Below are 57077 nucleotides of genomic sequence, written 5' to 3'. Positions count from 1 at the left end.
GCCTAGACTGGTGATGATCCTGCGGCATTTCTCCGCGGAATCAGACCCTTCGAGTCTACAGGCATCGACCCAGCCCCGGGCCGAGCACGCCGCGCCCCCACAGGGCGATCCCAGGAGTGAAGACCGTGTCCGCACCGTCCCCGTCCCCCGCCCGCGTTTCGCTATTCGGGAGGTTCTGGGCATGGTTGCCTGACCACGTCGATCGGCGCGTCCGGGTCGCCGCGTGGTTGTCGTTTCTCGCCGAGGTGCTGATCATCGGGACCGGGGGCGCGGTGCGTCTGACCGGCTCGGGCCTGGGGTGCCCGACCTGGCCCACCTGCACCGCGGAGTCGATCGTCAACACGCCGGAAATGGGTATTCACGGGTTCATCGAATTCGGCAACCGCACCCTGACAGGTCTTGTCGGCATCCTCGCGATCATCGTGTTGGTCTTCGTGCTGAAGATGCGCCGGGAGCGCCGCGACCTTTTCGTTCTTGCCCTGGTGGTGGTGCTGGGCGTGGTCGCGCAGGCTCTTGTCGGCGGCATCACCGTGCTCACCGGGCTCAACCCGTTCATCGTCGGCTTCCACTATGTCGCCTCGGTCATCCTCGTGGCCGTGTGTGCCGCGTTCCTCGTGCTCATGCGCACGCCGGGGGGCCCGCGCGCTCGCGCTGTGACGCGTGCTCACGCACTGTGGGCCCACGTGGCCACGGCTGTGCTGGCCCTGACGATCTTCTTCGGCATCCTGACCACCGGTGCCGGCCCCCACTCGGGCGACGAGGATGCCATTCGCAGCGGCTTCGATGCGGAGCTGCTCGAACACATCCACGCCTGGCCGTCGTACGCACTGTTCGCGCTGACGCTGGTGCTGCTGGGCTTCGCCTACCGGCGGCGCCAGGAACTGCCACGCGTGTTCGGTTGGACCCTCACGGTGCTCGGGGTCGAGATCATCCAGATCGCCGTGGGCCTCTTCCAGGCCCGTAACGGACTTCCCCCGATCGCCGTGGGCATCCACATGGTGCTGGCATCGCTGCTGGCCGCCGCGATGACGGCGCTCATCCTCAATCTCAAGCAGCCGCGTGTCGCCGAGTTCACGCCGTCGGACCCGGTCGGCGCACAGGCGATCCATAGCTGACGCATCGACACGGCACGCGTCGAGGGACCAGACTGGTCGCGCCGATCTCTTCGGCGTGACTGACATCGATCCCTTCGCAGGAGTTTCCCTATGACCAATCGTCTCGCCCGCAGCGTTCCCTTCTGGGTGCTGCTTCTCGCCTCCCTCGCCAGCATCGGCGTCGGGCTCTGGCTCGTGCTGACCAAAGTGAGCGAGATGAGCGCAACGCTCGCGGATGGTTCGGCGACGTACGAGCAGGTCTACGTGAGCCCTGCGTGGATCGGATTCGGCGGTGTCCTGGTGGGCGCCGGCATCCTCGGTCTGCTGCTCGTGCTGACCCTCGCCGCCCTCCGCTCCGCTCTGCCCGCCCCCGCGGCCGAGACCGCCATCGTGGAAGAAACCGTCATCGTCGAGGAGGCGGCTCCGGTCGCCGAGCAGGCTCCTGTCTTCGAGGATGCCGACGTCGAGACCTCGACGACCGACACCGCCCCGCCCGGTGCCGCGGCAGAGGCCGCAGCGCAGAGCGACACTGGCGCACCCGAGAACCGCTGACCTTAGCGCCGGCTCATAGCGAAGGCCCTCCCGCCGAACATCGTTCGACGAGAGGGCCTTCGCTTATCCGCGGGCCACCCGGGGATGGCGCGCTCAGAACGGGAGCAGCGGATCGACAGCGATCGCGACGAACAGCAGCGTCAAGTAGGTGATGGATGCGTGGAACACACGCATCGGCCGTGGCTCCGTGCCCCGCACCGCGCGAGCGTAGAGAACGTGTGACTCGTAGATGAACCACCCACCGAACACCAGCGCCGATGCCGTGTAGACGAGCCCCATCGAGGCGACAGGAACCAGGAGGAGCGAGGTCACGACAGTCGCCCATGCGTAGAGGATGACCTGAAGGCCGACCTGCGAGCCAGAGCGCGTGGCGCCCAGCATCGGAACCTCGACCTCGTCGTACTGGTCGCGGTACTTCATCGAGAGCGGCCAATAGTGAGGCGGGGTCCACAGGAACACGAGCAAGAACAGGATGAGCGCGGGCCAGGCAAGCGTCCCGGTGACCGCACTCCAGCCGATCAGCACCGGGAAGCATCCGGCGATGCCGCCCCACACGATGTTTTGCTCGGTCCGGCGCTTGAGGATCATCGTGTAGATGACGACGTAGAAGAAGATCGCACCCGCCGACAGCGCCGCGGCGAGCCAGTTCGTCGTGAAGCCGAGCCACAGCGTCGAGGCGACAGCAAGCGACCAGGCGAAGATCAGTGCACCCCGGGGCGAGACCTCGCCGGTGACGAGCGGGCGATTCTCGGTGCGCTGCATGTGCGCGTCGATATCGCGGTCGAGGTACATGTTGAACGCGGCAGCCGAGCCGGCGCTTGCCGAGCCGCCGATCACGGTGGCGACGACCAGCCACAGCGGCGGGAATCCCTGCTGCGCGAGGATCATGACCGGAACCGTCGTCACCAGCAACAGCTCGAGAACGCGCGGCTTGGTCAGGGCGATATAGGCGCGGACGGTGCGGCCGAACGAGGCGGGTGCGAGCTGCGCACGCGTCGTCGTGGAAATGTCCATTGCCCTCACTATCGGCCGTCAACCCGGGGTTTCCAGTCTATGGCATCCCCCACGCGAGGTAGGCGCCGGCGGAGCATGCACGGCACGCGGCGGCCGGGGTGCGGGGCGTCGAAACACGGCCCACTGGGGGAACCGGAATCGCTATGCTGAAAACACACGCGCGCTCTGCGCCGGCTGCTCTTCCCGTGGTGACGCGGTCTGCGGACCGGTGGTCTCAGGGCGCACCCCTCTCGAACGGAAGGCAATCCGGTGACGGAACTGCGTTGGGATGAGATCGACAAGCGCGCGGTGGACACCGCTCGCGTTCTCGCGGCGGATGCCGTGGAGAAAGTCGGCAACGGACACCCCGGGACGGCGATGAGCCTCGCTCCCGCGGCGTATCTGCTGTATCAGCGCGTCATGAAGCATGACCCGGCTGACACGCACTGGCCCGGCCGCGACCGTTTCATCCTCTCGTGCGGTCACTCCTCGCTCACGCAGTACATTCAGCTCTACCTCGGCGGATTCGGTCTCGAGCTCGATGACCTGAAGGCGCTCCGCACGTGGGGATCTCTCACCCCCGGTCACCCCGAGTACGGCCACACGAAGGGTGTGGAGATCACGACGGGACCGCTCGGCCAGGGCCTGGCATCCTCGGTTGGTTTCGCCTACGCCGCACGGTACGAGCGAGGTCTGTTCGACCCTGAGGCACCGGCCGGCGAGTCGCCCTTCGACCACTTCATCTACGTCATCGCCTCCGACGGCGACCTTGAAGAGGGTGTGACGAGCGAGGCATCCTCGCTCGCTGGACACCAACAGCTGGGCAACCTCGTCGTCATCTATGACTCGAACCAGATCTCGATCGAAGACGACACGAACGTCGCTCTGACCGAGGATGTCGCGAAGCGCTACGAGGCCTACGACTGGCACGTGCAGACCGTCGACTGGAAGAAGTCGGGCGAGTACGTCGAGGACGTGCAGGAGCTGTACGACGCCATCGAGAAAGCCAAGGGCGTCACCGACAAGCCCTCGATCATCATCCTCAAGACGATCATCGGCTGGCCTTCCCCCGGCAAGCAGAACAGCGGCAAGATCCACGGCGCCGCGCTCGGCGGCGAAGAGCTCGCCGCGACCAAGAAGGTCCTCGGCTGGGACCCCGACACGACGTTCGACGTTCCCGACGAGGTCATCGCCCACACCCGCTCGCTCGTCGAGCGCGGCGAGGCCGAAAAGGCTGCATGGCAGGAGAAGTTCGACGCGTGGGCCGCAGCTAACCCCGAGCGCAAGGCGCTGTGGGACCGGCTTCACGCTCGCGAACTTCCCGCGGACATCGCTGACGCACTCCCCCAGTTCGAGGCAGGCAAGGATGTCTCGACCCGCGCCGCATCGGGTCAGGTCATCAACGCGCTGGCCGCTGAGCTGCCGGAGCTCTGGGGCGGCTCAGCCGACCTCGCGGAGTCGAACCTGACGACCATCAAGAATGCGGCGTCGTTCATCCCCGAGGAGTGGTCCACGCACGAGTGGTCGGGCAACCCGTACGGCCGCGTGCTGCACTTCGGCATCCGCGAGCACGCGATGGGGTCGATCCTCAACGGCATCGTGCTGCACGGTCCGACCCGTCCGTTCGGTGGCACGTTCCTGATCTTCAGCGACTACATGCGCCCGCCGGTGCGCCTTGCTGCGCTGATGAACATCCCGACGCTGTTCGTGTGGACGCACGACTCCGTTGCCCTGGGTGAAGATGGGCCGACGCACCAGCCGATCGAGCAGCTCGCCGCTCTCCGCGCGATCCCGAACTTTGCTGTTGTGCGCCCGGCCGACGCGAACGAGACAGCAGCCGTCTGGCTCGAGCTCGTGCGCCGCCACGGGGGCCCCGCGGGAATCGCATTGACCCGCCAGAACGTTCCGACGTTCCCCCGTGGCGAGGGTGAGGCATCCGGCGACGAGTTCGCTTCGGCCGACCTCGCCGCCAAGGGCGCGTACGTGCTCGCCGACTCGCCGACCGGCGCCGTCGATGTGATCCTGATCGGGACAGGCTCCGAGGTTCAACTCGCCGTGGCTGCTCGCGAGCAGCTTGCCGAACAGGGCATCGGCGCACGGGTTGTGTCAGCCCCGTCGCTCGAGTGGTTCGCCGAGCAAGACGACGCATACCGCGAGAGCGTGCTGCCGGCATCCGTCAAGGCGCGGGTCTCGGTCGAGGCAGGCCTGGCGATGCCGTGGCGCGGGATCGTCGGCGACGCCGGCCGGTCCGTGTCGATCGAGCACTTCGGTGCATCGGCTGACTACAAGACGCTCTTCCAGAAGTTCGGCATCACGACCGAAGCCGTCGTGACCGCCGCCCACGAGACCATCGCTGCCGCCGGCGCCTGAGCCGCGGCTGCACACGAAGGAGAACCCATGACCACCCCCACCGAGAAGCTCGTCGCCGAGGGCGTCAGCATCTGGCTTGATGACCTGTCGCGCGAGCGGATCAGCTCCGGCAACCTCGCCGCGCTGATCGTCGACCGCAACGTCACCGGCGTCACGACCAACCCGACGATCTTCGCCGGCGCCCTGGCGAAGGGTAACGCCTACGACCAGACCATCCGCGACCTGAAGTCTCAGGGGGCTGACACCGAGACGTCGATCTTCACGATCACGACGACCGACGTGCGCGACGCCGCCGACATCTTCCGCCCGGTCTACGACGCGACCGGCGGCGTGGACGGCCGCGTATCCATCGAGGTCTCGCCCGAGCTCGCACACGACACCGAGGCGACGATCGCTCAGGCCAAGGAGCTGTGGAAGGTCGTCGACCGACCGAACGCGCTCATCAAGATCCCCGCGACCAAGGCCGGACTCCCCGCGATCACCGAGGCGATCGCGTCGGGCATCTCGGTGAACGTCACGCTCATCTTCAGCCTCGAGCGCTACGCGGCTGTCATCGACGCCTACCTCACCGGTATCGAGCGGGCCAAGGCTGCTGGCCACGACATCAGCACGATCCACTCGGTCGCCTCGTTCTTCGTGTCGCGCGTGGACACCGAGGTCGATAAGCGCCTCACCGCTATCGGGTCGGATGCCGCGACGGCACTGAAGTCCCGCGCCGGCATCGCCAACGCGCGCCTCGCGTTCGAGCTCTTCGAGAAGGAGTTCGCTACCGAGCGCGCAACGGCACTGGTCGCCGCAGGTGCCACCGTGCAGCGTCCGCTATGGGCGTCGACCGGCGTCAAGGACCCCGCTCTTCCCGACACGCTGTACGTCACCGAGCTCGTCGCGCGGGGCACCGTGAACACGATGCCTGAGAAGACGCTCGAGGCGACCTTCGATCACGCCGACGTCGTCGGCGACACGATCACCGGCAACTATGGCGATGCTCACGCCGTGTTCGACGGCCTCGCATCGGTGGGGATCGACTTGGCCGATGTCACGCAGGTTCTCGAAGACGAGGGCGTCGACAAGTTCATCGCCTCGTGGCACGAGTTACAGGCGACGGTGACGACAGCCCTCGAGAACGCGGACGTCTGAGCCGGCGATGGCATTCGACATCCACCTGACCGGGCACGTCAAGTCGGTCGTCGAGGCGACGCTGCCCGGTCTCGTCGGCGATCTCGTCGCGTCGGGCCTCACCGCGGGCGACAGCTCGCTGTGGGGTCCGGATGCCGAGGCCGAGGCATCACGCCGGCTCGGGTGGCTCGAGGCTGTCACGGTCTCCCTGCCGCTGGTGCCGCAGATCGTTGCGCTGCGTGAGGAGCTCGTCGCGAAGGGGCTCACGCGGATCGTCCTAGCCGGCATGGGCGGGTCCTCGCTCGCTCCCGAGGTGATCGCGCAAACCGCCGGAGTTCCGCTGGTCATCCTGGACTCGACGTCGCCCGGTCAGGTGCTCGCAGCCCTCGACGGCGACCCCGAAGCTGGCGGTCTTGAGCGCACGGTTCTCGTGGTGGCATCCAAGTCCGGATCGACGGTCGAGACGGATTCCGCGAAGCGTGCCTTCGAGGCGGCATTCCGGGACTTGGGTATCGACCCCACCGAGCGGATCATCGTGGTCACCGACCCCGGTTCGCCCCTGGACGAGTCGGCACGTGCCGACGGGTACCGAGTGTTCAACGCCGATCCGAGCGTGGGTGGCCGATACTCAGCGCTGACGGCTTTCGGGCTGGTCCCCGCGGGCCTTGCCGGCGCCGACATCCAGGAGCTGCTCGCCGAAGCCGATGCGACCCTCCTTGAGGTCGCCATCGACAGCCCCGAGAACCCAGCACTGGTGCTTGCTGCCGCAATCGCCGGCGGCGAGCCGCGCCGCGACAAGCTCGCTCTCATCAGCGATGGCACGCACATCGTGGGGCTCCCCGACTGGATCGAGCAGCTGATCGCGGAGTCGACGGGAAAGAACGGCACCGGCATCCTGCCCGTTGTCATGCTGCCCGTCTCACCCGAGCTCGAATCCACACCCGCAGACCTGCAGGTGCTGCGCCTGGTCGACGAGGCAAACGAATTCCACCTGTTCGAACATCACCAGGGCGAGATCCTGGTCAGTGGTTCCCTCGGGGCCCAGTTCGTCGTGTGGGAGTACGCGACCGCGATCGCGGGACGGATGCTCGGTATCAACCCGTTCGACCAGCCCGATGTCGAGTCAGCCAAGGAAGCCACGCGGGGACTCCTCGAGCGCACGCCGGAGCCGACCGCGCCGGCGTTCGTCGTCGATGGCGTCCAGGTGCGGGTCACGGATGCCGCGCTTGCGGCATCCGGCACGATCGCCGGCGTCCTCGACGCACTGTGGGCGCAGCTGCCTGCCGACGGATACGTCTCGGTGCAGGCCTACGTCAACCGCCTCGCGATCCCCCAGCTCCAGGGCCTGCGCGAACTCGTCGCTGCAGATTCGGGCAGGCCCGCCACGTTCGGCTGGGGCCCCCGGTTCCTGCACTCGACGGGGCAGTACCACAAGGGCGGACCCGCGAACGGGGTGTTCTTGCAGATCGTGGAGCGCACCGATACGGATGTCGAGATCCCCGGCCGGCCGTTCACCTTCGGTCAGTTGATCGCCGCGCAGGCCGCGGGAGATGCCGAAGTCTTGGCCGCGCACGGGCGTCCCGTCGTCACGCTGACCCTCACCGACCCCCAGGTCGAGGTTCTTTCCCTGTTCGAAGCTGCTCAGTAAGGCATCCCATCCGATGACAGTCGAGATCTCTCGCGGGCACAATCCGCTGCGCGACCCCGAAGACGCACGCCTGAATCGGATCGCGGGCCCCAGTGCCCTCGTGATCTTCGGCGTGACCGGCGACCTCTCTCGCAAGAAGCTCATGCCGGCCGTGTATGACCTCGCCAATCGCGGGTTGCTCCCGCCGGGGTTCGGACTGGTCGGGTTCGCCCGCCGCGACTGGGAGGATCAGGACTTCGCGCAGGTTGTGCACGACGCGGTCCGCCAGCATGCGCGAACCGCGTTTCGCGAGGAGACCTGGCAGCAGCTGCTGCAGGGCATCCGCTTCGTTCCCGGCGAGTTCGGCGACGACGACGCCTTTGCGCGGCTGCGCGAGACCGTGCAGAGCCTTGACGAAGAGCGTGGCACCATGGGCAACCACGCGTTCTACCTGTCCATCCCTCCGAAGGACTTCCCGGTTGTCGCACGGCAGCTGCGAACGTCAGGTCTCGTGGATGACACCGCCGACCAGCCCGAGCGGTGGCGACGAGTCGTCATCGAGAAGCCGTTCGGTCACGATCTCGCGTCGGCCCGCGAGCTCAACGACGCGCTGCGCTCGACCTTCCCGGCCGACTCGATCTTCCGGATCGATCACTACCTCGGCAAAGAGACGGTCCAGAACATCCTCGCGCTGCGGTTCGCGAACGAGCTCTTCGAGCCGATCTGGAACCGCAACTACGTCGACCACGTCCAGATCACGATGGCCGAGGACATCGGCGTGGGCGGCCGCGCCGGCTACTACGACGGCATCGGGGCAGCGCGCGACGTCATTCAGAACCACCTGCTGCAGCTTCTGGCACTGACGGCCATGGAGGAGCCCATCAGCTTCGACGCGAGCCACCTGCGTGCCGAGAAAGAGAAGGTGCTCGCTGCCGTCACGCTGCCCGCAGACCTGTCGCTCGCGACAGCGCGCGGCCAGTACGCCGGAGGGTGGCAGGGTGGCGAACACGTCACCGGATTCCTCGACGAAGACGGGATGAAGCCGGACTCGACGACCGAGACCTACGCGGCCCTCAAGCTCGAGATCAACACGCGCCGCTGGGCGGATGTCCCCTTCTACCTCCGCACCGGAAAGCGACTCGGACGCCGCGTGACCGAGATCGCCGTGGTGTTCAAGCGCGCACCCGAGCACCTGTTCACGCGTTCCCAGACATCCGGACTCGGTGAGAACGCGCTCGTCATCCGCGTGCAACCGGATGAGGGTGTCACGATCCGCTTCGGCTCCAAGGTCCCCGGTGCAAGCACGCACGTGCGAGACGTCACGATGGACTTCGGCTACGGACACGCGTTCACCGAGGCCAGTCCCGAAGCCTACGAGCGGCTCATTCTCGACGTCCTGCTCGGGGATCCCCCGCTGTTCCCCCGCCACGAAGAGGTCGAGCTCTCGTGGAAGATCCTCGACCCCGTCGAAGAGTTCTGGGCGCAGCAGGGCGGGCCGCTCGACCAATACGAACCGGGGTCGTGGGGGCCGAAGTCAGCCGACCAGCTCCTCGCCCGCGACGGACGCACCTGGAGGCGGCCATGATCGTCGATCTTCCCGACACGACAGTCAGCAAGATCTCGCGCGCGCTCATCGATGTGCGTGAGGAGGGCGGCGCCGTTGCGCTCGGACGTGTGCTCACGCTCATCATCGTGACCACCAACGGCGGCACCGAAGACGGTATCGAGGCTGCCAACGACGCGTCTCGCGAGCATCCGATGCGAGTCATCAGCCTCCGACTCGACCCTGAGGGCGAGCCGAAGCTGGATGCCGAGATCCGCGTGGGCGGCGACGCGGGCGCGAGCGAGGTCGTCGTGCTCAGGGCTTCCGGCGACGCGGCATCCAACGTCGAGAGCCTTGTCACGGGCCTGCTGCTGCCCGACGCACCGGTCGTGGTGTGGTGGCCCGACAATCCGCCGGCCACTCCCTCGCAGTCCCCCCTCGGTCGGATCGCTCAGCGCCGCATCACCGATGCCTCGACCGTGCCGTTCGAGGCCACGCGTGTTGCTCACCTGGGTGACTGCTACTCGCCGGGTGACACCGACCTCGCCTGGACGCGCCTCACGCATTGGCGCGAACAGCTCGCCGCTGTGCTCGACCAGCCGCCGTACGAGCCGATCACCGCGGTGGAGGTTCGCGGCGCTGAAACGTCGCCGTCGACAGCACTGTTGGCTGCGTGGCTGCGCCTGACTCTCGGTGTGCCGGTGGACTGGCACTACCTCTCCCCCGATGAATGGAGCGACGGCATCAAGTCGGTCCGCCTCACGCGTGCCAGCGGCGACATCGTTCTGGAACGTTCGAGCACCGCGATCGCCTGCCTGACGCAGCCCGGACAGCCGCAGCATGATCTCGTGCTCCCCCGCCGGACGCTGCGCGAGTGCCTCGCCGAGGAGCTCCGCCGGCTCGACGCCGACCTCTTGTATGGTCGAGTGATCACCGAGGGCTGGGCACTGCTCGACCCGCCACAGTCGCAGGAGACCCATGGCTGAGATCACGAACGAGAAGCGGGTGCTCATCAGCCCCGACCGGGCCACGCTCGCCGATTACGTGGCGAACCGGTTCCTGCGCCGCATCGAGAAGCAGGCTGATGGACCCGCCGTTCATGTCTCGCTCACTGGCGGAACTATGGGCATCGCGGTGCTCGAGGCTGCTGCAGCAAGCCCGCGGCTGGCGGGCCTTCGCTTCGACAATGTTCACTTCTGGTGGAGCGACGAACGATTCGTTCCGCGTCAGGATGCCGAGCGCAACGACAAGCAGGCGCGCGAGGCGCTGCTCGATCGGCTGGACATCCCCGCTGGCAACATCCACAGCGTCGCCGCCAGCGACGAGGGTGTCGACCTGGATGAGGCGGCTCGCGCCTATGCTGCCGAGCTCGCTCGCTTCGCCCAGCCCGGCGGGCCCGCCTGGCCGTCCTTCGACATGTGCTTTCTGGGGGTGGGGCCCGACGCACACATCGCCTCGCTCTTTCCCGACCACCCCGAGATCCGCGACACCGAGAACGCCGTGCTTCCGGTCCGGAACTCGCCTAAGCCGCCGCCGGAGCGCGTGACCTTCACGCGGCCGGTGATCAACGGGTCGCAGCGCGTATGGCTGGTCATGTCCGGCCCCGACAAGGCCGCAGCCCTCGGGCTCGCGCTTGCCGGCGCCAACTACACGAGCGTCCCTGCCGGCGGGGCGAAGGGACGGCGACGCACCGTCTTCTTCGTCGACCGGGAGGCTGCCGAACAGGTCCCGCCCGACCTGATCGACCAGGAGTACTGAGCCGAGTCGATTGACGAGAAACGCCCGGCCCCTCAGGGAGACCGGGCGTTTCTCGTGCAGGGAGCCCCTGCGGAAAGTCTCAGAGACCGCGGCGCTCGCGCAGCGACTTCAGCGCGTCATCCAGGAGCGCGTCGGCTTCCTCTTCGGTGCGACGCTCCTTCACGTACGCGAGGTGCGTCTTATAGGGCTCGGCCTTCGCCATCTGCGGCGGGTTGTCCTTGTCACGCCCGGCCGGGAGACCGGAGTGCGGCGAGTCGATAGTCTCGGGGATCTCCTCATCGGGAATACCCGCCGCGAAGTAGCGGACGGTTTCGTTGCCGAGAGCATCCCAGTACGAGACGGCGACGCGGTCGGCGTGATAGCCGTGGTCCTGTTCGCCCATGGGACCGGCACCCACCCGGGTGCCGCGGATTGCGTTGCCGCCGGTTGCCATCAGATCACCTGGAACTTCGTAACGAGGCCGAGTCCGACGATGGTGATGAACCATACGAGAGCCAGCACGATGGTGAATCGGTTCAGGTTTCGCTCAGCAAGACCCGACGATCCCAGAGCTGAGGTCATTCCGCCGCCGAACATGTCGGAGAGGCCACCACCTCGGCCCTTGTGCAGCAGGATCAGCAGCGTGAGCAGCAGGCTCGTGATGCCCAGAATCACCTGCAGGATCAGTTCGAGAATCGCCAAGACGTGAAACCTTTCGTCGCGACGGTGTCTCGTCGCACAAGCGTCCAGTATACGGAAAGAGGCGCGCGCGTTTCGTTTCGGCCCGCCGCGCTGTCGCTGGGTGACCGGGTCATCCGGCGACCCAGCGACAGCTGCGAGTCGAAACGCCCTTAGACGCCGACGTGCTTCTGGTAACGGATGATGGCAGCGAACTCATCCACGATGAGGCTCGCACCGCCGACCAGAGCACCGTCGACATCCGGCTCACGCATGAAGCTCGCAATGTTCGCGGCCTTCACCGAGCCGCCGTAGAGCACACGTGTGCGCTCCGCGGCATCCGCGCCAAGCGTGTCGGCGACCACCCCGCGCAGCTTGGCGCAGACATCCTGAGCCTGATCGGGAGTGGCGGCCTGACCGGACCCGATGGCCCAGACCGGCTCGTACGCCACAACGATGTCGGCATCAGCCGGCACATCAGCCAGAGCGGTCTTCAGCTGCCCCACCGGCACAGCGCTCGCGCCGTACTTCTCGAGGTCTTCCGCGGTCTCACCCACGCAGATGACCGGCACGAGACCGTGACGCAGCGCAGCCTGAACCTTGCTGGCGACGACCTCGTCGGTTTCGTGGTGGTATTCGCGGCGCTCGGAGTGACCGATGATGACGTAGCGAGCGTCCAGCTTTGCCAGAAACGCCCCCGAGACATCACCGGTGTACGCGCCGGAGTCCTTCGGCGACAGGTCCTGCGCGCCGAGGGCGAAGGGGATCTTGTCGGCATCCAGCAGCGTCTGCACGGTACGCAGATCGGTGAAGGGCGGGAAGACCGCGACCTCGACCGACCCGTCCTCGTGCCTGGCGTCCTTGAGGGTCCAGTGCAGCTTCTGGACGAACGCGACAGCCTGCAGGTGGTCGAGGTTCATCTTCCAGTTGCCGGCGATGAGCGGTGTTCTCACTGCTCCCATCCGAGGACCTCCAGTCCGGGTAGCTTCTTGCCCTCGAGGAACTCGAGGCTTGCCCCACCGCCGGTGGAGATGTGGCCGAACTGGTCATCCGTGAATCCGAGCTGGCGCACCGCGGCTGCCGAGTCGCCACCGCCGACGACGCTCAGGCCGTCCACCTCGGTCAGTGCCTGCGCAACGGCCTTGGTCCCTGCGGCGAAGGCGGGCATCTCGAACACACCCATCGGGCCGTTCCAGAACACGGTCTTGCTCGCGCGGATCGCATCGCCGAAGATCTTCGCCGTGTCGGGGCCGATGTCCAGGCCCAGCCCCGTCGCGCCGAACGGGGTCTCCTCGAGCGAGTCAGCGGGAGCGACAACGTGCTCCGCGTCGGCGCTGAAGGATGCAGCCATCACAGCATCCACCGGAAGCACGATCTCAACGCCGCTCTCCTGCGCCGTGGTCATGTACCGGGTGACGGTGTCGATCTGGTCCTCTTCAAGCAGGCTCTTGCCGACCTCGTAGCCCTTGGCCTTGAGGAACGTGAACAGCATGCCGCCGCCGACGAGGATGCGGTCGACACGCGGGAGCAGGTGCTCGATCACACCGAGCTTGTCGCTGACCTTCGAACCGCCGAGCACGACAGTGTAGGGCCGTTCCGGCTTCTCAGTGAGGCGGTCGAGGACGTCGACCTCCTTCTCGATCAGGAATCCCGCCGCCGACGGCAGGATCTCCGCGAGGTCGTACACGCTCGCCTGCTTGCGGTGCACGACACCGAAGCCATCCGACACGAGAGCGTCACCGAGAGCTGAGAGCTCCCGAGCGAACGCGCCGCGGACCTCGGCATCCTTCGCGGTCTCCCCCGCATTGAACCGCAGGTTCTCGATCACCGCGACGTCGCCGTCCTCCAGCGCGGCGACGGCGTCGTGAGCAGACTCACCCACGGTGTCGCGGGCGAACGCGACAGGCTTGCCGAGCAGCTCGGACAGGCGCTGAGCGACAGGCTCGAGGCTGTACTTCGGGTCGGGTGCCCCGTCGGGGCGTCCCAGGTGCGAGCACACGACGAGGCGCGCTCCCTGGTTGATGAGGGCGTTGAGCGTGGGAACGGAGGCCCGCACGCGGCCATCGTCCGTTATGACCCCGTCCTTCAACGGAACGTTGAGGTCACAACGGACGATGACGCGCTTGCCAGCCAGCGAACCCAGCGAATCGAGGGTGCGCAGAGCCATGTCTGTTACCGGATGCCGCGGCTCAGAGCTTGCTGGCGACGAGCTCGGTGAGGTCGACGAGGCGGTTGGAGTAACCCCACTCGTTGTCGTACCAGGCCGAGACCTTCACGAGGTTGCCCGAGACATTGGTCTGTCCGGCGTCGAAGATCGACGAGTGCGGGTCGTGCACGATGTCGGTCGAGACGATCGCGTCGGTGTTGTACTTCAGGTAGCCCGCCAAAGCACCGTCGGCCGCAGCCTTCTCGTAGGCAGCGTTGATGGTCTCCTTCGTGAGGCCCTCGGCCGGCGTGATGATCGTCAGGTCCACGATCGAACCGGTGGGAACCGGAACGCGGTACGACGAACCGCTCAGCTTGCCGTTGAGCTCGGGCAGAACCAGGCCGATCGCCTTGGCCGCACCGGTGGCAGCCGGCACGATGTTCAGCGCGGCAGCGCGAGCGCGGTGCAGGTCACCGTGGGGGCCGTCCTGCAGGTTCTGGTCTGCGGTGTAGGCGTGGGCGGTCATCATGAAGCCGCGCTCGATACCGAAGTTGTCGTTGAAGACCTTCGCGAGCGGCGCCAGGCAGTTGGTCGTGCACGATGCGTTCGAGATGACGTGCATCGTGGCCGGGTCGTACTCGCCGTCGTTCACGCCCATGACGAACGTGCCGTCGACGTCGGTGCCCGGTGCCGAGATGAGAACCTTCTTCGCGCCGCCCGCGATGTGCTTGCTGGCGTCAGCTGCCTTCGTGAAGCGACCCGTGGACTCGATGACGATGTCCACGCCCAGCTCGCCCCACGGGAGGTTCGCGGGGTCGCGCTCTTCGAAGACCTTGATGCTCTTGCCACCGACAGTGATGGAGTCCTCGGTGTACGAGACCTCTTCGCTCAGCCGTCCGCCGACCGAGTCGTACTTGAGGAGGTGGGCGAGCGTCTTGTTGTCGGTGAGGTCGTTCACCGCCACGATGTCGAGGTCCGCGCCCTGCTCCAAAGCTGCGCGGAGGTAGTTGCGTCCGATACGGCCGAAGCCGTTGATACCGATCTTGACAGACACGGTGTCTCCCTGTTTCTCATCGCGCCGAAGCGCCGGGGGTCAGCTCCGGATCGACGACCCGGAGAGGGGTGTCATTTGTGGTGTGTTACAGCAGACAAATGAGGCTGCCGGAGCCCCCGAGCGGGCGAGGGCTCCGCGGCATCCTCACCTGATCATGACCCTAGCAGCAGACCTGCCGTCTTCTCACGAGCCGTGACAAAGCGGTCCTGGACGTTCTGCCAGTTCACGATGTTCCAGAACGCCTTCACGTAGTCAGCGCGGACGTTCTTGTAATCGAGGTAGTACGCGTGCTCCCACACGTCAAGCATGAGCAGCGGAACGCTCGCAGCGGCGAGCTGGCCCTGCTGATCGAAGATCTGCTGAATGACGAGGCGCTCACCGATCGAGTCCCAGAACAGCGCCGCCCAACCCGAGCCCTGCACGCCGAGAGCTGCAGCGGTGAAGTGCGCCTGGAATTTGTCGAACGAGCCGAAGTACTCGTCGATGGCGGATGCGAGCTCGCCGGTGGGCTTGTCGCCGCCATCCGGCGACATGTTCGTCCAGAAGATCGAGTGGTTGGTGTGACCACCCAGGTTGAACGAGAGGTCCTTCTCGAGCTTGTTGACGTTGGCGAGGTTGCCCGAGTCACGCGCCTCGGCCAGCTGCTCGAGCGCCGTGTTGGCACCCGTCACGTATGCCTGGTGGTGCTTGTCGTGGTGCAGCTGCATGATCGTGGCGCTGATGTGCGGCTCGAGCGCAGCGTAGTCGTAGGGGAGGTCGGGCAGGGTGTAGGTGGCCATTCTCTCTTCTCTTCCTGTCGTCGCGGCGCCAGGAATGCCCCGGCGTCGCTGGGGTGACAGTTGTCATCCTAGTGAGGCGCGGCACCCGCTCGGCGGGTCTTGCGCGAGAAGAGAACACGCGTTAAGGGGGCTGGCCCCGCCGGGATGGTCAGTCCAGGGCGCTGGCCGGAACCGCTGATTCCGTTCCGGGAATACCCTCGGCTGCAGCCTTCTTGTCGGCCATCGCGAGAAGGCGACGGATGCGGCCGGCAACGGCATCCTTCGTCAGCGGCGGATCGGCGTGGTGGCCGAGCTCATCGAGACTCGCGTCACGGTGGGCGAGCCGCAGGTCACCGGCCTCGCGCAGGTGATCGGGGATGTCATCGCCGAGGATCTCGAGGGCACGCTCGACGCGGGCACACGCCGCAACCGCGGCCTGGGCAGAACGACGCAGGTTGGCGTCATCGAAGTTCACGAGCCGGTTGACGCCGGCGCGAACCTCGCGGCGCTGTCGCATCTCATCCCAGTGCGCGGCGACCTGGCGGGCTCCCATGACGGCCAGAGCCGTGCGGATGGCATCCCCCTCGCGCACGACGACGCGGGGCGCCCCACGGACCTCGCGCGCCTTCGCCCCGATGCCGAGCCGGTGCGCTGCCCCAACGAGCGCCATGGCGGCTTCAGACGACGGGCACAGCACGTCCAGTGAGGCGGATCGGCCAGGATCGGTGAGAGCACCAGCACCGAGGAACGCCCCGCGCCACACGGCAGCGAGGTCTCCCCGGGACCCGGTCGTGAGCTTGTTCGGCAGCCCCCGCACCGGCCGGCGCCGCTGGTCGAGCAGGCCCGTCTGACGTGCCAGCGTCTCTCCCCCGTCGATGACCCGCACCGCGAACAGCGCCCCCGCTCGTGAGCCGGATCCCTGCGTCTGGACGATCTCGGGCCTCACACCGTAGATTTCCATGAGCTCTCGGGCGACGCGGCGGGCAAGGGCCTCGGAGTCGACCTCAGCCTCGACCGCGACACGGTTGGCGATGGAGTGCAGGCCGCCGGCGAAACGGAGCAGTGATGTCAACTCGGCGATCCGGGCGTTCGGAAGCGGGTCCCGGACCGCAATGAGTTCTGCTTTGACATCGGCCGTCAGCGACACGAGGCTCCTTTCGAGGGTGCCGGCACGGCCGGCGGATGACGCTCTAGCCTACTCGGGCGGGCACCTCGAATTCTCGGCGGTCTCCCGGTCCGGCGCTACTCCCGACCGAGGTCGCGGTGCTTGATGCGAACGGCGACCCCAGCCTCATCGCTCAGCCGTCGGGCAAGCTCTTCGACCACGACCACCGAACGGTGCTTGCCGCCGGTGCAGCCGACAGCGACGACCGAATGCCGCTTGTTCTCGCGCTGATAGCCCTGAAGCACCGGCTGCAAGGCTGCAGCGTAAGCGTCCACGAACTCGCGGGCCCCGGGCTGGGCGAGCACGTAGTCGCGCACCTGCGGGTCCTGCCCCGTGAACGCACGCAGCGAGGGGTCCCAGTAGGGGTTGGGCAGAAAACGCATATCGGCGACCATGTCGGCATCCGTCGGCAGACCGTACTTGAACCCGAAGCTCATGATCGTGAGCATGTGGCGAGCCGCACCCTCATCCGAGAAGAGCTCGAAGATCCGTGTCGCGAGTTGATGCACGTTCAACGACGTCGTGTCCACGACGATGTCGGCGCGCTCTCGAATCTCCGAGAGCCGCTCTCGCTCGGTGCGGATGCCGTCGATGAGGGTGCCCTCGCCCTGCAGCGGATGCGGGCGCCGCACTGCCTCGAACCGCCGGACGAGAACATCGTCTGAGGCGTCGAGGAAGACGATGCGCACGTTGCGGCGCGAGCGCAACTCCCCCACTTCCGCGGGGAGCGCCGTGAACAGATCTCGGCCGCGCACATCGACGACAGCGGCGACCTTCGGCAGCGCGGATGCCGCGATCTCCGACAGCTCGAGCATCGGCTTGAGCATCTGCGGCGGCAGGTTGTCGACGACGTACCAGCCGAGGTCTTCGAGGGCGTTAGCCGCTGTCGAGCGTCCGGCGCCGGACATTCCGGTCAGGATGAGCACGTCGCTGCTGGCGGCTGTCGTCTCATCCATCGCGTCCCCTTGCCCTCCGGTGGCGCTTGTGGCGCGGCCTTGCGGCCCCGCGGTCGTCGGGTGCACGGTGTGCCGCCTGCCAGCGGGTTCCGCGCCCCGCCAGCCTATCGACTTGCCAGGTGCGCGTGGATCGTGGCGGCAAGCTTGGGGCCGACCCCGGGAAGCTCTTGAATCTCCTCGGGAGTCGCGTTCCTGAGCGCGGTCACCGATCCGAAGTGGCGAAGCAGCGCCCGGATGCGGGCCTCACCGAGACCCGGAATCTCGGCGAGCACGGTCTGGATGTCCCGTTTGCGCTTGCCGCGCTGCTTGGTGATGGCAAATCGATGCGCTTCGTCACGCAGTCGCTGCAACAGATAGAGCGCCTCGCTGGTGCGCGGCAGGATCACCGGGTAGTCCTCGCCGGGCAGCCACACCTCTTCCAGACGTTTGGCGATGCCGCACAGCGCGATGTCGGAGTGCCCGGCGTCTGCCAGCGCCCGTGCTGCGGCGTTGACCTGCGGCCTGCCGCCATCGACCACGAGCAGCTGCGGGCGGTAGGCAAAGCGCGGGCGGCTGCGCTCCGTCACGACGGTGCCCTCGGCGGTCGGGTCAGAGCTGACGGCGATCTCATCGGCGTCAGTCTCGCTGGCGCCGCCAGCAACGGTCGCGGCGTCAACGGCCATCGGCGCTGCCCCATCGCGCGCATTGTCGATATATGCGAGTCGGCGCATGAGCACCTGATAGAGCGAATCGGTGTCGTCGGTGGTCTCGGCGACACCGAACGTGCGGTACTGATCTTTGCGCGGCAACCCGTCCTCGAACACGACCATGGAGGCGACCACGTTCGTGCCGCTGAGGTGCGAGACGTCATAGCACTCGATCCGCAGCGGCGCCTCGTCGAGACCCAAGGCCTCCTGCAGGTCGGTCAGCGCCTGAGAACGAGCGACATAGTCGCTCGTTCGGCGCGTCTTGTGCAGCAGCAGCGCTTGCTGCGCATTCAGTGCCGCGTTCTTCATGAGTTCGGCCTTCGCGCCGCGCTGCGCGATCTGAATCGTGACGTTGGTACCGCGCTTCTCGCGAAGCCAGGCCTCCAGTTCTGCGGCATCGTCGGGGAGCGCAGGAACGAGCACCTGACGGGGAATCTCGGCGCTGCCCGACGGACCGTACGTCCGCTGCAGGATCTGGTCGACGAGCTCTCCCCCGCTGATATCCAGTTCCTTCTCGAGCGTCGTCGCCCGCACCCCGCGCACACGACCGCCGCGGATGACGAAGTGCTGCACGGCGGCGGCGAGTTCGTCCTCCGCGATGCCGAACAGGTCGGCATCCGTGTCATCGGGCAACACGAGCGCGCTCTTGTTGAGGACCGCCTCGATCGCCTGAAGCCGGTCGCGGAAGACCGCAGCCGACTCGTAATCCATTGCTGCTGACGCTTCCTTCATCCGGGCCGTCAGCTGCCGGGTGAAGCGCTGATCACCACCGGACATGAACGCGACGAAGTCGTCAACGATCGCGCGGTGCTCCTCGATGGTGACACGACCCGAACACGGTCCGCCGCAGCGGCCGATCTGGCCGGGGAAGCAGGGTCGACCGGTGGCCATCGCCCGCTTGTACGATGAGTCGCTGCAGGTGCGGATCGGGAACACCTTGATCATGAGATCGATGACCTCGTGCACCGCCCACACCTTGGGATAGGGACCGAAATACTTCGCGCCGCGGATCTTGTGGTTTCGCGTCACCATGACCCTCGGAGCCTCATCGGCGAGAGTCACCGCCATGTACGGATAGGACTTGTCATCCTTGTACCGCACGTTGAACGGCGGCGAGAACTCCTGGATCCACATGTACTCCAGTTGCAGGGCCTCGACGTCGCTGCCGACCACCGTCCACTCGACGCCGGTGGCCGTGGTGACCATCCGTCTGGTGCGCTCGTGGAGAGTGTGTAACGGCGCGAAGTAGTTCGAGAGCCTGGCCCGCAGGTTCTTCGCCTTGCCGACGTAGAGGATGCGGCCGGCGTCGTCGCGGAACCGATACACGCCCGGATTGGTCGGGATCTCCCCCGGCGCCGGCCGGTAGGCGAGCTGGGGGTGGGTGGCGCGGGCCACGCTCAACCCGCCTTGCGGGCCGCCGGCGCGTCGTGGGCGTCGAAAAGCTCGGCCAGGAACTGTCCGGTGTAGCTCTCGGGAACCGCCGCGACCTGCTCCGGCGTTCCGGTGGCGATGATCTCGCCGCCGCCCGAACCGCCTTCGGGACCCAGATCGATGATCCAGTCGGCGGACTTGATGACGTCGAGGTTGTGCTCGATCACGATCACCGTGTTGCCCTTGTCGACCAGACCGTTCAGAACCTCCAGGAGGCGACGCACGTCCTCGAAGTGCAGGCCCGTGGTGGGCTCGTCGAGCACGTAGATGCTGCGTCCGTTGCTCCGCCGCTGCAGTTCCGTCGCGAGCTTCACGCGCTGCGCCTCACCGCCCGACAGAGTGGTTGCCGACTGGCCGAGCCGCACGTAGCCGAGGCCCACGTCGACCAGGGTCTTCATATACCGATGGATCGCCTGGATCGGCTCGAAGAAATCGGCTGCCTCGGCGATCGGCATCTCGAGAACCTCGGCGATGTTCTTGCCCTTGTAGTGGACCGCGAGCGTGTCCCGGTTGTAGCGCTTGCCGTGGCAGACCTCGCAGTCGACGTAGACATCGGGCAGGAAGTTCATCTCGATCTTGATCGTGCCATCGCCCGCGCACGCCTCGCAGCGTCCGCCCTTCACGTTGAAACTGAAGCGGCCGGGTTGGTAACCGCGCGCCTTGGCTTCGGGGGTCTCGCTGAAGAGGGTGCGGATGCGATCGAACACGCCGGTGTAGGTGGCCGGGTTCGAGCGGGGTGTGCGCCCGATCGGAGCCTGGTCGACGTGCACGACCTTGTCGAGGTTGTCAAGACCCGTGACGCGCGTGTGCTTGCCGGGAACCGTTCGTGCTCCGTTTAGCCGTGCCGCGAGCACCTGGTAGAGGATGTCGTTGACCAGTGACGACTTGCCGGAACCGCTCACGCCGGTTACTGCCGTGAGGACGCCCAGCGGGAACTGCGCGCTGACCTGTTTGAGGTTGTTCTCACGCGCACCGACGACTTCGAGCATCCGCTTCTTGTCGATCTTGCGGCGCTTGCGCGGCGTCGGGATGCTGCGGCGGCCGGCAAGGTAGTCGCCCGTGATCGAGTCGGAGTCGGCGAGGAGTTCAGCCAGGGGTCCGGAGTGCACAACGTGCCCGCCGTCGACGCCGGCGCGAGGCCCGATGTCGACGATCCAGTCGGCTGCGTGAATTGTCTCTTCGTCGTGTTCGACGACGATGAGGGTGTTGCCGAGCCCCTTGAGCTTCAGGAGCGTCTCGATGAGGCGGCGGTTGTCGCGCTGGTGCAGCCCGATCGACGGTTCGTCGAGCACGTACAGCACACCGGTCAGCCCCGACCCGATCTGGGTAGCGAGGCGGATGCGTTGAGCTTCGCCGCCCGAGAGCGAACCAGCCGAGCGGCTGAGGTTCAGATAGTTCAGCCCGACCTGGATGAGGAATTCGAGGCGCGCGCGGATCTCGCGGAGCACCGCGGCGGCGATCATGGCCTCGCGCTCGGTGAGCTCGAGGGTCGCGAAGTACTCCTGTGCCTCCGCGAGGCTCAGGCGCGAGGCATCCGCGATAGAGCGCCCGTGCACGAGTACTGCGAGGACCTCGGGCTTGAGGCGGTCGCCGTTACAGGCGGGGCAGGGAACCTCCCGCAGGTACTCCGACCAGCGCTGGCGCTGCGTGTCGGACTCGGCCTGCACGTACTGGCGTTCGATGTAGGGCACGACACCCTCGAATCCCGACGTGTACCGCATCTCGCGGCCGTAGCGGTTCTTCCACTTGACGTTGACCTTGAAGTTCTCGCCGTGCAGGACAGCGTTCTGAACCTCCGCCGTGAGCTCCCGCCAGGGGGTGTCCAACGAAAAGCCCAGGTCATCGGAGAGGCCTTCGAGCAGGCGCTCGTAGTACTGGAACAGCCCCTTGCCCTGCGTCGTCCACGGGATGAGGACTCCCTCGCGGATCGAGAGTTCGGGGTCGCCCAGCATGAGCTCGACATCCACCGACATCCGGGTGCCGAGACCGGAGCACGTGGGGCAGGCGCCGAACGGGGCGTTGAACGAGAAGGTCCGCGGCTCGATCTCGGTCAGCTGCAGCGGGTGACCGTTCGGGCACGAGAGCTTCTCGCTGAACGACTGCCACGCGTCGTCGCCCTCTTCGTCGACGAAGTTGACCTGCATGATGCCGCCGGCAAGCCCGAGCGCCGTCTCGACGGAGTCGGTGACGCGGCTCAGGATGTCGGGGCCGGCCACGAGACGGTCGACGACGACCGCGATGTCATGCTTGTAGCTCTTCTTGAGGGTGGGTGGCTCGGCGAGCTGGATGAGGTCGCCGTCGACGACAGCTCGGGCGTAGCCCTTCGCGGAGAGCTCTTTGAAGAGGTCGACGAACTCCCCCTTCTTCTGGCTCACCACGGGCGCGACGATCTGATACCGCGTGCGCTCGGGCAACTCCATGAGCTGGTCGGCGATCTGCTGCACCGTCTGGCGCTGGATCTGCGCACCGCACTCCGGGCAGTGGGGTACCCCGATCCGGGCCCACAGCAAACGCATGTAGTCGTGGATCTCGGTGATCGTGCCGACAGTGGAGCGCGGGTTGCGGTTCGTTGACTTCTGATCGATCGAGACCGCGGGGCTCAGCCCCTCGATGAAATCGACGTCGGGCCGGTCGACCTGACCCAGGAACTGGCGCGCGTAGGAGCTCAGCGATTCGATGTAGCGACGCTGCCCTTCGGCGAAGATCGTGTCGAACGCGAGGCTCGATTTTCCGGACCCCGACAACCCGGTGAACACGACGAGTGAGTCGCGAGGGATGTCGAGATCGACGTCCTTGAGGTTGTGGACGCGGGCGCCGCGAACACTCAGTGTTCCAGTGCTGTGGGCATGCGAAGAGACGGGGACGATGGGCACCCGTCAAGTGTAGGTGTGGCCTCCGACATCGGCTCCGGAGCGCGCTTCAGGCGTACCGCGACCCCGGCATTTCGGTCGCGTCTTTGTGTCGCCTCCGTGCCGTGTGACACGCATCACGACGCGACCGAACGTGGAATCCCGACTTTCGGTCGCGCCTTCTTGCGGGTCGGTCGCCTTATCATCCGCAAAACGGCGCCACCGAACCTAGATGGGAGCTGGAGTTGGAACTCAGGGGCAGTGCATGAGGGGCTTGTCGCCTGACCTGTCGAACGTGTGGCGATTCATCGGCTGGTGGCAGAGCGGGCACGCGCGCTCGGCACGCTCCTCGGCGCTCGGCCCCGGTTCCAGCGGGCTCACCTGAGGCGGGCCGGCCACGCGGATGAGGTTGGTGTTGAACCAGGTGTACCAACCGCCTGCCTCGCGCACTCGCTCACGGAGCGGTCGCTTCGGCGCCTCATTCGTTCGTGTCATGATGTTTAGTGTACTAACGGATTGCTAGACTGGCCACATGTCCGACGAGGAAGATCTGCTGAAGCTCGACAACCAGGTGTGCTTCGCACTGGTGACGGCCGCACGAAACGTCGTGTCGATCTACCGTCCGATCCTCGAACCGCTCGGGCTGACGCATCCGCAGTACCTCGTCATGCTCGCATTGTGGGAGCAATCACCCAGATCACTGGGCGAGCTCGCCGAGGAACTCGCGATGGAGCCCGCGACCCTCTCCCCCCTCGTCAAGCGCCTCGAAGCGCAGGGCCGTGTGACACGCACCCGGCGACCGGAGGACGAGCGGGTGCTCGACATCGGGCTGACAGCTGAAGGCCGCGCGTTGCGCGAGGATGCCCTCGAGGTTCCGCGCCGCATCATGGCCGTCACCGGGCTGGGGGTCGAACAGCTCAAGGAGCTGCGCGACGGACTTCAGCCGTTCGCAGGCCGGATGCCGAACCTGGCCGGTTAGGGCATCCGTCGGACGGCTTGGCGTGCCGTGCCCCCATACGCGGTCGCAACGGCGCACGAAGAGGATGACCTATGGGTCGACGAACCTCATCACGATCCGATCGTGACGCGACCGGCAGCATCTAGTGGCCAGGCGGGGTTGTGCGCGACCTCCCACGGGTGGCCGTCGGGATCGATGAACACTCCCGAGTAGCCACCCCAGGGCGTCGGCGCACCGGCACGTGTGACGCGCGCGCCGGCCGCCGCGGCATCCGTGAGAGTCGCATCGACCTCCTCGGGTGATCGCACATTGTGAGCGAGGGTCACGCCGCCCCATCCACCGCCGTCGGTGACCGCAGAGTCTGCGGCGAGCTTCGCCCGGCTCCAGATGGCGAAGGCCATGCCGTCGAGCTGGAAGAACACAACCTCCCGGGAACCGACCCGGGATGCGGCTCCCACCCGAGCCCGCGATAGAACGCGATCGCGCGCTCGAGGTCCGAAACCCCGAGGGTGATCAGGCTCAGTCGTTGCTCCACATCCGCTCCGTTTCTATCCGTGAGCTCGCGGCCAGCTCGGCGGCGTCAGGCGTGACCTGCCCGCTCCATGGCTCGCAGTTCCTTCTTCAGGTCTTGCAGTTCATCACGCAGGCGGGCCGCGAGCTCGAACTTCAGTTCCCCGGCCGCGGCCAGCATCTGGTCGGAGAGGTCGCTGATCATCGCTTCGAGCTGCGTCGCACCCTCGGCGGCGATCCCCTCGCGACGCAGGTTCGGGGTGGGGCTCTTGCCCTTGCCGTTCTTGGATGCGGCGGCATCCTTGCGGTTCAGCATCGCCTTCGTGTCGGCGCCCTCGCGGATCAGTGCATCGGTGATGTCGGCGATCTTCTTGCGAAGCGGCTGCGGGTCGATGCCGTGCTCTTTGTTGTACGCGATCTGCCTCTCGCGCCGGCGGTCGGTCTCATCGATCGCTGCGCGCATCGAGTCGGTGACCGTGTCGGCGTACATGTGCACCTGGCCGGACACGTTTCGGGCGGCGCGACCGATCGTCTGGATGAGGGACGTGCCCGATCGCAGGAACCCCTCTTTGTCGGCATCCAGGATCGACACGAGTGAGACCTCGGGAAGGTCCAGTCCCTCGCGAAGCAGGTTGATGCCGACCAGCACGTCGTAGACGCCGGCGCGGAGCTCACTGAGCAGTTCGACGCGGCGGAGGGTGTCGACGTCCGAGTGCAGATACCGCACGCGCACGCCGTGCTCGCCGAGGAAGTCGGTGAGTTCCTCGGCCATCTTCTTGGTGAGGGTCGTCACGAGGACTCGCTCGTCGCGCTCGACGCGGACGCGGATCTCTTCGAGGAGGTCGTCGATCTGTCCCTTGGACGGCTTGACGACGATCTCGGGGTCGACGAGGCCGGTAGGACGGATGATCTGCTCGACGACCCCGTCAGCGATCCCCATCTCGTACCGCCCGGGAGTCGCAGACAGATAGACGGTCTGCCCGACGCGGTTCTTGAACTCATCGAAGCGCAACGGGCGGTTGTCGAGCGCTGACGGCAGCCGAAAGCCGTGGTCGACGAGGGTGCGCTTGCGGGAGGCATCCCCCTCGTACATTGCGCCTATCTGCGGCACGGTGACGTGCGACTCGTCGATCACGAGCAGGAAGTCGTCGGGGAAGAAGTCGAGCAGCGTGTGGGGCGGCTCCCCCGGCTGGCGACCGTCGAGGTGCCGCGAATAGTTCTCGATGCCCGAACAGAAGCCCAGTTGTTGCAGCATCTCGAGATCGAAGGTGGTGCGCATCCGCAAGCGCTGGGCCTCGAGCAGCTTCTGCTGGGACTCGAGTTCTTTCAGACGCGATGCGAGCTCGTCTTCGATCGTGCCGATCGCACGCTGCACGGTCTCGGTTCCTGCCACGTAGTGCGAGGCCGGGAAGATCGGCACCGAATCCATCTTCTGGATGACATCGCCGGTGAGCGGATGCAGCAGGTAGAGCGCCTCGATCTCGTCGCCGAACAGCTCGATGCGGATGGCGTACTCCTCGTACACCGGGATGATCTCGATCGTGTCACCACGGACGCGGAAGTTGCCGCGGGAGAAGTCGACGTCGTTGCGGTTGTACTGCATCGCGATGAACTTGCGGATGAGGGCGTCGCGGTCATACCGCTCCCCCACCTGCAGCGCGACCATCGCCCGCAGATACTCCTCGGGAGCACCGAGACCGTAGATGCACGACACTGTCGAGACCACGACGACGTCGCGGCGTGAGAGCAGCGAGTTGGTCGTCGAGTGACGAAGGCGCTCGACCTCGGCGTTGATCGACGAGTCCTTCTCGATGAACGTGTCGGTCTGCGGCACGTACGCCTCGGGTTGGTAGTAGTCGTAGTACGACACGAAGTACTCGACGGCGTTGTTCGGCATGAGTTCGCGGAACTCGTTGGCCAGCTGCGCGGCGAGGGTCTTGTTGTGGGCGAGCACGAGAGTCGGTCGCTGCACCTGCTCCACGAGCCAGGCCGTGGTCGCGGACTTACCCGTTCCCGTCGCGCCCAGCAGCACGACATCCGTCTCGCCCGCATTGATGCGCGCTGCGAGCTCGGCGATCGCCTGCGGCTGGTCACCCGAGGGCGCGTACTCGCTGACGACTTCGAAGGGCCTGACGGATCGCGTGGTCTGCACCTCTCCAGGGTAGGCGCGCCCTCGGACATCGGGACCGTGCCCACGTCCCGGATCCGAGTTCGGGACGAGGACGGTGCAGGCAGGAGGAAGGATGCCTACCCTGGAGGGGTGCTCGAGTTCTTCGTGGGATCCGGTCTTGCCGCAGCGGCAGGCCTGAACGCGTGGATGCCGCTCCTGGTGCTCGGGCTCGCCAACCGCTTCTTCGACGCGATCGAGCTCCCGGCCTCATGGGCGTGGCTATCCAGCGATCTCGCCCTCTGGATCATCGGCGCCCTGCTCGTTCTGGAGATCGTCGCCGACAAGGTCCCGGTGGTCGATTCCATCAACGACGCGGTGCAGACGGTCATCCGGCCCGCCTCCGGCGGGATCGCTTTCGGTGCCGGAGCGAGCGCCGAGACCGTGCGGGTGGATGATCCGAGCGCGTTCTTCGCGAATCAGAACTGGGTGGCGATCGGCATCGGCGTCGCGATAGCGCTCGCCATCCACGTGGTGAAGGCATCCGTTCGGCCCGTCGCGAACGCGGCGACGGCGGGCGTCGCGGCCCCGATCGTGAGCACCGCCGAGGACGTGTCGAGCCTCGCACTCTCGGTCTTCGCGATCGTGCTGCCGATCGTCGGGTTCCTCTTGCTGATCGGCGTGATCGTGACGGCGATCGTGTGGATCCCGCGCTGGCGACGTCAGCGCGACCGACGGGCGGCGATCCGCAACGGCAACGCCTCCCAGAGCACGTCGACCTGATCGCGGGTCTGCGCGAGGGTCCCCGCGGTGTCGATCACGACGTCGGCGATCGCGAGCCGCGCCTCGTCGGGCACCTGTGAGGCGATCCGGGATGCAGCATCCTGCCGGCTCATGCCGCGCAGGTCGACGAGGCGTTGTTCGCGCACCTCGGCGGGAGCATGGGCGACGACGACGAGCTCCCACGGATCGTCGACCCGCGCCTCCACCAGCAGCGGCACGTCGTACACGACGACGGCGTCGGGGTCCGCCGCGAAGGCCTCCCCGAAGCGGCGGGCAGACTCGTCCCGCACCGCCGGGTGGACTATCGCATTGAGTGCGGCAAGTCGATCGGGGTCGCCGAACACGAGGGCACCCAGCGCCGGACGGTTCAGCGATCCGTCATCAGAGAGGATGCCGTCACCGAACTCGTCGGCGATGCTGTAGAGCACCGGCGACCCGGGTCTCTGCACGTCCCGCACGATCTGATCGGCGTCGACGATCACGGCGCCGAGCTCGGCAAGACGGGCCGCGACCGTGGATTTGCCTGCGGCGATCCCTCCGGTCAGGGCGATCAGCGGCACGATCAGCTCCCCGCCGGCGCCACTGTCGGCGTGTCGGGAGTGGTGGATCCGGGAACCACAGGGGTGGTGGATCCGGGAGAGACAAGGGCGATCGCGCCGGTCGGGTTCGCCTGCGAGGGTTCGGCGATCAGCACCGAAATGTCTCCCGACTTGGCTGAACGGGTGGATGCCGCATCGGCCGCGTCGATGAGGGTGCAGGCGTCGTAGCCGAAGTCGTGAGTGACCGCGACGCCGATTCCGACGACGGGCACGACGGAGTCCGGAACGGTCCGGAGGGCCTCGAACACGGCGGAGGCGAGTCGGGATGCCTGACGGCGCGCTTCATTCGCGTCCCAGGCCGTGTCGCACACCCACAGCAGCGTGGCCCCGTCGTCGCCGATGACCGCGAGGGGTTCGACGGTTCGTCGTACCGCGTCGCGTGCGGCGACGGCGACATTGCGTCCGACCTCGTTGCCGAAGGCTTTCGCGATGAAGGGAAGGTCGTCGATGCGCATCGCGATGACACCGACGCCGATGCCCTTCTCGGAGGCGCGTTCGAGCACGTCGGTGATCGTCGCTCGGAACTGCGGCTCGGTGAGGATGCGGTCCGCTCCATCGGCTCCGACGAGGTTCGTGTACCCGCGGGTGCCGGCGCGTCCGGCTCGCAGGATGGAGGTGACGATCGCGGCGGTGATCACGAGCGCGATCGTCACGAAGCTGGACGGGATGGTCGAGAACCACGCCTGGAAGACCGGGTCGTCGGGGCCGAGCATGAGGAAGGCGATGGCCCTCACCGCCGTGTAGACGGCCTCGACAGCCAGCACGACCCCGAGCGCGATCGTCGTACGGGTCTGGGCCAAGCGGGCACGACCTGTTTCCCATACCGCGAGTGACGCGAGCACGGTGAGCGCCGCGTACATCCAGACGACGCCGGCCCAGTCCCCGCCGTCCGGACCGGCCGCGGCGACCGCGACGAAGGCGATCGTCATGCCGACACCGACGGTCACGTACGCCCAGCCGATGCGGTGCCCGTTGTAGCTGCGGCAGCCGATCCAGATGAACCCGGTGGCGGCGACGAACGCGGCGTTACCCGCGGCGACCGCGATCCACCCGCCCCCGGCTGCCCAGACCGCGTAGGCGACGGTGGTCAGGATGCCGGCAAGAAACGCGATCGACCAGTGCCGCCCCGACACCTCGTCGCGGCGGATGAGCGTCTCCGACACGTAGATGACTCCGACGATCAGCACCACTGCCGCCGTCATGACGCTCACCGAGAAGAGGTCGAGGGTCATCCCGTTGCCTCCATGTCGGAGCGTCCCGCGGTCGTGACCGCACCCGACATGTCGAGTGCTTCTTCGGGGTCGATCGGTGGCAGCATGACATCGACCTTCGCGGGGAGACGGACCAGGAACGCCGACCCGACGCCCTGCTCGCTGCCCACGATGATCTCGCCGCCGTGCGCACGAACGATGTCGCGGCAGATCGCGAGGCCCAGGCCTGTGCCGCCGACGTCGGTTCGGGCCCGGAAGAAGCGCCGGAACAGACGATTCTGGTCATCCGGCGTCAGTCCGATGCCGTCATCGCGGACGAGGAGATAGGACGCCACGTCATCGCCGTAGACGGCCAGCTGCACGGAGCCGCCTTCACGCCCGTACTTGATGGCGTTGCTGATGAGGTTGTCGGCGACCTGCCGCATCCGCGCCGGGTCGACGTACGCGTCGGTGGGCTGCACGTCGTCGGTGAAGATCGTGATCCGCCGCTCCAGCGCGCTCGGCTCCCACGCGGCTGCCGCCGCGAGCACCAGATGCTGCAGGTCGACGTTCTGGGGGGAGACCGTCACATCCACCGTCGACTTCGACGACGACGTCGCCGAGAGGATGTCGGAGATGATCTGGATCATCCGTTCCGCGTTCTGCGTGGCCACATCCAGGTCACCGCGGACCTTCTCGGGGATGCCGTCAGTCTCCAGAGCGAGGTCGAGATAGCCGATGATGGCGGTCAGCGGCGCGCGAAGCTCATGCGAGACCGACGCCACGACGTTGTCACGCGCCTGCAGGGCAGTGCGCTCGGAGGTGACTTCGCGAGAAATCACGACCGCCCCGGCGTCGCCGCCCTGGGTATCGCGAAGACGCCGAGCCGTGACGCTGAGCGCACGCCGCGTGGTGTCTGGAGCGCCGAACCACACGATCTGGTTGTCGAACACATCGCCACGCCGGGCACGGGCAACAGGGCTTCTTTCCGCGTCGAGGGGCGTCTGTCCGTCAGCGTCGAATGCGGGCAGGCGGTCACGACCGTCGAGGTCAATGAGCGCATGCTGCATGCGCTCATTGGCCTCGTTGACGATCGTGACCCGGTCATCAGCGGATATGAGAATCACACCGAAATCGACCGAGTCCAGCACCTGGGTCAGCAGTTGCTCTTGGTGCTGCGTGCGCTCCAGACTCTGGCCCAGCACGAGCGCCTGCTTGTCCAGGAGCGAGCGTTGGGCGGCGAATCGGCGCACGCTGAGGTACGCGCCGGTGGAGACTGCCAGAACCACGATCGGCATGAGCAGCAGCGCGAAGCTGAACGCCGACTCGTTCCCCGAGACGATCACCCACCAGTACGCGACCCAGACGAAGAGGTTCGCTGCGACGTAGCCGGCCAAGCCCAGGGACGCCGAGAGCCACATGACGGGGAACAGCCACAGCAGCGCGAGTCCCGACTCGGGGAAGGCGACCCGCATCAGCATGATCGCGACGATGTCCAGCACCGGGATGACGCCGACTGCCCACGGGGAGAGCCGGTTCCAGGGAACGAGCATCGTCACGACCGCGAGGACGAACACCATCCCGACGCCGGTGAAGAACATCGTGAGGTCTCCGGGGATGCGGGCGATCACCGCGAAGGCCGTGACCGCCAACGCAACGACGGTGAGCATCAGTTGCTGCAGCACTGCCACGCGGGCCTGCGTCCCGTCGTGCTTCAGGGTCAGCTCCGCCGCGAGTGCACCCCACAGCGTGTTGCGTCGTCCAGAGCGGCTCTCGCCTCGGCGCACAGAGCTGGTGTCCACCTTCCCCATGAATGAACGTTATCGCGCGGGCGCGGGCACGAAGTCCTCCGCGCGCCGCTCGATCAGAAACCGAAGTCGCCGAAGTCCCCGAATCCACCGTCGGCGAAGCCCGCGTCCCCGCCTCCGGCGGCATCGCTCCACCCGGTATCGGCCCCGGTGTCGGCAGCGGTATCGGCGGGTGCGGCATCCGCGGCCCCCGCGTCGGCGGCGAACATGGGAGCCATGAACGCCGACACGAGCGCGGAGCCGATGACGTACCCCGCGACGGTGCCCAGCAGAGACGAGCCCACCATGGAGCCGAAAGATGGGCCCTGGCGCTGGCCACCGAGAGTGCGCTCCATAGCGCCCGGGTTCATGTATTCCGCGCGGGTGGCGGCTCGGGCCATGTCGTTCGGGTCGGCTGACCGCGGCCGCTCGGATGCCGGGAGCGTCGCGGTCATGTCGGCCAGAACCTGCTGGCGCTGCGGCTCGGTGAGCTTCGCGAAGGCTTCGGCGTGGACCTGCTCGATCGTCTCGGGCGGCGCGGTGCGCAGCAGGTACCGGTAGCGCTCGATCGCGAGCTCGTCTTCGCTCTTGGGCGGCGTGGTGGACGGATAGCCGGCGGCGCGCGGCGAGGCGGGCTGCTGAGCGTATGGCTGCCGGTGCTGGGGCTCGGTGCCGAAGAGTCGGTCAAGGAATCCCATGGTGTCCTCCGTGGTGTCGGGTTCGGGGACTCTTGACGTTATCGAGGGCAGCTTTGCGACCGCTGTGAGGTGGGGGGCGTCCTCACTCCGCCGGCGGAACCCCCGGTTCGCCGATCGAGAGCATGAGACGGTTCGCCCAGTTGAAGAAGGCGCCCGACAGGATCGTGTCGAGCACCTCCAGGTCGTCGAGTCCCGCAGCCTCGAGGCCCGCGATCTCATCGGCCCCGAACTCGGCGGGCGTGGCCGTGAGCGCGACCGTGGCGTCGACGATCGCATCCCAGCGCGGGTCGATCCGCGTCGAGACACCCTCGTCGAGCAGACGCTGCACGTCTTCGCGCCTGCCGGAGTACTGCGTCGTAAACGCCGAGTGCACTGATGCGCAGTAGACGCAGCCGTTGAGGCGGGATGCCGCGGTCGCGGCGAGCTCCCGCTCGGCACGGGGCAGCCCGGCATCCGTGTTCAAGAAGATGTCGAGGTCAGTCTTGGTGCGCTCCCGCAGGATGTCGGGGTCGCGCACGAGCAGCCGGAAGTACGGGTTCTTGACGCGCGAGCGCTGGACGAGCGCTTCGTAGTGGTGGTCGGTGACCTCGTCGATCGGCAGCGGCTCGACCCACGGCACCCAGTCGAGGGTGTCCTGCGTGAAACGGGTGGGCGCGACGAGATCGGCGGGGGCGGGGATGATGGCGCTCATCGGCCGGCTCCTTCCGTGACGGATGCGGCACGCGTCGCCTGCAGGGCAGTGAGCCCCGCGACGACCCGCAGCTGGAACGCGAGGAATGCGACCAACTGAGACAGGGTGACGATGCCGGTGGCGCTCCACCCGGCATCCTCGAGGCGACGCAGGTCGTCGGGGGCGGCATCGCGCGGGTGCAGCGTCAGTAGATGTGCGTGTTCGAGGGCGGCGGCGAGTCGGTCGCCGAGCACGTAACTGGCGGCGACGTCGGTGATCTCGAAGCGCGGGCCCGGGACGCTCTCGGGGGCGTTGTCGGCGGTGAAGTTCCCGTAGGGGCCGACGGGGGCAAGCTCCTGGGCGGATGCTGCGAGCTCGAGGACGGTGGCGGCGATGCGCTCGTCGTCCTCCCCCTCGAGCCGCGCGCGGTAGTGGGCCACAGCGGATTCCTGCCGGTGCAAAGACGCGACGAAGGTCGCGATCGCGGCGCGCTCCGGGATGCTCGCGTGCGACGCATCCGCGGGCGCGAAGAGCGCGTCGTAGCTCCCCTGCGCATGCGTGCGCGATTCGGGACGGCGGGCCCGCAGCTCGTCGAGGGGGGAACCCGGCGCGATGCCCGCGAGGGTGTCGATGACGTCGGTGGTCGACATGCGTGTCCTTTCGTGCGGTCAGGCGGTAGTTTGGCCGAGGTAGGCCTCACGTACCTGCGGGTTGGCGATCAGTTCGGATGCGGCACCCTCGAGGCGCACGGTGCCCCCGGCGAGCACGTAGCCGCGATGGGCGATCGAGAGGGCGAGCTCTGCGGCCTGCTCGACCATGAAGACGGCGACGCCGCGCTCGGTGTTGATGCGCTGGATCGTGTCGAGCACCTGGTCAACGATGATCGGCGCGAGCCCCATGGTGGGTTCGTCCATGCAGATCAGGCGCGGGCGCGACATGAGGGCGCGCGCGAACGCGAGCATCTGCTGCTCGCCGCCCGACATCGTGCCGGCCTCCTGCGTGCGCCGCTCGGCGAGGCGCGGGAACAGGTCGTACTGGTTGTCGAGGTCTTCGCGCAGGGCGCGCGCGCCGCCGCGGCGGGTGTGGGCTCCGACGAGAAGGTTCTCTTCGATCGTCATCTCGGGAAAGACGCGGCGTGCCTCAGGCACGCTCGCGATCCCGGCACGCACGACATCGGCTGTCGTGTCGCCCAGGATGCTGCGTCCGTCGAACCGGATCTCGCCGCTGCGGGGCTTCACGAGGCGCAGGATCGTCTTCATCGTCGTGGACTTGCCCGAGGCGTTGCCGCCGAGCAGCGACACGATCTCGCCCTCGTGGATGCGGTAGCTGACGTCCTGCAGTGCGTGGAACTCGCCGTAGTAGACGTTGACGCTCTGTACGTCCAGGAGGGGCGCCGCCGACGGCGCGTTCTCGGCGCTCATCGCGCGTCTCCTTCCGTGGGCGGGGTCGGTTCGTCCCCGGTCTGCGCGGGTTCGACGGTGGTCGGGGCGGGATCCTCGATCGCGTCCTCGATGTGGTGAGTGCGGGCGACCACCGTGCCGCGGCGCGACCCGAGGTACGCGGCGATTACGGCGGGGTCGTTCTGCACCTGGTGCGGCGTTCCCTCCGCGATGATGCGGCCGCCGTCCATCACGATCACGCGGTCCGAGATCGTCATCACGAGCTCGAGCTTGTGCTCGACGACGACCATCGTCTGCCCCTGCGCCTTGAGCTCGAGCAGTTGGTGCATGACTTCCTTGGTCTCGGAGACGTTCATCCCGGCGGTCGGTTCGTCCAGCAGCAGCAGGCGAGGGTCGGATGCGAGGGCACGCGCGATCTCGGTGCGCCGACGGTTCGCGTACGACAGGGTCGCGGCGGGGTCGTTGCGGCGGGCGGTGAGCCGCGTCGCGAACCGTTCGAGCTGCGCCGTGACGCGGGCATCGAGGTCGGCAGCCTCGCGCCGCTGCGCAGGGGTGCCGACGATCGCGAGCACCGTCTCGACGATCAGCGCGATCCACCGCAGCACGGGGATGCGGCGCAGCCGCGGCAGCGGTGCGGATGCCCGCACGAGCGGAGTCTGACCGACGAGCACGTTCTCTTCGACGGTGGCGTTGCCGAAGACGCGGCCGTTCTGGAAGGTACGGCGCAGGCCGGCGCGCGCGATGACGTCGGGGGTGCGTCCCGCGATGTCGGTCTGGCCGAGCACAACGTCGCCGCGGTCGGGGCGCAGCTCACCCGCGAGCAGGTTGATCGTGGTCGTCTTGCCGGAACCGTTGGGTCCGATGATGCTGACGACCTCCCCGGGCGCGACGTGGAACGAGATCCCGTCGACGGCGGCGAGGGCGCCGAACGACTTCGCGAGGTCGGTGACCCGCACGAGCGGTGTCGTGGCCGCGCTCATGAGCGGGTCTCCTCTCCCCCGTCGGTACCGGTTCGGTCGGCAGGGCCGGTTCGTGCGCGACCGGCGGGCGTGAGGGTTCCCACGAGCCCCGCGGACGCCGACTGCTCGGCGACCACCGGGGTGCCGGCATCCGCGCGACGAAAGAGCCGCGCGAACGGCAGCGGAAGGGTCCAGATGCCCTGGGGGCGGAACCAGATCAGCAACAGCAGCACGACGCCGTAGATGAGCAGCCGCGTCTCGCTCGCGACCCGGAACAGTTCGAGGCCGCCGACCAGAACGATCGAGCCGAGCACCGCTCCGAACGGGCGCAGCATGGAGCCCAGCACGGCGATGATGACGATCTGGAACGACAGGTTCGGGTTGAAGATCTTGGGCTCGACGAACCCGAATTGCGCCGCCCAGAACGCGCCGGCGACACCGGCGATGAACCCGCCGATCCCGAACGCGAGGGACTTGTACTGCGGGGTCGCGATTCCCGCGGATCGTGCGGCAACCTCGTCGTCGCGGATCGCGCGCCACGTCAGGCCCAGGTGCGATCGTCCGAGGCGGTGGACGAGCAGGATGAGCACGAGCAGGATGCCGAGGCCGAGCGCATAGAACTGGGTGGTCGAGGAGATCTGGATGCCGAAGATGTCGGGCAGGGGGATCTGCGCGATGCCGCTGCCGCCACCGGTGATCGGGGTCGCGACCAGCAGCACCGCCGAAATGGCAGCGCCCGTGGCGAGGGTCGCGATGGCGGGATAGTGCCCCGACAACCGCCACGAGGGGGCGTTGAGCACGGCGATGAGCACCGCGGAGACGAGTCCCGCGAGTGGGGCCGCGATAAGGAACGGGATCCCGGCATCCTTCGTCAGCATCGCCGCCGCATACGCTCCCAGGGCTACCGGTCCCGCCTGGCCGAGCGAGAGCTGCCCGGCAGCGCCGCCGATCACCGTCATCGACAGGGCGATCATCGCGAAGGCGAGGATCTGCACGCCGATCTGCACGGCGTAGCCGTCGAAGACGCCCGGGATCGTCGGGATGAGCGCGAGTGCGATCAGCACCGCGACCTGCCAGCGCCGCATGACGACGGGACGGGCCTGGGCGAAGAAGGTCCCGGTGAGCGGTTCGCGGCGCACGGTCTTCTTGCCGAGGATGCCTTCCGGTCGGATCCACAGCACGAGAAGCAGTGCGCCGAACGTGATGAGCTGGCGGGCCGAGTCACCCCACAGGCCCACGCCGAAGGCTTCGGCAACACCGAGCACGAGTCCGCCGATGACGGCTCCGAGGAGCGATCCGAGCCCGCCGATCGCGGCGGCGGCGATACCGGCGAGTCCGATCTGGAAGCCCTGCGTCGGGGCGATCGTGGTGAAGTACGCGGCAACGAGCACACCCGCGAGCCCGCCGAGGGCAGCCGAGACCATGAACGCGATCGACTGCACGCGCGCGACCGGCACGCCCATCTGCGCCGCGGCCTCGCGGTCTTGAGAGGTGGCCCGGATCGCGCGTCCGATCTTTGAGTAGCGCAGCACGCCGGCGAGCACGAGCATGAGCGTCACGCTCGTGACCAGGATGACGACGTCGATGAGCCGCAGCGTGATGCCGCCGATCTGCCACGTGATGTCGGGAAGACCCGAGTCGAACCGGCGCACCTCGGGCCCGAAGACGATCTGGGTGAGGTTGTCGAGGATGATCATCACCGCGATCGTGGCGAGCACCGCCGCGATCGGCGCCTTGCCCGCGAAGGGGCGGACCGCGACGAGGTTGATGAGCCACCCGAGGGCCGCGGTGACGGCGATCGCCGCGAGGGCGCCGAGCCACAGCGGCATCCCGAGGTTCGACGTGACGACCCACCCGACCATGGCTCCCACGGCGAACAGCGACCCGTGCGCGAAGTTCACGACGTTCGCGACGCCGATCACGAGCGAAAGGCCCAACGCCACCAGGGCGTAGGCGTTTCCGTTGATGAGGCCGGCGATGAGCAGGTCGAACACGGGGCTCCAGAGGTCGGGACGGGTCGGTGCGAGTCGGGAGGGGCTGATGCCGAAATGCGGACGACCGGATGACCGAGGCCCTAGTGCTTAGGGAGTAGGGCCCCGGTCATCCGGTGTGGGCTCAGCCGACCTGGTCGGTAAGCACGAACTGTCCGTCCTCGACGACCAGCCACTGGAAGCGCGGGCGGTCGATACGACGCTCGTCGTTGTAGGTGGCGGTGCCATAGATGATGGACGGGATATCGGTGCCGTCGCGCAGGGCGTTGCGGATGCCCTCACGGTCGAGGGTCTCGGCGTTCTCGGCCGCCCACGCCAGTTGCTTCAGACCGTCGTAGGCGTACGCGGCGAACAGGTTGGGCGCGTGCCCGAACTCCTCGGTGTAGGCGGTCACGAAGCTCTCGACCGCCGGGTCGTCGGACTCGGGGTAGAACGTCGTGTCGACGTACACACCCTCGGCGGCACCCTGGGCCAGATCGAGGAACTCGGCGGAGTAGTTGGACCCCACGGCGAGGAACGGAACGTCCAGGCCCGTCCGCTCGGCCTGCTGCACGAGGAGGGCGGTGGTGCCGTAGTACGTGTAGAAGATCACGACGTCGGGGGCCGCGTCGCGGGCCTGCACGAGCTGCGGGCGGAAGTCGGTCGAGGTCTCTTCGACGGGCGAGCTGTAGACGATCGTGTCGCCGTTCTGCTCAGCCTGATCCTGCAGCACCTCGAACGCCGTGTTGCCCCAGTCGGTGTTGAGGTAGAAGACGGCGATGTTCGAACCGATCTCGTGAGCGGCATCCTCGATGACCCGGGCCTCGACTGCCTGCGTGACGGACGGGCTGAAGATGTAATCGCCGGTCGCGGTGAACTCGGGATGCGAGTTGGTGATGCCCAGCTGCAGCAGACCCGCGCGCTGGTAAATCGGGCTCGCGACCATCGAGGTGGCCGACGAGAAGTCACCCAGCACCGCGAGGACCGAGTCGTCGCTGACGAAGCGCTGCGCGATCGTGGTGGCCTGGCTCGCCTCGCCCTGGCTGTCTTGGAAGTCGATCTGCACCTCGCGGCCGTTGACGCCGCCGGCGCCGTTGATCTCGTCGAGGGCGATCGCAAAGCCTTCCTGCCAGTTCTCGCCGTACTCGGCCTGGTTGCCGGTCAGGGGACCCGAGACGCCGAAGACGATCGGTTCGGTGCTGTCGGCATCCGTACCTCCGCTGCTGGAGGCGCAGCCTGCCGCGACGAGTGCTGTCGCGGTGAGGGCGGCGGCTGCCGCAAGGGTGCGCGTGCGCAGATTCATGCTGACTCCTGGTGAGAAGGGATGCTGTGGCGCCGTGGAATACGGACACTGCCGCTTTCGTCGTGAAGCGGCCTGGCTATCTTGCGCTCCGGCCGCCGAGATCACGCAGTCGGGCCGTCATGAAGCGAAGCATTTCGTCACATTCATCCGATTCGACTGTCACAGATCGCGCTTCATGCGGCGTCCAGACGACCGTTTGTGACAGCCGAATTCGCGTTTCGGCCCGGAGTTGCCTAGACACGAAGGTATGTCTGCCACCTCCGCGATCGCGCTCGTCGGCGGGGGGCCGCGCGGCGTCTCGCTGCTCGAGCGCGTCGTCTCGGCGCTCGCCGAACTCGCGGACCCCGACGCGACCCGCATCGACGTGTACCTGATCGACGATGTCGAGGTGGGCGCGGGCCGAGTGTGGCGCACAGACCAAACGCGCGAGCTGTGCATGAACACCCTCGCGGATGCCGTGACGCTCTTCACCGACGACTCGGTGCAGATGGTCGGCACCGTGCGACCCGGTCCGACGCTGTACGAGTGGGCGATCCTCGCTGCCCACGCCGAGGCGCCGGATGCGCGGACGGCCGAGATCGTGGCGGCCATTCCTGCGCCGCGTCGGGCGGGATTCGCCGAGGCGCCGGTGCGCGCCGGTTTCGCGTCGGACTACGCGGGCGAACTCGGGGCGCTGCGCCCAGAGTCGCATCCCAGCCGGTCGCTGTACGGCGAGTACATCGCCTGGGCGCTCGCGCGCGTCATCCGTGTGGCGCCGGACGGTGTCCGGGTGCACACGCACACCGGGCGCGTGAGGGCGATCGTCGAACGCGGCGGACGTCAGGAGCTGCAGATCACGGATGCCGAGGGCGGCGCGACCGAGATCACCGTCGATGCCGTGGTGTTGGCGACAGGGTGGCTGGCGAACCTGCCGACCGCCGAGGAGCGGCAGCTGTCGGCATCCGTCTCGGCTCGACCCGAGCTCGTGTGGGTGGCACCCGGAAACCCCGTCGACCAGGATCTCTCACGCGTGCCCGCGGGCGAAGACGTCATCATCCGGGGCCTCGGGATGGGATTCTTCGACACCGTCACACTGCTCACTCTCGGTCGCGGCGGACGGTTCGTCATGGATGCCGGCGCGGCGGGTGGTCTTCGGTACGAGGCGTCGGGCGCCGAGCCGATCCTGTGGGCGACCTCGCCCCGGGGTGTGCCGTACCGCGCCAAGACGCTGTACGGGAGCCTGCCGCCGCGCGCACCGCAACGGCACCTGCGCGCCGTGCTCGATGCCGGCCTGTCGCGGCCGATCGACGTCGAGGGGCTCCTGTGGCCGGCGATCCGCAAGGACGCGTTCGAGGCGTACTACGAGACGTTGCACCGGACCCGTCCCGGGGCGCTGACCGGCTCGTGGGACCAGGTTCGGGCGGCGATCGCGGCGGATGCCGGTGACGCCGAGTCCCTGGCCGCGGCTGTCGCACCGTTCGTCGCCAACTCCTCGGATCTGTTCGATCTGAGCGCCGCACTCGACCCGTCCCGCCGATCCTTCGCGAATCGTGAGGAGTTCGACACCTGGGTCGCGGAGTTCCTCGCCGACGATCTGCGCGAAGCCGAACGCGGCGCCGACTCCCCGCTGAAGGCTGCCCTGTGGTCGATCGGGTCCGCCCGGCAGCCGGTAAGTCTCGCCGGAGCGTTCGGCGGCTTCGACGCAGCGACCCGGCGCGGAGCCTTCGGCCGCCTCCTCTCGATCGGCGGGATGTTCGGTTCCGGGCCTCCCGCGTTCCGCAACCGGCAGCTGCTGGCCCTGCACGCCGCGGGCATCGTGCGCTTCCTCGGGCCGCGGCCCGCGCTCACCATCACCGACGACGGCTTCCGCGTGGTGTCGGCGCAGATCCCGGATGCCGACATCACCGCCCGCACCCTGATCGACGCGTGGATGCACATGCACGACGCCGGCGCCAGCGCCGATCCGCTCGTGCGGTCGTTGACGGATGCCGGACGCCTGCGCGTCTTCCAGATCGCGGACCGCGACGGAGAGCTCGGAGCGACGGGCGGGATCGACATCGACCCCGCCACGGGCCTCCTCGTCCGTGGCGACGGTACGCTCGACCCTGCTGTCCACGTGGCCGGGATCCCCGTCGACGAGGTCGTGCACGACACGATCATCAGCCCCATGCCGGGCACGAATCCCACCATGCTGCGTGAGACCGACAGGGTCGCGCGCAGCGCCGTGCGGATCGCGCTGCACGCGGCATCCGTCTCACCCACCGTTCCGCTCGCAAGGAGTTCTGCATGACCGCATCCGGTGTTCGCCCCCAAGCCCTCGTGACGGGAGCCACCGGCGGCATGGGCGGAGCGATCGTGCGGGAGCTCTCGCGCACCCACGACGTGATCGCGGTCGGACGCAGCGCCGATGCGCTGAGCGAACTGGCTCGGCAGACCGGTGCCACGCCCTGGGTCCTCGACATCACGGATGCCGAAGCCCTCGCTGCCCGCACGGCAGAGCTCACGCGCCTGGACGTCCTGGTGCACGGGGCTGCGATCGCGGCGGTCCACACGGCGGAATCGGCGACGCCCGAGGACTGGGAACGCCAGTTCGCCATCAACGTGTTCGCCCCGGCAGAGCTCACGCGTCAGGTGCTGCCGTTGCTGCGCGAGAGCCGGGGAACCGTGGTGTTCATCGGCTCGGGCGCCGGGACTCGCCCCGTTCCCGGTCACGCGATCTATACGGCATCCAAACACGCACTTCGGGGCTTTGCCGACGTGCTGCGCATCGACGAACAGCGCCATCGCGTGCGGGTCGTGACGCTCGCCCCGGGCCAGACCGACACCGGGATGCTGCGCACGCAGTCGGCCGAAATGGGCACCCCGTACGAGCCCGAGCGTTACATCAAGCCGTCGTCGGTCGCGGCGACGGTCCGGTTCCTCGTGGACGCCTCCCCCGACGTCCACCTCACCGACATCGCCGTGCGCCCTCGGGTCGAGATCGCGCGCCTCTGACATCGCCGGCTCGGCGCGAGGAGGTGGCTAACTCCTCACCCGCGGGGCGGATTGCTGTGCGGCTGTGCGCAGCATCCGGTTCCTGCCGCCGTTCTCACTGAGTTGGCGACGGCCGACGACGGAGCCGAGCCGACACGAATCCCAAGGTCGGATGCCGCCCGGCTCTCTCGCCTGACCGGTTCGGCCCGGCACGCCGGTGTCGCTAACTCCTCATTTCCGGGCCGAGCTCGCGCGACGCCACGCCTGGCATCCGGCTCGCCCGCCGTTCTTGCTGAGTTGGCCACAGCCGATGACTCGCACGGATGCCGTCACGAATCGAGAAGACGGATGTCGCGGCATCCCGCTAGCTGTGATGTCCAGACAGGTTGTTGAGCCTGCTGATCGGCGTCCCGCCGATCGCGGAGTGGCGCCTGTGGTGATTGTAGAAGTGGATCCAGCCCGGTAGGGCGTCGCGCCGCTCGGTCTCTGACGTGTAGAGCTTCGCGTAGGCCCAGCCGTCGCCGAGGGTGCGGTGGAAGCGCTCGATCTTCCCGTTTGTCTGGGGTCGGTAAGGGCGGGTGCGTTTGTGGCGGATGCGGAGCTCGGAGCAGGCCTCTCGCCAGGCGTGGGAGCGGTAGGCGGGGCCGTTATCGGACAACACCCGCTCGACGGCGACGCCCCGTTCAGCGAACCAAGCGACCGCGCGGCGCAGGACACCGATCGCGGTGTCGGATCGTTCGTCGGCGTGCATCTCGACGTAGGCGACGCGGGAGTGGTCGTCGACGACGGTGTGGAGGTAACCGATCCCGAGCCGAGGCTGGTAACGAGTGTTGCGGTTCACGCGGGCCATCGCGTGCCGGTTCCGGGTGCCCTGCGCGCGGCCGAGGAAGCGGTGTCCGCCGCCGTCGGGGATGTTGCCGAACTTGGTGACGTCGACGTGGATCAGGGAGCCGGGATGGTCGTGCTCGTAGCGTCGGATCGGTTCCCCGGTAACCCGGTCGATCCGCGACAGCCGGTTGATACGGCAGCGCACCAGCACCGCGTGAACGGTCGACGGCGGCAGGTCGAGCTCGCCGGCGATCTGGACGGGCCCGAGCCGGCGCCGCCAGCGCGCTTTGACGATCTGCTTGACGACGAGCAGCGGCGTCTTCGACGGCATCGAGCGCGGACGACTGGACCGGTCCTGCATCCCTGACACGCCCTCGGCGCGGAACCGGGCCGCCCACTTCCGGGCCGTGACGCTCGAGACCATGAACATCTTCGCCGCTACAGACGGCGGCCAGCCGTCATCGACGATCAGGCGCGCCAACCGAAGACGAGCACGAGGAGTCAGAGCAGCGTTAGCGTGGGACACGAAGGCCTCCTGGTTCGTGAAGCGGTTCCTTGAACAGCTCCACTTCACAACCGGAGGTCTTCGCCTCTCAGCAGCTCAGGGCCGTGTCGCCGAAACAACGTCCCTGGACATCACAGCTAGCGTGTGCTCATGCCTGCACCGAAGACGCACGCCGCGGACGCCCATGACCTCATCCGCGTGCACGGTGCACGGGAGAACAACCTGAAGAACGTCGACGTCGAACTACCCAAACGTCGCCTCACGGTCTTTACGGGGGTGAGCGGCTCGGGCAAGAGCTCGCTCGTGTTCGGGACGATCGCCGCCGAGTCGTCGCGGATGATCAACGAGACGTATTCGACGTTCATCCAGGCGTTCATGAATACGCCCCCGCGTCCGGATGTCGACGTGCTCGAGGGCCTGACGACCGCGATCATCGTCGACCAAGAGCGGATGGGCGCCAACGCCCGGTCGACCGTGGGAACGGCGACGGATGCCAACGCCCTCCTGCGGATCCTCTTCAGCCGCGTCGGCCAGCCGCACGTCGGCGGCCCGCAGGCGTTCTCGTTCAACGTCGCCTCGGTCAGCGGCAAGGGCGCCGTGACCAGCCAGACCGCCGACGGCAAGAAGGTCGAGCGGCGCAGCTTCACCGTCACCGGCGGAATGTGCCCGAACTGTGACGGCATGGGGCAGGTCAGCGACATCGATCTCGCGCAACTGTTCGACGAGACGAAGACGCTCGCCGCCGGGGCGCTCACGGTTCCCGGATACACGGCCGACGGCTGGTACGTGAAGATCTTCGGCGGAGTCGTGCCGATGGATGTGCCGATCAAGGACTTCACCGAGCAGCAACGGCACGACTTCCTCTACGGCGAGCCGCGCAAGATCAAGCTCGAGAACATCAACATGACCTACGAGGGTCTGGTGCCGAAGATCCAGAAGTCGTTCCTGTCGAAGGACGTCGACTCGATGCAGCCCCACATCCGCGCATTCGTCGAACGGGCTGTTGCGTTCCAGCCCTGCCCCGAGTGCGGCGGAACCCGCCTCAACGAGGGGGCGCGATCGTCGAAGATCGCAGGCAAGAGCATCGCGGATGCCTGCGCCATGCAGATCTCGGATCTTGCCGCCTGGGTGAAAGGGCTGGATGAACCGAGTGCCGCTCCCCTGCTGCGGAGCCTCGGCGTCCTCTTCGACTCGTTCGTCGACATCGGCCTCGGCTACCTCTCGCTCGATCGCGCATCGGGGACGCTCTCGGGCGGCGAGGCGCAGCGCACCAAGATGATCCGGCACCTCGGGTCTGCTCTCACCGACGTCACCTATGTCTTCGACGAGCCGACGGTGGGGCTGCACCCGCACGACATCCAGCGCATGAACCGCCTCCTCGAGCAGTTGCGCGACAAGGGCAACACGGTGCTCGTCGTCGAGCACAAGCCCGAAACGATCGCGATCGCCGATCACGTCGTCGACCTCGGGCCCGGCGCGGGATCGAGCGGCGGGCAGATCATGTTCGAGGGCACGGTCGAGGCGCTGCGGGCCTCGGGAACCCTCACGGGGCGGCACCTGGACGATCGGGCGCAGCTGAAGGCATCCGTCCGCCAGCCGTCGGGGGCGATCGAAGTGCGCGGCGCGAGCTCCCACAACCTGCAGGACGTGGATGTCGACATCCCGCTCGGCATCCTGGTCGCCGTCACCGGGGTCGCGGGGTCGGGCAAGAGCTCGCTGATCCACGGATCGGTTGCCGGCCGCGAGGGTGTCGTCGCGATCGATCAGGGCGCGATCAAGGGCTCGCGCCGCTCGAGCCCCGGTACCTACACGGGGATGCTCGAGCCGATCCGCAAGGCGTTCGCGAAGGCGAACGGCGTCAAGCCCGCGCTGTTCAGTGCGAACTCCGACGGCGCGTGCCCCGTGTGCAAGGGGTCGGGCGTCATCGTGACCCAGCTCGGACCCATGGAGCAGATGGAGACCCCGTGCGACGTGTGTGAGGGCAAGGGCTTCGATGAGGCGGTTCTCGTCCATCTGTTGGGCGGCAAGAACATCGTCGAGGTGCTCGATATGTCGGCATCCGACGCTGCGGAGTTCTTCGGCTCGGGCGAGGCGAAGGTGCCGGCGGCGGCCTCGATCTTGAACCGGATGGTGGATGTCGGGCTCGGCTACATCCGGATCGGCCAGCCGCTGCCCACCCTCTCGGGCGGGGAGCGGCAGAGGCTGAAGCTCGCGGTGCACATGGGCGAGAAGGGCAGCGTCTACGTGCTCGATGAGCCGACGACGGGTCTGCACCTCGCCGACGTCGAGAACCTCTTGGGCCTGCTCGACCGGCTCGTCGACTCGGGGGTGTCGGTCATCGTCATCGAGCACCACCAGGCGGTCATGGCCCATGCGGACTGGATCATCGACCTCGGCCCGGGTGCCGGACACGACGGTGGCCGGGTCGTGTTCGAGGGCACGCCCGCCGACCTGGTCGCCGCCCGCTCGACGCTGACTGGCCAGCACCTCGCCGACTACGTCGGCGCCTGAGATCCGCCCGGTCGCTCCCCGGTCGTTGAGCGAGCGAAGCGAGACGAAACGCCCCCGCCGCATCCCGGTCGCCTCCCCGCGACGTTCGCAGAATCGATGCGTTGATGCGTTGATGCGTTGATGCGCTGATGCGCTGCTCGTAGAATGGGGCCATGCGCACGACTCTCGACATCGACGACACCGTGCTCCGTGCGGCACGCGCGCTTGCTGCACAGACCGATCAGTCGCTCGGTGCAGCTGTCTCGGAGCTGGCGCGACGCGGCCTCGGCGCAGAAGCCCCCCGTATTCCCCAGGGGTTTCCGACTCTTCCCCGGGCGGGCGGGAGTCACGTCATCACCGATGAGCTGGTCGCCGAACACCGCGACGACGTCGCATGACCATTCCGCTTGCCGTACCCGACGTGAACGTCCTGCTCGCGCTCATCTCCCCGGATCACGTCCATTACCAGGCTGCCCACGCGTGGTTCTCCGACACCACACAGTGGGCCACGACGCCCTATACCGAAGCAGGGCTGGTGAGGCTCGTGCTCAATCCGGTCGTCGTGGGCGCGACGTTCACCGCCGCAACTGCGCTCGAGGTCCTGCGAGGGCTGCGAGCCCTGCCGCTCCACCGATTCCTTGCGGATGACTCCAGCCTGGCAGCCCCCCATATCGATGTGGCGGCACTCGTCGGTCACCGACAGGTCACCGACTATCACCTCGTGGACCTCGTCGCCCGAAAAGGTGCGCAGCTGGCAACGTTTGACTCCCGATTGGTCGCTTCCCTCGCCCCCGAGGACCGCCGACACGTGACGATCATCCCGGCCTGACCGCCCCCGCCCGCCCGGTCCCCGCTCCCACCGCACCCCGCTCCCACCGCACCCCGCTCCGCTCACTTGCCGCAACACGCCGCAACTGGCCCGCTCGCCCCACAGTTTGCGGCAAATGAATGTACCGTGGCCTCGCCCGCCGCCGCATCCGGCTCAGGCCTTGTCGGCGTCGGCCTTCTCGTAGGAGGCGACGAGCTCGAGTTCCTTCTGCTTCTTCGGGAGGAAGAACCAGACGACCGCGGCGCCGATGGCGATGGCGATCGCGCCGAAGGCGTAGGCCGCGATCGACCCGGTCTCCAGCGACTGGCGGGCGGCGGTCAGGATCTGGTCTTTGTACTGCGGGTACTGGTCGGCCACGTGCAGCGCCGAAGCGTACGAGGCCTGCAGCGCCGCGACGACCTGGTCGCTGATGCTCGAGGCCTGCGAGGACTCGGAGATGAGCTTGCCGAAGTGGTGGGCGAAGCCGGCGGCGAGGATGGCGCCGAGCACGCCCTGCATGATCGATCCGCCGAGGTCTCGCTGCAGGTCGGCGGTGGCAGAGGCCATCCCGACGCGGCGAACCGGGGTCGATTCGGTGATCGCCCGGGATGCCGGGGTCATCGCGAACCCCGCGCCGATCCCGATCACGAGGTAGGCGATCGAGACGTACCAGAACGGGGTGGTCTCGTTCCAGAAGAGCATCGTGATGAACCCGAACAGCACGAACAGGTAGCCGATCATCATCGTGAAGCGCGATCCGCGGGTGAGGACGAGCTTCGCGGACTGCGGCGCGACCAGCAGCAGGCCGACACCGGCGGGCACGATCGAGAGGGAGGCATCCAGGGTGGAGTACCCGAGGATGTTCTGCTGGAACTGCTGCCCGACGAACATCGCCCCCATGAGCGATCCGAAGACGATCATGCCGCCGGTCGCGGGCGCCCAGAACATTCGGCGCCGCGCGACGCGCAGGTCGTAGAGGGGCGAGGATGCCGTCGCCTGGCGCCACCCGAACAGACCCAGCAGCACGACAGCGGCGATCAGCAGGATGAGCCCGAACGTGGCGGTGTCGGGCACGAACACGGTCGAGAGCCCGAGCACGATCGAACCGATCATGAACACCGAGATCACACCGCCGAGGTGGTCGACCTTCTCGTTGTTCTCGGCGACGTGGCTGGGCACGAACATCCACACGAGGATGAATCCGGCGAGGGCGAAGGGGACGGCGAGCAGGAACGCCGAGCCCCACCAGAACCACAGCAGCAGTACGCCGGCGAGCACCGATCCGACGACGGTCGCGGTGGCGCTGACCGCCGACCACAGCGCGATCGCGAGGGTGCGCTGCTTGCCCGGTCCCCACAGGGCGGTGATGAGCGAGAGGGTCACGGGGTAGGCCATGCCGGCGGCGATTCCGGTGAGGATGCGCGCGACGATGAGCATCTCGACGGATGCCGAGAACGCGGCGACGAAGCTGATGACCACCGTGAGGCCGAGGCCGAGGACGAGCAGCTGCTTGCGTCCGTACCGGTCGGCGACGGCGCCGAGGTAGAGGACCGACATCGCGAGGCCCAGCGAGCAGCCCACGGCGACGAGGTTGAGCGCGGTCTGCCCCGCGCCGAACGCATCCCCGATGTCGGGGAGGGCGATGTTCGCGGCGGCGAGGTTGATGTTGCACACCAGCGCGCCGAGGATCAGCGCCGTCAGCACGAGTTTCGGCCGCGGCGGCGCGGCGGGGGTGGCGGGCACGGATGCTGCGGCGTCGGTCACGCGACAACACTAGCGATGCTCGGTCGGCGGCATCGGCATCCGTCGCCAACTCCTCAATACCGCGGCCCGGCACGGCATCCGGCGCGCAGGACTCCCGCGCCGCCCGCGGATGTGAGGAGTTGGCCACACGTACCGCAGGCCTCCTCGCGCGGAGGAACGTCGTCGGGACCTTACGGACGGGGACTCTGGTCGCGCATCCGCCCCGTCTGGTGTGCCCAGATCGCGATCTCGACGCGGTTGCGGGCACCGAGCTTGGTCATGAGGCTCGCGATGTGCGTCTTGACGGTGCTGAGGGTGATGTAGAGGTTCGTCGCGATCTCACTGTTGCTGAGCCCGCGCGCGACGTCGGCGAGCACCTGCTCCTCACGCTCGGTGAGCGGTTCGATCGGCTGCGGAACCGGCGACGGGGCGGCACCGCTGAAGGCGTGCAGCAGCCGCACTGTGACGTTCGGGGCGATCAGGGCGTCACCGTTCGCGGCGGCGCGGATCGCCTGGGCGAGCAGTTCTGACCCGGCATCCTTGAGGAGGAATCCCTTGGCTCCTGCCCGCAGCGCGTCGAACACGTATTCGTCGAGGTCGAAGGTGGTGATGATGACCACCGCCATCGGGTCCTGGATGTCGGGACCGGCGAGAATGCGGGTCGCCTGGATGCCGTCGAGGCCCGGCATCCGGATGTCGAAGAGGCACACGTCCGGACGCAGCCGGCGCGCCAGCGCGACAGCTTGGTTGCCGTCGGATGCCTGCCCGACGACCTCGATATCGGGCTGTGCGTCGAGGATCATGCTGAGTCCCGTGCGCACGAGCTCCTGATCGTCGGCGATGAGCACGCGGATGGTCACGGAGCCCATCCAACACGAGGGAGGGTCGCGGTCACAGCCCACCCGCCGTCCGGTCGCGGGCCGGCTTCGCAGGTGCCGCCCAGCAGGGCCGCGCGCTCGCTCATGCCGATGAGGCCGAAGCCGGGCGCGGGCGGCGCCGCCAGGTCGCCGTCGTTGACGACGCTCAGTCGCACGCCGGTCTCGTCGGCCACGGCGACCACCTCGACCCGGGTCAGGTGACGGGAGTGACGGAGGGCGTTGGTCACTGACTCCTGCGCGATGCGGAACACCGCGGCGGCAACGGGCGGAGGGATGCTCACCTCGGTCTCGCTGACAGCGACCTCGACCACGACGCCGCCGGGCGTGGTGGTCGCGAGCTGTGCGATGTCGCCGAGGCCGGGACTCGGGGCGAGCTCGGCCGTCTCACCGTCTCGCAGCACGCGCACCATCGACCGCAGCTCGCGCAGGGTCTTGGCCGCCTCGGTCTCGATCACGCGGAGCGCGTCCTGCGCCGCGGACGGGTCGTGCGGTGCGACCGCGGTGCCCGCCTGCGCGCGGATCGCGATCGCCGTGACGTGGTGCGCGACGGTGTCGTGCAGGTCACGGGCGAGCTGCTCCCGTTCGTGCATGCGGATGCGTTCCAGCAGGCGCAGACGGGCGCCGGCGCGGTAGCGAAACGCCATGCCGAGCAGGACCGACACGAGCAGGAGGGCGAATCCGCCGACCAGCTCGAGAAGTCCCCCGCCTCGCACGAAGGTGAGACTGAGGCTCGCGATCACGAGCACCGAGCCGATCACGAGGTCGCGCCCCGACGCCCAGCGGAACAGGGCGTAGACGATCACCATCAGGAACAGGCTGGTCGTGAGGCTCGCCACCGGAAGCACGATGTCGATCGGCAGTAGGACGATGCAGAGCATCCACAGCGGCTGAGTGCGACGCCACAGCAGCGTCGGCGTGACCGCGAGGACCACCGCCGTCGACAGAAGTGGGTTCACGAGGTCGGGGGTGAACACGCCTTCCACGACCACGAGCACGGCGACGAGGGCGAACAGCACCCAGTCCCGCCATACCCGACGTGGCGGCGGCGGCACGGCGCTCGGCGCCTCCCAGGCTGAGCGCAAGAGCCCACTCACCGGGTCAGGATACAAGCGCACCACGCTCCGCCGCCCGCGACGTGGCGGCGACCCGGCGCCTGATGATGATCTCGGCCACGAGGCAGTTCAGGACGAACCCCGCGCCCACCACCCAGGTCTCACCGGATGCGTCGGGTTCGCCGAACGGAATCGTCCACAGGATCGAGACGAGCGCCTGCGTGCCGCCCGAGACGGCGATTGCGAAGGCACGGGTCGACCACGAGCCGTGCGCGGTGAAGTCGCGGCGCACGATGGCGATCGCCGACATCGTGAGGAACACGAGCATGACCGCGGAGAAGAACAGTCGCACCATCGCGAGCGGGAACTCCTCGTCGGGGCCGCCGAAGAAGACCGCGAGCCAGGCTCCCGACACCGCCGCCACGAATCCGAGCGGCAGCAGCACTCGGCCGGCTGCTCGATGCCACCGGCGCCGTGCCCGCAGCGCGGGCGAGAACTGGAAGGCACCGGCCACGCAGAACACGCTCATCGAGACGATGTGGGCGACCATCGCCACGGTGGATGCCCACGCGAGGGCATCGGCTGCGGGAGCACTGGCCTCACGCAGGCTGAGGGCGCCACCGATGATCGGGAGCGCGCTCAGCAGCAGCAGTCCGCTGATGGCGGGCCATCCGGACCTCGTTCGCGGTCGGGCATCCGTTTCCGCCTGCGGCGGCGGAGCGTCTTTCACGTGAGAAGGCATGACTCGATGCTCGCGCGGGTGCATCACCCCGCACATCGGCCTGGGGTACGGACTGAGGACCGTACTTTCGGCCGATCAGATCGCGGCCTTCCGGCCGATGACGGATGCCGCGCACGCGGCGCATTCTCGATGTCATGCACACCACGACGACCATGCGCGCCGCCATGCAGCGCCAGTACGGTCCGCCTTCCGTCCTCGAGATCGCCGATGTCGAACCGCCGGTTCCTGGCCGCAGCGATGTGCTCGTGCGGGTGCGGGCGGCGTCGGTGCACCCCGGCGACTACTTCGTCATGACCGGCGAACCGTACATCGTGCGCCTCGCTTTCGGCCTGCGCCGGCCGCGCCATGCCATCCGCGGCATGGACCTCGCGGGCGTGGTCGCGGCGGTCGGTGAGGATGTCGAGGGCTTCCAGCCCGGCGACCACGTGTTCGGGTGGTGCACGACCGGGTCACTTGCCGAATACGCCCGCGTTCCCGCGAAGAACCTCGCGCCCGTGCCCGAGAACTTGTCGCTCGCGGAGGCCGCCGCGGTGCCGACCTCCGGCATGACGGCGCTGCAGGCGATGCGGAATGTCGCGCGCGTGGCATCGGGACAGAAGGTGCTCATCGTCGGGGCATCCGGCGGCGTCGGGTCGTTCGCCGTGCAGATCGCCGCGTCCCTGGGTGCCGAGGTCACCGGCGTGTGCAGCGCCGGCAACGGTGCGCTTGTCGCCTCGCTCGGCGCCGACCACGTCATCGACTACGCGGCATCCGATTTCACCGCGCGGGAATCGCAGTACGACGTCATCCTCGACAATGTCGAGTCCCGTCCGCTCAGCGTCGTCCGTCGAGCCCTCACCCCCGCCGGCACCCTGATCCCCAACAGCGGGAAGGGCGGCCGCCTGCTCGGACCCATCGGACGAGTCATCCGCGCCCATGTGCTGTCCCTGTTCACCCGCCAACGCCTGCGACCGTTCACCTCCGTCGGCACCCGAGAAGACCTGCTCGCTCTGGCCGCGCTCGCGAGCAGCGGTCAGCTCACGCCGGTCATCGACCGCGTCTATCCGCTGGATGCCGCCGCCGATGCCCTTCGCCACGTCGCGACCGGGCATACGCGAGGAAAGGTCGTCGTCACGATCTGAGGTCGCTGACGGCATTCACACCGCGCATCGCGCACCCCGACCTGCCGCCGCCCTGGCGGATGGAACACCCCTGACACCGAGAAGGACCCATGACCACCTCACCCACCACGAAACCGCTCGCCACCGCGCTTGTCCCCGTGCAAGCCAAGCTCGCCGCCGCCTGGACGAGCTTCATGTTCCTGGTCATCTATGTCGACTACTACCACCTCCACAAGCCGAACGTCATCGACAACATCCAGGCGGGTCTGGTCTTCGAGTTCCCGATCACGCCGGCGCTGATGACGGGATTTCTCACGCTCACGGCGATCCCGTCGGTGATGGTCGTGCTCTCCGCGGTCCTTCCCGCCCGCGCGAACCGCATCACGAACCTTGTCGTGGGCGTTCTGTACGTGCCCGTCACGGTGTTCAACGCCGTCGGCGAGACCTGGGAGTGGGCGCCCTTCTATGTCGTCTCGATCGGCATCGAGCTGGCGCTTCTGGCGTACATCCTGCGCTCGGTCTGGATGTGGCCGCGCACCGCCAGCCGACAGAACGCCCGCTCGTAACATCCCCCTTCCCCACCCTCTTCCTACGGAGCACCATGCACACCCGCACCCAACCGTTCACCCGCGCCGCGGTTCTCGCCGCCGCAGTCTTGCTTGTCGCACCGCTGTCGGCCTGCGGACAGATCCCGTTCTCAGGACCCATGACGACCCAGACGCGAGAGCTCGCCGAGGTGGATGCCGTGGACCTTCGCACCAGCGGCGATCTCACCATCACGATCGGGGAGGAGGAATCGCTGACGATCACCGCATCTGCTGTCGCGATCTCGGCGCTGACCTCCGACGTCGACGAGGGCACGCTGGTGCTGGACTACGGCGGCGGCGCGTTCGGAGTGAGCCGGATCAGCTATGACCTCACCGTGCGTTCCCTCGATCGTGTGCAGGTCAGCGGTTCGGGGAGCGTCTCGGGCGCCGGCGTGCTCGGACCTGAGGGGGTCGTCGAGATCACGGACTCCGGCAGCCTCGCGCTGACCGACACTCACACGCAGGGCCTGACGGTGAGGATCGACGGATCGGGCAGCGTCACCCTCGACGGTTCGAGTGTGTCGCTCGACCTGATGATGGACGGGTCGGGTGACTTCTCGGGCGAGGATCTGCGCACCCAGAAGGCGTCAGCATCGATCGCGGGCAGCGGTTCCGCGTGGATGTTCGTCACCGACACCCTCCGTGCCAGCGTGAGCGGCAGCGGCGGACTCACCTATGCCGGCGATCCCGCCCAGGTCGCGACGGATGTCACGGGCAGCGGCACAGTGGAGATCGCGGCGCCCCGGTAACCCGCAGGGGCGGCGCGGCTTGGCTGAGCTGCTGCCACCGTGGCCGCACGCGAAGTCCGAGGCGGATGTCGAACCTCCACCGGGGGCGCCGATCACTGGGATGCTGGGGGCAGACCCCACGACGAGAGGATCCGGCCATGCCCCGTCCACCACGGATGCTGCTGCTCACGCTGGTGGCGGTGCTGGCTGCCCTGCCGGTGATCGCGTCGGCCTTCTCACCCTGGGCGGGCGCGACGAGCGTTCTCGTGCTGTCACTGCTGCCCGTGCTCGGTGTGGCACGGGGCGGCATCCGTTCTATGGTCCTCGTGTCCGCGGCGGCGGCGGTGACCGTTCTCGTGTCACTGCTGCTCGTGCAGACCGGACCGCTTCTCCCCTGGCTCGGCACGGCGCTGGTCATCGGCCTCGCCGTGCTCGCGTCGCCGCTCGTGAAGATCGGGCGAGAGAGCACTGGCGCACTGGTCATTGTGCTGGCGGTCTACCTCATGGCGGTGCCGGATTCGGCATCCGCACCGTTCGCGAGTATGGGTCCGCTGGGCGTCGCCGTCGCCCTCGGCGCTCTTGTGGCTTTCACCACCGCGTGGGCGAGCGCTGTCATATGGCTGGCGCTGCGGAGGGTGCGGATTCCGGCGTCCGAGGTTCCTCCGCCGACACTTCCTTACACGTTGCTGTTGGCTTTTCTGGCGGGGTTGTTCACGTTCGTGACGCTGATGTGGTTCCGCGAGACGAATGCCTGGTGGTCGGTGCTGACGGTCGCGGTCGTGCTGCAGCCGACGGGCGCGAAGCTCGCTTCTCGCGTGCTGGCGCGCGTGGCGGGCACCGTGCTCGGCGGGGTTATCGCGTATGCGGTGGCGGTGTGGGTTCCGGCGGAGGCTGTCACGCTGGTGGGCGGTGTGGCCGCGCTTGTCACAGCCGTATTGAAGCTCACGGCTCGGCCGTACTGGGCGTATGCGGCGGCGTTGACGGTGACGATCGTGTTGACGTCGTTCGCGCCGCGCGAGGTGCTCGCCGGTGATGCGATGCGGGTGGGGATCACCGTGGGCGCGGCGTTGCTGACGGCGGCGGCTGCGGTCGTGGTGGCACGTTTCCTTCCCGCGCGACCGGCGGCCTCCGACCGCTGAGCGGGACCGAACGCGCGCCCCGGGAACGCTGAAAGGCCGGGACCCCCATAAGGGATCCCGGCCTTCGGTTGCTGTGTGGTGCTACCGGCTGTGATGCGGGTGGTGCCGGGTTTTAGCGGCCCGAGAGCTTCTCGCGAAGAGCCGCGAGTGCCTCGTCATCCGCGAGCGTGCCCACGGGGCTTTCGCTCGAGTACGAGCCCGAACCGGATGCCGAACCGCTGTAGTCCTCGTCCTTGGCCTTGGTGGCCTCGGCTTCGGCGGCCTTGGCAACCGTAGCCTTGTGGGCTTCCCAGCGCGCCTGGGCTGCAGCGTATTCCTGCTCCCACTTCTCGCGCTGCTCGTCGAAGCCTTCCTTCCACTGGTTGGTCTCGGGGTCGAAGCCCTCGGGGTACTTGTACTCCCCGTTCTCGTCGTACTCCGTGACCATGCCGTAGAGGGCCGGGTCGAACTCGACACCGAAGGGGTCGATCGAGTCGTTGGCCTGCTTCAGCGAGAGCGAGATGCGGCGACGCTCGAGGTCGATGTCGATGACCTTGACGAAGACCTCTTCGCCGACCGAGACGACCTGCTCGGCGAGCTCGACGTGCTTGCCCGAGAGCTCGGAGATGTGCACAAGGCCCTCGATGCCGTCTGCGACGCGAACGAACGCACCGAACGGAACGAGCTTGGTGACCTTACCCGGTGCGATCTGGCCGATCGCGTGGGTGCGGGCGAACACCTGCCACGGGTCTTCCTGGGTGGCCTTGAGCGAGAGCGACACGCGCTCGCGGTCGAGGTCGACCTCGAGGATCTCGACGGTGACTTCCTGACCGACCTCGACGACCTCGGATGCGTGCTCGATGTGCTTCCACGAGAGCTCCGAGACGTGCACGAGACCGTCGACGCCACCGAGGTCGACGAACGCGCCGAAGTTGACGATCGACGAGACGGTGCCCTTGCGGACCTGGCCCTTGTGCAGGTTGTTGAGGAAGTTCGAGCGCGACTCCGACTGGGTCTGCTCGAGCAGCGCGCGGCGCGAGAGCACGACATTGTTGCGGTTCTTGTCGAGCTCGAGGATCTTCGCCTCGATCTCCTGACCCAGGTAGGGGGTCAGGTCGCGGACGCGACGCAGCTCGATCAGCGATGCGGGGAGGAATCCACGCAGGCCGATGTCGACGATGAGTCCACCCTTGACGACCTCGATCACGGAACCGGTGACAACACCGTCGTTCTCCTTGATCTTCTCGACATCGCCCCACGCACGCTCGTACTGGGCACGCTTCTTCGAGAGGATGAGGCGGCCTTCCTTGTCCTCCTTCTGGAGAACCAGCGCCTCGACCTGGTCGCCGACGTTGACAACCTCGTTGGGGTCGACGTCGTGCTTGATGGAAAGTTCGCGCGAGGGGATGACGCCCTCGGTCTTGTATCCGACGTCGAGGAGGACCTCGTCGCGGTCGATCTTGACGACGGTGCCCTCGATGAGCGAGCCGTCGTTGAAGTCCTTGCCCTTGAGGGTCTCTTCGACCGCGGCCAGGAAGTCCTCAGCAGATCCGATGTCGTTGATCGCAACCTGCTTGGTGGCCGGGGCGGTCGTTGCAGTAGTCATGTAGTGGGTTGTCCTTGGATGGTGTTGTAGTCGGGGCCAGGTGCTTTCCGTTCGTTGAGCGAGCGAAGCGAGTCGAAACGCGCTTCGCAGCGGGCGAACGGATGCCGCACCAAGGCCAGGTGGATTGGGTTTTTCGATGTCACTCCCCCGCGTTCCCGCGGCCAGGCATGCAGAACGAAGCCCACGAGTGACACTTCAGGATATCAGAGAACAAGGAGCGGATTCGAGGACGCTCCCGCTCCGCCGCGCTCGGACTCTTCGTGGCCGAGACGCCCGAGGATTTCACACACCACATTTGCGACGCCGCACGATTGGGAGATATCAGGTGTGCACCGCATTGCGTCCGGTGACTAGCTACTCGCGCCGCCGGTCTGCAGCGGGCCGAGTTGATAGACATCTTCATCGCGACTTCATCGCGACGCGCTCCCAAGCCGGCCGATATCCGTACGCTGGGCGACCGGCTTGGAGCGCTCGTCGTATGGGGCCGCGTAATCTCCCCTCGGACACGAGGACAGGTCCGATCCGGCGCCCGCGGAGCCTATGGCATGCTATCCCCATGCCTTCATGGATCGACCAGATGTTCAGCGCTCAACAGGCCCACACAGGCGGCGTGGTCCGGCGAAGCATCCACGACATCAACAAGTACGCATCCCTCGAAGAGGTCCTAGAACGAGCTGACGACGAGGGGTGGCACGTCGTACAGATCGGCGATCAGATCATCGTTCTGTGTAACACGGGCGACATCCGCATCCTGCACTAGCGTGTCTGATCGCTGCCGGCTCGCGACCGCGCGAGCAGAGCCCTGATCCGGCCTCGTGCAGCTCTCTCAATGACGACCTGAAGCCTGACCCGGTGTGGGCGCGAAGCCCCCGCCGGTGCTCGGGGGCGTTGAGCAACACCGGACTAGCAACTGGCGATGCTTCATGAGCCTTGCGAGGATGACGTGCACATCACGCACTTTGACGATGCTGACACAACCCCAAGAGTCGGCATCCCGGTGCGCCTCCTTTCGAAGGCTCAAGATCCGTGATAAGCGATGGATTGCGCCATTCTGCGCCCGGATGATCGGAGACTCCCACGTGGCAACTTCGTTCCCTTACGCCGCCGGCGGATCAATCGCTAAGGCGATCGCGCAATTCCGTCAGAGCTTCCCGCCAATAGTCAACGCAAGCACCCTCAAAAAGTTTGCTATTGCGCCGAACAACGAGTCCTACGTGATCGCGGTCCTACGATTCCTCGGGTTCATTGACGAGGAGGGCAACCGGCGAGACGACAATGTCGGCTTCTTCTATGGTGCCGATGCTGCATTTCAGCAGGGGCTAGAGACCACGCTCCGTGCGGCGTACAAGCCACTCTTCGACGACTTCGGAGACACCGCGCTGGACAAGAGCCGTGATGATCTCGTGCCCTGGTTCCGCGCGACCGACAAGTCCTCCCAGATCGTGGGTGGTCGACAAGCAGCGACCTTTACTGCGCTGGCCGCGTTGGCGGGCCATGGAGAGCCACCTGCAATCCCGAGCGCTCCGTCGACCTCCGGCAACGGGTCGAGTGGCAAACCGAAGCCCAAGACCGACGCTAAGCCGACTCCCAAGCCCGAGAGCAACAGCGCCGATGCGGGCAAGAGCGCCACAGCGAACTCGCACACGCCGAGTGTGACCGCGGGAGGCGCCGATGTCGGGCTGACCGTACGGATCGAAGTGAACCTACCTGCGGGTGGCGACCAGTCGACCTACGACGCGATATTCAAGAGCATCAGGAAGAACCTCATTGACGGGCTCTCTTGACTTCTTCGAGCGGGTTGTGCGAGCGTCGCCAGCACCCGCATTGGCGGATTTTTCAGCGCACGAATCGGAGCCGCAACCCGATATCCACCCGTTCGACTCGCGGAACATTCACCCCGACTTCCCGAGGAAAGTGCGCCGTCTATTCGACGACGGCTACTTTGCCGAGGCCACTTTTGAGGCCTTTAAATGGGTAGACAAGGAGGTTCGCCGCCTCTCGGGCTCCCACAAATTCGGGCACGCGATGATGATGGACGTGTTCAACGAGAACAACGCTGCCCTCGCACTGACCCCCATGATCGAACAGAGTGAGATTGACGAGCAGCTCGGTTACCGATTCATCTTCGCGGGCTCGCAGTCAGCCATTCGTAACCCTCGTGGTCACGACACCGACCTAGATGAGTGAGTCCGTTTGGTTTGGGCGGCGTGGACGCTGTTAATCGGAGGCGGAGGGTGTTAAGCCCTGCGTG

52 protein-coding genes are annotated in these 57077 nt (G+C 67.4%); 22 read left to right on the top strand and 30 right to left on the bottom strand.

Annotated features, from left to right (window positions below; translation table 11 throughout):
- Positions 1-125 precede the first annotated feature (125 nt).
- Both LL236_RS11720 and LL236_RS11715 read left to right on the top strand, forming a co-directional pair.
- Positions 126-1115: a COX15/CtaA family protein gene (locus LL236_RS11720; RefSeq protein ID WP_228179035.1), complete on the top strand. Its 990-nt coding sequence runs from the start codon at positions 126-128 to the stop codon at positions 1113-1115.
- Positions 1116-1205: 90 nt separating this feature from the next.
- Positions 1206-1646 carry a dinucleotide-utilizing enzyme gene (locus LL236_RS11715; protein ID WP_228179034.1) on the top strand — a complete coding sequence of 147 codons (441 nt, stop codon included), beginning with the start codon at positions 1206-1208 and terminating at the stop codon, positions 1644-1646.
- Positions 1647-1739: 93 nt separating this feature from the next.
- Here LL236_RS11715 and LL236_RS11710 read toward each other — a convergent pair whose 3' ends face one another.
- A complete protein-coding gene (locus LL236_RS11710) occupies positions 1740-2660 on the bottom strand; it encodes a heme o synthase (protein WP_228179033.1) in 921 nt (306 codons plus the stop codon).
- A gap of 249 nt (positions 2661-2909) precedes the next feature.
- Here LL236_RS11710 and tkt point away from each other — a divergent pair, with 249 nt between their 5' ends.
- The 6 genes from tkt to pgl are packed head-to-tail and all read left to right on the top strand — an operon-like array spanning position 2910 to position 11053.
- Positions 2910-5009, top strand: a complete 2100-nt coding sequence (gene tkt, locus LL236_RS11705) for a transketolase (protein ID WP_228179032.1) — start codon at positions 2910-2912, stop codon at positions 5007-5009.
- 27 nt (positions 5010-5036) lie between these two features.
- Positions 5037-6146, top strand: coding sequence for a transaldolase (gene tal, locus LL236_RS11700; RefSeq protein ID WP_228179031.1), 1110 nt, complete (start codon positions 5037-5039; stop codon positions 6144-6146).
- A 7-nt stretch (positions 6147-6153) separates the two neighbouring features.
- Positions 6154-7773, top strand: a complete 1620-nt coding sequence (locus LL236_RS11695) for a glucose-6-phosphate isomerase (RefSeq protein WP_228179030.1) — start codon at positions 6154-6156, stop codon at positions 7771-7773.
- 13 nt (positions 7774-7786) lie between these two features.
- Positions 7787-9337 (top strand): glucose-6-phosphate dehydrogenase, encoded by a 1551-nt coding sequence (gene zwf / locus LL236_RS11690; protein ID WP_228179029.1) that lies wholly within the window; start codon positions 7787-7789, stop codon positions 9335-9337.
- Positions 9334-10281: a glucose-6-phosphate dehydrogenase assembly protein OpcA gene (locus tag LL236_RS11685; protein WP_228179028.1), complete on the top strand. Its 948-nt coding sequence runs from the start codon at positions 9334-9336 to the stop codon at positions 10279-10281. Before zwf ends, LL236_RS11685 begins: the two co-directional genes overlap by 4 nt.
- Positions 10274-11053 carry a 6-phosphogluconolactonase gene (gene pgl / locus LL236_RS11680; protein ID WP_228179027.1) on the top strand — a complete coding sequence of 260 codons (780 nt, stop codon included), beginning with the start codon at positions 10274-10276 and terminating at the stop codon, positions 11051-11053. The genes LL236_RS11685 and pgl overlap by 8 nt, the downstream gene beginning before the upstream one ends.
- Before the next feature lie 79 nt (positions 11054-11132).
- On the opposite strand, the gene LL236_RS11675 is transcribed toward pgl, so the two are convergent.
- From LL236_RS11675 to LL236_RS11625, 11 genes are all read right to left on the bottom strand, one after another.
- Positions 11133-11486 (bottom strand): RNA polymerase-binding protein RbpA, encoded by a 354-nt coding sequence (locus LL236_RS11675; protein WP_228179026.1) that lies wholly within the window; start codon positions 11484-11486, stop codon positions 11133-11135.
- Positions 11486-11734: a preprotein translocase subunit SecG gene (gene secG / locus LL236_RS11670; RefSeq protein ID WP_228179025.1), complete on the bottom strand. Its 249-nt coding sequence runs from the start codon at positions 11732-11734 to the stop codon at positions 11486-11488. Before secG ends, LL236_RS11675 begins: the two co-directional genes overlap by 1 nt.
- A 149-nt stretch (positions 11735-11883) precedes the next feature.
- Positions 11884-12672 carry a triose-phosphate isomerase gene (tpiA, locus tag LL236_RS11665; protein WP_228179024.1) on the bottom strand — a complete coding sequence of 263 codons (789 nt, stop codon included), beginning with the start codon at positions 12670-12672 and terminating at the stop codon, positions 11884-11886.
- Positions 12660-13877, bottom strand: coding sequence for a phosphoglycerate kinase (locus LL236_RS11660; RefSeq protein WP_228179023.1), 1218 nt, complete (start codon positions 13875-13877; stop codon positions 12660-12662). The genes tpiA and LL236_RS11660 overlap by 13 nt, the downstream gene beginning before the upstream one ends.
- A gap of 22 nt (positions 13878-13899) precedes the next feature.
- Complete coding sequence (gene gap / locus LL236_RS11655) at positions 13900-14910, bottom strand: type I glyceraldehyde-3-phosphate dehydrogenase (RefSeq protein WP_228179022.1); 1011 nt, start codon at positions 14908-14910, stop codon at positions 13900-13902.
- 152 nt (positions 14911-15062) lie between these two features.
- Positions 15063-15689, bottom strand: a complete 627-nt coding sequence (locus LL236_RS11650; protein WP_228179021.1) for a superoxide dismutase — start codon at positions 15687-15689, stop codon at positions 15063-15065.
- 148 nt (positions 15690-15837) lie between these two features.
- Positions 15838-16815 carry a DNA-binding protein WhiA gene (gene whiA, locus LL236_RS11645; RefSeq protein WP_374198030.1) on the bottom strand — a complete coding sequence of 326 codons (978 nt, stop codon included), beginning with the start codon at positions 16813-16815 and terminating at the stop codon, positions 15838-15840.
- A gap of 95 nt (positions 16816-16910) precedes the next feature.
- Positions 16911-17789, bottom strand: coding sequence for an RNase adapter RapZ (gene rapZ, locus LL236_RS11640; RefSeq protein WP_228179020.1), 879 nt, complete (start codon positions 17787-17789; stop codon positions 16911-16913).
- A 104-nt stretch (positions 17790-17893) separates the two neighbouring features.
- A complete protein-coding gene (gene uvrC / locus LL236_RS11635) occupies positions 17894-19870 on the bottom strand; it encodes an excinuclease ABC subunit UvrC (RefSeq protein WP_228179019.1) in 1977 nt (658 codons plus the stop codon).
- A 2-nt stretch (positions 19871-19872) separates the two neighbouring features.
- Complete coding sequence (uvrA, locus tag LL236_RS11630) at positions 19873-22779, bottom strand: excinuclease ABC subunit UvrA (RefSeq protein ID WP_228179018.1); 2907 nt, start codon at positions 22777-22779, stop codon at positions 19873-19875.
- 228 nt (positions 22780-23007) lie between these two features.
- Positions 23008-23250: a hypothetical protein gene (locus LL236_RS11625; RefSeq protein ID WP_228179017.1), complete on the bottom strand. Its 243-nt coding sequence runs from the start codon at positions 23248-23250 to the stop codon at positions 23008-23010.
- Positions 23251-23287: 37 nt separating this feature from the next.
- Between LL236_RS11625 and LL236_RS11620 the strand changes: the two genes are divergently transcribed.
- Positions 23288-23734, top strand: a complete 447-nt coding sequence (locus tag LL236_RS11620) for a MarR family winged helix-turn-helix transcriptional regulator (RefSeq protein ID WP_228179016.1) — start codon at positions 23288-23290, stop codon at positions 23732-23734.
- 89 nt (positions 23735-23823) lie between these two features.
- Here LL236_RS11620 and LL236_RS11615 read toward each other — a convergent pair whose 3' ends face one another.
- Both LL236_RS11615 and uvrB read right to left on the bottom strand, forming a co-directional pair.
- Positions 23824-24171 carry a VOC family protein gene (locus LL236_RS11615; protein WP_228179015.1) on the bottom strand — a complete coding sequence of 116 codons (348 nt, stop codon included), beginning with the start codon at positions 24169-24171 and terminating at the stop codon, positions 23824-23826.
- Between the two features lie 122 nt (positions 24172-24293).
- Positions 24294-26375 carry an excinuclease ABC subunit UvrB gene (gene uvrB, locus LL236_RS11610; RefSeq protein ID WP_228179014.1) on the bottom strand — a complete coding sequence of 694 codons (2082 nt, stop codon included), beginning with the start codon at positions 26373-26375 and terminating at the stop codon, positions 24294-24296.
- Between the two features lie 108 nt (positions 26376-26483).
- Between uvrB and LL236_RS11605 the strand changes: the two genes are divergently transcribed.
- The gene (locus LL236_RS11605) at positions 26484-27113 is read left to right on the top strand and encodes a DUF4126 domain-containing protein (protein WP_228179013.1); all 630 of its coding nucleotides are present in this window, start codon (positions 26484-26486) and stop codon (positions 27111-27113) included.
- Here LL236_RS11605 and coaE read toward each other — a convergent pair.
- From coaE to LL236_RS11555, 10 genes are all read right to left on the bottom strand, one after another.
- A complete protein-coding gene (coaE, locus tag LL236_RS11600) occupies positions 27053-27673 on the bottom strand; it encodes a dephospho-CoA kinase (protein ID WP_228179012.1) in 621 nt (206 codons plus the stop codon). The genes LL236_RS11605 and coaE overlap by 61 nt on opposite strands.
- 2 nt (positions 27674-27675) lie before the next feature.
- Positions 27676-28944, bottom strand: coding sequence for a hypothetical protein (locus LL236_RS11595; RefSeq protein ID WP_228179011.1), 1269 nt, complete (start codon positions 28942-28944; stop codon positions 27676-27678).
- The gene (locus LL236_RS11590; RefSeq protein WP_228179010.1) at positions 28941-30713 is read right to left on the bottom strand and encodes a sensor histidine kinase; all 1773 of its coding nucleotides are present in this window, start codon (positions 30711-30713) and stop codon (positions 28941-28943) included. The genes LL236_RS11595 and LL236_RS11590 overlap by 4 nt, the downstream gene beginning before the upstream one ends.
- 53 nt (positions 30714-30766) lie before the next feature.
- Positions 30767-31387, bottom strand: coding sequence for a hypothetical protein (locus LL236_RS11585; protein ID WP_228179009.1), 621 nt, complete (start codon positions 31385-31387; stop codon positions 30767-30769).
- Between the two features lie 82 nt (positions 31388-31469).
- Complete coding sequence (locus LL236_RS11580) at positions 31470-32078, bottom strand: alkylhydroperoxidase domain protein (protein WP_228179008.1); 609 nt, start codon at positions 32076-32078, stop codon at positions 31470-31472.
- Positions 32075-32707, bottom strand: coding sequence for a CMD domain protein (locus LL236_RS11575; RefSeq protein WP_228179007.1), 633 nt, complete (start codon positions 32705-32707; stop codon positions 32075-32077). The genes LL236_RS11580 and LL236_RS11575 overlap by 4 nt, the downstream gene beginning before the upstream one ends.
- An 18-nt stretch (positions 32708-32725) precedes the next feature.
- Positions 32726-33478 (bottom strand): ABC transporter ATP-binding protein, encoded by a 753-nt coding sequence (locus tag LL236_RS11570; RefSeq protein WP_228179006.1) that lies wholly within the window; start codon positions 33476-33478, stop codon positions 32726-32728.
- A complete protein-coding gene (locus LL236_RS11565) occupies positions 33475-34437 on the bottom strand; it encodes an ABC transporter ATP-binding protein (protein WP_228179005.1) in 963 nt (320 codons plus the stop codon). Before LL236_RS11565 ends, LL236_RS11570 begins: the two co-directional genes overlap by 4 nt.
- Entirely contained in the window at positions 34434-36410 is a 1977-nt protein-coding gene (locus LL236_RS11560; RefSeq protein WP_228179004.1) for an ABC transporter permease, read from the bottom strand. The genes LL236_RS11565 and LL236_RS11560 overlap by 4 nt, the downstream gene beginning before the upstream one ends.
- A gap of 121 nt (positions 36411-36531) precedes the next feature.
- Positions 36532-37689 (bottom strand): ABC transporter substrate-binding protein, encoded by a 1158-nt coding sequence (locus tag LL236_RS11555; RefSeq protein WP_228179003.1) that lies wholly within the window; start codon positions 37687-37689, stop codon positions 36532-36534.
- Positions 37690-37936: 247 nt separating this feature from the next.
- Between LL236_RS11555 and LL236_RS11550 the strand changes: the two genes are divergently transcribed.
- Together LL236_RS11550 and LL236_RS11545 are read left to right on the top strand one after the other, a co-directional pair.
- Complete coding sequence (locus LL236_RS11550; protein ID WP_228179002.1) at positions 37937-39958, top strand: FAD/NAD(P)-binding protein; 2022 nt, start codon at positions 37937-37939, stop codon at positions 39956-39958.
- A complete protein-coding gene (locus tag LL236_RS11545; protein WP_228179001.1) occupies positions 39955-40662 on the top strand; it encodes an SDR family oxidoreductase in 708 nt (235 codons plus the stop codon). Before LL236_RS11550 ends, LL236_RS11545 begins: the two co-directional genes overlap by 4 nt.
- 343 nt (positions 40663-41005) lie before the next feature.
- On the opposite strand, the gene LL236_RS11540 is transcribed toward LL236_RS11545, so the two are convergent.
- Complete coding sequence (locus LL236_RS11540) at positions 41006-41995, bottom strand: IS481 family transposase (RefSeq protein ID WP_228179000.1); 990 nt, start codon at positions 41993-41995, stop codon at positions 41006-41008.
- A 129-nt stretch (positions 41996-42124) separates the two neighbouring features.
- On the opposite strand from LL236_RS11540, the gene LL236_RS11535 reads away from it, so the two are divergent.
- The 3 genes from LL236_RS11535 (at position 42125) to LL236_RS11525 (ending at position 45293) form a co-directional block, all read left to right on the top strand.
- Positions 42125-44485, top strand: a complete 2361-nt coding sequence (locus LL236_RS11535) for an ATP-binding cassette domain-containing protein (RefSeq protein WP_228178999.1) — start codon at positions 42125-42127, stop codon at positions 44483-44485.
- Positions 44486-44637: 152 nt separating this feature from the next.
- Positions 44638-44862: an antitoxin gene (locus LL236_RS11530; RefSeq protein WP_228178998.1), complete on the top strand. Its 225-nt coding sequence runs from the start codon at positions 44638-44640 to the stop codon at positions 44860-44862.
- Positions 44859-45293, top strand: a complete 435-nt coding sequence (locus LL236_RS11525) for a TA system VapC family ribonuclease toxin (RefSeq protein ID WP_228178997.1) — start codon at positions 44859-44861, stop codon at positions 45291-45293. The genes LL236_RS11530 and LL236_RS11525 overlap by 4 nt, the downstream gene beginning before the upstream one ends.
- A 153-nt stretch (positions 45294-45446) precedes the next feature.
- Here the strand turns inward: LL236_RS11525 and LL236_RS11520 are convergent, their stop codons facing one another.
- The 4 genes from LL236_RS11520 to LL236_RS11505 form a co-directional block, all read right to left on the bottom strand.
- A complete protein-coding gene (locus LL236_RS11520; RefSeq protein WP_228178996.1) occupies positions 45447-47036 on the bottom strand; it encodes an MFS transporter in 1590 nt (529 codons plus the stop codon).
- Between the two features lie 170 nt (positions 47037-47206).
- Positions 47207-47875, bottom strand: a complete 669-nt coding sequence (locus LL236_RS11515) for a response regulator (RefSeq protein WP_228178995.1) — start codon at positions 47873-47875, stop codon at positions 47207-47209.
- Positions 47872-48987 (bottom strand): sensor histidine kinase, encoded by a 1116-nt coding sequence (locus LL236_RS15040; RefSeq protein ID WP_228178994.1) that lies wholly within the window; start codon positions 48985-48987, stop codon positions 47872-47874. Before LL236_RS15040 ends, LL236_RS11515 begins: the two co-directional genes overlap by 4 nt.
- Positions 48988-48991: 4 nt before the next feature.
- Positions 48992-49687, bottom strand: a complete 696-nt coding sequence (locus LL236_RS11505) for a DUF2306 domain-containing protein (RefSeq protein WP_228178993.1) — start codon at positions 49685-49687, stop codon at positions 48992-48994.
- A gap of 134 nt (positions 49688-49821) precedes the next feature.
- On the opposite strand from LL236_RS11505, the gene LL236_RS11500 reads away from it, so the two are divergent.
- From LL236_RS11500 to LL236_RS11485, 4 genes are all read left to right on the top strand, one after another.
- A complete protein-coding gene (locus LL236_RS11500) occupies positions 49822-50808 on the top strand; it encodes an NAD(P)-dependent alcohol dehydrogenase (RefSeq protein ID WP_228178992.1) in 987 nt (328 codons plus the stop codon).
- Positions 50809-50897: 89 nt separating this feature from the next.
- Entirely contained in the window at positions 50898-51353 is a 456-nt protein-coding gene (locus LL236_RS11495; protein WP_228178991.1) for a DUF6326 family protein, read from the top strand.
- A gap of 35 nt (positions 51354-51388) precedes the next feature.
- Positions 51389-52123: a GIN domain-containing protein gene (locus LL236_RS11490; RefSeq protein WP_228178990.1), complete on the top strand. Its 735-nt coding sequence runs from the start codon at positions 51389-51391 to the stop codon at positions 52121-52123.
- 137 nt (positions 52124-52260) lie between these two features.
- Entirely contained in the window at positions 52261-53241 is a 981-nt protein-coding gene (locus LL236_RS11485) for an FUSC family protein (protein WP_228178989.1), read from the top strand.
- A 112-nt stretch (positions 53242-53353) separates the two neighbouring features.
- Here the strand turns inward: LL236_RS11485 and rpsA are convergent, their stop codons facing one another.
- Positions 53354-54826 (bottom strand): 30S ribosomal protein S1, encoded by a 1473-nt coding sequence (gene rpsA / locus LL236_RS11480; protein WP_228178988.1) that lies wholly within the window; start codon positions 54824-54826, stop codon positions 53354-53356.
- Between the two features lie 556 nt (positions 54827-55382).
- Between rpsA and LL236_RS11475 the strand changes: the two genes are divergently transcribed.
- The 3 genes from LL236_RS11475 (at position 55383) to LL236_RS11465 (ending at position 57013) form a co-directional block, all read left to right on the top strand.
- On the top strand, positions 55383-55586 hold the full coding sequence (locus LL236_RS11475) for a hypothetical protein (RefSeq protein WP_228178987.1): 204 nt from the start codon (positions 55383-55385) through the stop codon (positions 55584-55586).
- Positions 55587-55905: 319 nt separating this feature from the next.
- Positions 55906-56610 carry a DUF5343 domain-containing protein gene (locus LL236_RS11470; protein ID WP_228178986.1) on the top strand — a complete coding sequence of 235 codons (705 nt, stop codon included), beginning with the start codon at positions 55906-55908 and terminating at the stop codon, positions 56608-56610.
- Positions 56611-56650: 40 nt separating this feature from the next.
- Positions 56651-57013: a TIGR02391 family protein gene (locus tag LL236_RS11465; protein WP_228178985.1), complete on the top strand. Its 363-nt coding sequence runs from the start codon at positions 56651-56653 to the stop codon at positions 57011-57013.
- Positions 57014-57077: the final 64 nt, after the last annotated feature.

Origin of the sequence: Microbacterium schleiferi (assembly GCF_020781975.1) — a bacterium.
Classification (GTDB): domain Bacteria; phylum Actinomycetota; class Actinomycetes; order Actinomycetales; family Microbacteriaceae; genus Microbacterium.
This window is presented reverse-complemented; position numbering and strand designations above follow the sequence as displayed.

What these genes read in the sequence shown, in the direction of transcription:
- LL236_RS11500 (WP_228178992.1), top strand. Translation starts at nt 49,822, where the DNA reads ATGCACACCACGACGACCATGCGCGCCGCCATGCAGCGCCAGTACGGT.
- rapZ (WP_228179020.1), bottom strand. Translation starts at nt 17,789, where the DNA reads ATGGATGAGACGACAGCCGCCAGCAGCGACGTGCTCATCCTGACCGGA.
- pgl (WP_228179027.1), top strand. Translation starts at nt 10,274, where the DNA reads ATGGCTGAGATCACGAACGAGAAGCGGGTGCTCATCAGCCCCGACCGG.
- LL236_RS11660 (WP_228179023.1), bottom strand. Translation starts at nt 13,877, where the DNA reads ATGGCTCTGCGCACCCTCGATTCGCTGGGTTCGCTGGCTGGCAAGCGC.
- LL236_RS11685 (WP_228179028.1), top strand. Translation starts at nt 9,334, where the DNA reads ATGATCGTCGATCTTCCCGACACGACAGTCAGCAAGATCTCGCGCGCG.
- LL236_RS11590 (WP_228179010.1), bottom strand. Translation starts at nt 30,713, where the DNA reads ATGGGGAAGGTGGACACCAGCTCTGTGCGCCGAGGCGAGAGCCGCTCT.
- LL236_RS11575 (WP_228179007.1), bottom strand. Translation starts at nt 32,707, where the DNA reads ATGTCGACCACCGACGTCATCGACACCCTCGCGGGCATCGCGCCGGGT.
- LL236_RS11490 (WP_228178990.1), top strand. Translation starts at nt 51,389, where the DNA reads ATGCACACCCGCACCCAACCGTTCACCCGCGCCGCGGTTCTCGCCGCC.
- LL236_RS11550 (WP_228179002.1), top strand. Translation starts at nt 37,937, where the DNA reads ATGTCTGCCACCTCCGCGATCGCGCTCGTCGGCGGGGGGCCGCGCGGC.
- LL236_RS11495 (WP_228178991.1), top strand. Translation starts at nt 50,898, where the DNA reads ATGACCACCTCACCCACCACGAAACCGCTCGCCACCGCGCTTGTCCCC.
- LL236_RS11545 (WP_228179001.1), top strand. Translation starts at nt 39,955, where the DNA reads ATGACCGCATCCGGTGTTCGCCCCCAAGCCCTCGTGACGGGAGCCACC.
- LL236_RS11570 (WP_228179006.1), bottom strand. Translation starts at nt 33,478, where the DNA reads ATGAGCGCCGAGAACGCGCCGTCGGCGGCGCCCCTCCTGGACGTACAG.
- LL236_RS11675 (WP_228179026.1), bottom strand. Translation starts at nt 11,486, where the DNA reads ATGGCAACCGGCGGCAACGCAATCCGCGGCACCCGGGTGGGTGCCGGT.
- LL236_RS11580 (WP_228179008.1), bottom strand. Translation starts at nt 32,078, where the DNA reads ATGAGCGCCATCATCCCCGCCCCCGCCGATCTCGTCGCGCCCACCCGT.
- LL236_RS11585 (WP_228179009.1), bottom strand. Translation starts at nt 31,387, where the DNA reads ATGGGATTCCTTGACCGACTCTTCGGCACCGAGCCCCAGCACCGGCAG.
- LL236_RS11710 (WP_228179033.1), bottom strand. Translation starts at nt 2,660, where the DNA reads ATGGACATTTCCACGACGACGCGTGCGCAGCTCGCACCCGCCTCGTTC.
- LL236_RS11535 (WP_228178999.1), top strand. Translation starts at nt 42,125, where the DNA reads ATGCCTGCACCGAAGACGCACGCCGCGGACGCCCATGACCTCATCCGC.
- tal (WP_228179031.1), top strand. Translation starts at nt 5,037, where the DNA reads ATGACCACCCCCACCGAGAAGCTCGTCGCCGAGGGCGTCAGCATCTGG.
- LL236_RS11530 (WP_228178998.1), top strand. Translation starts at nt 44,638, where the DNA reads ATGCGCACGACTCTCGACATCGACGACACCGTGCTCCGTGCGGCACGC.
- rpsA (WP_228178988.1), bottom strand. Translation starts at nt 54,826, where the DNA reads ATGACTACTGCAACGACCGCCCCGGCCACCAAGCAGGTTGCGATCAAC.
- LL236_RS11625 (WP_228179017.1), bottom strand. Translation starts at nt 23,250, where the DNA reads ATGACACGAACGAATGAGGCGCCGAAGCGACCGCTCCGTGAGCGAGTG.
- LL236_RS11525 (WP_228178997.1), top strand. Translation starts at nt 44,859, where the DNA reads ATGACCATTCCGCTTGCCGTACCCGACGTGAACGTCCTGCTCGCGCTC.
- LL236_RS11485 (WP_228178989.1), top strand. Translation starts at nt 52,261, where the DNA reads ATGCCCCGTCCACCACGGATGCTGCTGCTCACGCTGGTGGCGGTGCTG.
- LL236_RS11595 (WP_228179011.1), bottom strand. Translation starts at nt 28,944, where the DNA reads ATGACCCTCGACCTCTTCTCGGTGAGCGTCATGACGGCGGCAGTGGTG.
- LL236_RS11650 (WP_228179021.1), bottom strand. Translation starts at nt 15,689, where the DNA reads ATGGCCACCTACACCCTGCCCGACCTCCCCTACGACTACGCTGCGCTC.
- zwf (WP_228179029.1), top strand. Translation starts at nt 7,787, where the DNA reads ATGACAGTCGAGATCTCTCGCGGGCACAATCCGCTGCGCGACCCCGAA.
- LL236_RS11475 (WP_228178987.1), top strand. Translation starts at nt 55,383, where the DNA reads ATGCCTTCATGGATCGACCAGATGTTCAGCGCTCAACAGGCCCACACA.
- LL236_RS11695 (WP_228179030.1), top strand. Translation starts at nt 6,154, where the DNA reads ATGGCATTCGACATCCACCTGACCGGGCACGTCAAGTCGGTCGTCGAG.
- LL236_RS11505 (WP_228178993.1), bottom strand. Translation starts at nt 49,687, where the DNA reads ATGCCTTCTCACGTGAAAGACGCTCCGCCGCCGCAGGCGGAAACGGAT.
- LL236_RS11715 (WP_228179034.1), top strand. Translation starts at nt 1,206, where the DNA reads ATGACCAATCGTCTCGCCCGCAGCGTTCCCTTCTGGGTGCTGCTTCTC.
- LL236_RS11555 (WP_228179003.1), bottom strand. Translation starts at nt 37,689, where the DNA reads ATGAATCTGCGCACGCGCACCCTTGCGGCAGCCGCCGCCCTCACCGCG.
- tpiA (WP_228179024.1), bottom strand. Translation starts at nt 12,672, where the DNA reads ATGGGAGCAGTGAGAACACCGCTCATCGCCGGCAACTGGAAGATGAAC.
- LL236_RS11620 (WP_228179016.1), top strand. Translation starts at nt 23,288, where the DNA reads ATGTCCGACGAGGAAGATCTGCTGAAGCTCGACAACCAGGTGTGCTTC.
- LL236_RS11565 (WP_228179005.1), bottom strand. Translation starts at nt 34,437, where the DNA reads ATGAGCGCGGCCACGACACCGCTCGTGCGGGTCACCGACCTCGCGAAG.